Below are 57,671 nucleotides of genomic sequence, written 5' to 3'. Positions count from 1 at the left end.
CAAGAGTCCGCGAATTGTCGAATACCAGCTCAAGCGATTGAGTAACGCTCAGTTGCTGCTCGTTGAGCGGGCGACCGATGATCCTCGTTACATACCCGTCTATCGGGCAATTTTGGTGCGGCCGGGACTCGCCGTGGGAATGCGTGAAGAAGCCGCCGACGCGCTCGCAATAATGCAGGAATCCTCCGTTACGGACGTTCTGCTGTCGGCTGTCGAATCGCTCGATCCACAGAACGGCGACGAAAAACGTGTCGCGGGCCAGTTATCGCAAATGCTGCTGAAGCATCCGGCCGCGGAACTGAGTGCCATGCAGCAGCGACTGGCGCAGGCGGCGGTATCGAACAACGAATTGGCGCGAGTGACCGGCATGGCGGGTCTGATCGCGGCCGGCAATCTGTCCGAATCCAACTCACTGGCAGGCCGCGATCCGGCCGCGCGGGAATCGTGGCTGAATGCAGTGACGCTGATTCCCGACAACCGGCCGCTGAGAGATTCCGTTTTGCCGTTTCTGGACGATGCACAACCCGAATCCATCCGTCGCGCGGCAATCAATGCTGTTGTCGCCATTCCGGAGAATCGCGGTGACACGTTTCAGCGACTGGCGGTATTTGTCAGCAATCCGACTCTGCGAACGCCTGCTGTTCGCGGGCTACTGAAACTTCCGAAGGACGCTCGCGATGCCGACGTCGCGAACACGGTCGTCCGCACGCTGGTGACATTCGCGGAAACAACGCCGGCCGCAGAACGCACGTCCGCTGAATTCATCGACGCCATGGATCTGGCAGACCAGTTACTGACCGAAATTCCGCCGGAACTGGCGAAGCCATACCGCGAACGTCTGCGAGCCGTCACCGTTCGCGTTGTTCGCATTCAGACGGTCGAAGAGGAGATGCGTTACGACACAACCGTGTTCGCCGTGGAAGCGGGCCGTCCCGTGCAGATCGTGCTGTTCAACGAAGACCTGATGCCGCACAACTTTGTCATTACGCGTCCGGACACCATGAAGGACGTCGCACTTGCCGGCGCGGCCCTGGGCACCAATCCGGGACTCAACGGACAACTCTACGTTCCCGATACTCCGGACGTGATGTATGCCATGAAGATGGTCAACGCCGGTCAGCACGAGAGCCTGACATTCACGGCTCCTGACGAACCGGGCGAATATCCCTACGTCTGCACATTTCCGCGGCACTGGATGCGAATGTACGGCGTGATGATCGTGGTGACGGATCTCGACGAATGGCTGAGGAACCCGACGATTCCCAAAGATCCGCTGGGCAACAATCGATCATTCGTGAAGAACTGGACGATCGACGATATGCCGGCGGATCTGACCGACGTGCTGCGCGGTCGCAGTCCGGAAATCGGCGCGAAGCTGTTTCGCGACGCAACGTGCCTGGGCTGCCACAAACTGAACAGCGAAGGCGGGGCCGTCGGCCCGGAACTCACCGATGTTCTGAAGCGCTGGAAAGGCGATCGGCGCGGAATCCTTCGCGAGATACTGGAACCGTCATACCGGATCGACCCGAAGTACGCGGTCCGAGTTGTGATTAAGCTGGATGGAACGACCGTGTCCGGCCTGTTGAAAGCGGAAGACAGCAACTCGATTTCGCTGCTGGTCAATCCGGAAGTGCCGGAGCCGGTCACGATCAACAGGGACGATATCGACGAAATTGTTCAGTCATCCGTTTCCATGATGCCCAAAGCGCTGCTGGATAAGTTTTCTCAGGATGAAATCATGGAAATTCTCAGCTATATCACGCCATGAAGACCGTCGGCATCATTCCCGCCAGGCTGCAGTCGACGCGACTGCCGCGCAAGCTGCTGCTTTCAGAAACCGGTCGTCCGCTGATCGAATACGTCTGGCGAATCGCCACGGAATGCAGCGTTCTGGACGACGTGATCGTGGCCACGGACAGCGACGAGATTGCCCGCGTCGTCAGGGAATTCGGCGGCCGAGCGGAAATGACGGGCGATCATCCCAGCGGCACGGATCGCATTGCCGAAGTGGTCCGGCGATGTTGCGACGACGCGGAAATCGTTGTCAACCTGCAGGGAGACGAACCGGAACTGTCACCGGTTGTCGTCTCCGAACTGCACGCGGCGCTGATGTCGTCGGACTGCGAAATGGCGACCGTCGCCACACCGATCACAGAATCGTCCGTTGTTCGCGATCCGGGGTGCGTGAAGGTGGTTGTCAGCGACTCGGGTCAGGCGATGTATTTCAGCCGCTCGCCGATTCCATTCTCCCGCGATGTTTCGATTGACGAAGTTCTGTCCGGCGAAACCGCGTCTCCCTGGCTGCTGCACATCGGCTTGTACGCGTATCGCCGGGACTTTCTGCTGCGTCTGACAACCATGCCGCCTTCGTCGCTGGAACTGCTGGAACGGCTGGAACAGCTGCGAGCACTGCAGTCCGGTGCTCGCATCGCCGTGGCGGTGACTCAGCATGCGTCGTCTGGAATTGATACGCCGCAGGACTACGCCGCATTCGTCCGGCGGCAGGCGCTTCGCAGTCAGTGAATCGCACGAGCCTGGTCGATTGGCGTTCCTGTCGCCGGTATCTGTTCCACGCTCGGCGGCGGGGTCGCGCTGCGGGATTGCGACACAGGATGACAGAATGCTTAGTCCCGATCCGTTTGCGGTTCCATTCTGCGAAACGCTACGCTGCGTGACCATGCGATTCGATTCGAAAGGCGCCAGAGGCTGATCAGAATGCTGAATGAACTGCTTTCGCTGATCAACAGCCGGCACACGCTGATCAGCCTGGCCAGCACCGACGAAGCGACGGAATTTGAGACCATCAGCGAGATTGCGAAGGAACTCGATCGCAACCTTTTTGACTGGTCCCTGTCGCGCGGCATCGAAGTTTACTCGCCGGTTACTCCGGAACCCGCTCCCATCGCCGGGACGGAAAAGCCCGAGCGAGCCTTGCAGCACCTGCTTCGGCAGAAACGTCCTCTTGTGGGCTGTTTCCGGGGACTCGCGCCGTTTACGACTCAGCCGCTGGTGCGTCGTCTGCTGGCGGACTTTGTCGCCGAGACCGACGGAGAACGAGCCTGCCTGATTCTGCTGGACGAAGAATCGCTGCATCCGCGAGTGCGGCGACTGGCGGTGCCGTGGCGTCCGGGGCTTCCGAATTCCGACGAACTCAACGCCATAGTGAAGTCGACGTACCAGCGACTGAAACGGTCGCTCAGCGGTGACGTGTCCGCCGAACTGAAGAAGTCCGAATTCGAACAGCTCGTGCTGAACCTTCGCGGACTTACGCGGTCCGAAGCTGTCCAGGTGGTCGAGTCCATCATTCTGGACGATCAGACACTGAACACCAGCGACCTGCAGCGGGTGATTGATGCCAAGCGGCGACTGCTGGAAAGCGCAGGTTCGCTGGAATCGATGACGATCGACTTTGATATCAGCGAAGTCGGCGGCCTGCACGGCCTGAAGAAATGGCTGGCTCAGCGTCGCGGCGGATTTACAGAAAAGGCGCGACAATTTGGCATCCAGCCGCCTCGCGGAGTTCTGATGCTTGGCGTTCCGGGCTGCGGCAAGAGTCTGTGTGCAAAAGCCGTTGCGGCCGACTGGCAAATGCCGCTGCTGCGGCTTGATCCCGGCGTGCTGTATCAGAAGTATGTCGGCGAAAGTGAGAACCAGTTGCGGCAGGCGATCCAGCAGGCCGAAGCGATGGCTCCCGTCGTGCTGTGGATCGACGAAATTGAGAAAGCGTTTGCGTCGGCGGCGACATCATCCGCGGACGGCGGCCTTTCCCAGCGAATGTTCGGAACACTGCTGTCATGGATGCAGGATCATCGCGAACCCATCTTCATCGTTGCAACGGCCAACGACATTTCGGCACTGCCGCCGGAACTGATGCGAAAGGGGCGATTCGACGAAGTTTTCTTCATCGATCTTCCCGGCGTCGACGCGCGCAGGCAGATTTTTTCGATCCATCTGAAACGCCGCGGCCGGGATCACAGTCAATTCCATCTGGACGAGCTGACCGACGCGTCAAAGGATCTGACAGGATCGGAAATCGAACAGGCCATCGTTTCCGGGCTGTTTCGAGCATTCGCCGCGGACCGTGAACTGACGACGGACGACATCCTTGCAGCCGTCGCGGAAACCAGGCCGCTGTCGGTTCTGATGGCCGAGCGGATCGAATCCCTGCGCGCGTGGGCATTGAACCGCTGCGTTCCGGCGGACTGATACGCGCCGCGCTGCGCCGATGCGGAATTCGAAACGCCGCGGGCCGCGCGTTCGGGCAGTTTCCGACACCCGAATTCCATGCCCGCGACCCAGCTTGACCGGATTTCCCCGGCGTTCCTATACTTCGCCTTTGGCCGGAAACCGGGTAGCGGAAACGAGTTCCGTTCAGGTTTCCCCGCCGGGATCAGTCTCACACGGAAAGATGTCCCAGGACATGTCGGACAAACATTACAGCCATCATCACGACCAGACCCAGCTTGAACTCGCGCTCCGTCGAACGAAACCGTTTTTTGAGCAGTATGGAACCGCCTTGATTTATTCGGTCGCGGCGGTTCTGGCGATCGCTGCCATCGTCGTTTTTGTGCAACGGATGCAGCCGGAGAACGCTGATGCTTCGCGGGAATTGATGGCGGCGGTATCGCCGTCATCCAGCAGCAACACGTCTCAGCCGGAATTGTTTCGCGACGTGGCCGACAACTTTCCCGGAACGGAAATCGCAACGTGGGCGAGACTGCGACAGGCAGACCGGCTGCTGGATACCGCGATCAGCATGATGTTCACGGACAGGCAGGCGTCGATCGAAGAACTGGATAACGCGCAGACCGCCTACAAGCGACTGGCCGACAGCGGCGATACCGACGCTGCCATTCGCGAACGTGTGCTGATTGGACAGGCACGACTGGCGGAAGCTCGCTGCGACGGAACACCGGAATCCACAACTGCCGCTGTCGAAGCCTGGAAAACGCTGCTGAATCAGTTTCCCGACGGAATGCTGAAGAAGCACGCCGAATCCAGAATCGAACGGCTCGGGAAGAAGGAAACGCAGGAATTCTATGCCTGGTTTCATAAGCAGAATCCCAAGCCGGGAGACGCTCTTCGAACCCCCGCCGACGGTCCCGGACTCGTTCCCGACATCCCCGAGTTTCCGTCGCTGTTGACTCCATCGGGTGGCATATCCGGCATGGAGAAAGAATCAACCGACCAGCCCGCTCCCGCGCCAGACACGGCCACCGCGCCGGAAGGGACTGCGCCGGAAGTCAAGACTCCGGAAACTGGCTCGACCGAAGACGCGAACCCGGCAGACTCACCGAATGACGAATCGTCTTCGCCCGAAGTCACGCCGGGCGACGAACCCGCAGACGAATCGGTACCCGATAAAGAAGCGGCCGTTGACCCGCCTGCATCGGACGAAGCCGTTCAGTCCGCAACGGAGACTCCGCAGGACGAGAAGGCTCCGTCGAACGAATGACGTTGCCGGGCGAATTGCCGCGTTCCCGGCAGCCAGCCGACGGCGACGCGCCTGATGCTGACGGGAATTCCATCGACACTGACGACGAACAGCAGTTGCCTTCGAACATTGCCGGCGAAGCGGTCGATCTGACCGTTGAATCCAGGGCTCACGGGTGGCGGCTGGATCACTATCTCAGCCGTCTGTTCGCCAATCACAGCCGGGCCGAGCTTCAGCGCGCGATTGAAGCGGGCCATGTTCTATTGAACGGCCTGACTGCCCGGCCGTCGCGCCGGCTGCGAGTGAATGACCGCATCACGCTGCGGCTGCCCGAAGCAGAAAGCCGCCAGTTCAAACCGGAAAACATTCCGATCGACGTGCTGTACGAAGACGACGCGATCGTTGTGATCAACAAATCGGCCGGCATGGTGGTCCATCCGGGTCGAGGCACGTATTCGGGCACTCTGGCGGCTGCTTTACAATTCCATTTCGATCAACTCAGCGATGTCGCCGGCCGTCATCGACCGGGGATCGTGCATCGGCTGGATCGCGACACAACGGGAGTGATTCTGGTCGCGAAGGACAACCAGATTCATCAGCGACTCAGCCGGCAGTTTGAGAATCGAGAGGTGGCCAAGGAATATCGGGCCATTGTTCGGGGCCATCCCGAACTGAACTCCGACTTCATTCGCACCTATGTCTGCGTGCATCCGCGAATCCGCGAAAAGATGACTGTCTGTTCCGAAGGCGGCAACGCCCGCGAAGCTGTGACGTTTTACAAAGTGGCCGAAGCGTTTTCAGGCTATTCGCTGATGGAGCTGCATCCGCACACGGGACGGACGCATCAGCTTCGTGTTCACATGCAACACATCGGAACTCCGATCATCGCCGACAAACTGTACATCGGCGAATCACGCCTGACGCGCCGCGATCTGGCCGGTGCGAATCAGGCGGATGCATCGTCGCCGGGGCCGGACGACGATGTCCTGATTGAACGGCAGGCACTGCACGCGTTTCGGCTGACAATTCAGCATCCGGTCAGTGGAAAACCGCTGACGATTGAAGCACCATACCCGCCGGATTTTGTTCGCACGCTCAACGCGCTGCGGCAGGTGTGACGTCCGGTTGACGGGCAGGCCTCCCAACCTTCTGTGGTGCTGTCCCTGACGGTTCACCAATCGGGCGAAGGGAATTCATTTCGTTACTTCGACGCAGACAGGACACGGTATCCCGTGAGACTTGCAAAAATTCGAACTGCTGACGGGACTCCGCATGTTGCGGCCGTCCATGCTGAAACGGTTCAGCCGCTCGACCTGTCGCAGATTGATAACTGCCATTCGCTGGCCGACATCCTGCACTCCAATGATCCCGGCGGGCTGGCCAGGTTTCTGTTGCGGCCGGACACGAAGCCCCTCCCGCATTCGGACGTCACATTCTCCGCTCCGATCGATCAACAGGAAGTCTGGGCAGCGGGTGTGACCTATAAGCGAAGTCAGGTGGCTCGCATGGAGGAATCCGAAAGCGGTGCGTCGCACTACGACAAGGTGTACACAGCCGATCGTCCGGAACTGTTCATGAAGGCGACACCTTCGCGTGTCTCCGGACCGGGTCAGCCTCTGCGAGTTCGATACGACAGCGACTGGTCCGTGCCGGAACCGGAATTCACACTCGTCATCAACCCGGCCGGCGCGATCGTGGGCTATACCATTGGCAACGACATGTCGGCTCGCGATATCGAAGGCGAGAATCCGCTGTATCTTCCACAGGCCAAGGTTTATCGACAGTGCGCCGGTCTGGGGCCCTGTGTGCTGATCGCTGACGAACCGCTTGATCCAGCCGCGACGACGATTCAACTGTCGATCGTCCGAAGCGGACAGGAAGTGTTTTCCGGATCAACGGATTTGTCACAGATGGCTCGCAGGTTCGACGATCTGGCGAAGTGGCTGTTCCGTGAGAGCGATTTTCCCCATGGAGCGATGCTGATGACCGGGACAGGCATCGTGCCGGACGATGACTTCACGCTGCATGACGGAGATACCGTGTCGATTGCAATCCACGGTATCGGAACTCTGACCAATCCGATCGTCAGAAGTGCCGCAGACGCTGCAACATAGCCCCGGGTTCGGTGCCTATCGCACCTGGAATTCCAGGGTTCCCACAGTTTCTCGCTGAGTCACCTGGTCACGCAGCCGCAGGCGGATTTCATAGCGAGACGCCCACAGATGCGCGGGGATCGTCAGTTCGAAGCTTTGGTAATAGTCCCGCCGCTGAGTCGCTGTCTGGTCTTCGATGTCGTTCAGCGCAATGGTTTCAATGGGTTCGTCATCGCCTTTGCGAAACACCTGCAACAGCGCGGAAAACCGAGTGGCATACATGCCTCCGGGACGTAATTCACTGCCCACGTTTTCCAGTTCCGCATAGATCAGCACGGGCTGGCCAGGATCGAAATCGGAAGACGGAAATTCTTCAATCCGTCCAAAACCATCAATGCGGCTGCAGAAGTCCAGTCGACGAATCACCAGCGACGACAGCGATTGCGCGTGGCCGACCGCGGAATTCAGTTGTCCGATGACGACAGCCAGATGGTCTTCGCGCGACATGCCGGTTTCCCGGGTGCGGTACTGCGACAGACCCAGGACGAGTTCCTGCCAGAAATCCTGTTCCGACGGTGGCAGGCTTCCCACGGCTTCAATGGCGGCGCCTGGCTGGTTTGCGATCAGATACAGCAGCCGCAGATCGATCTCCGCCTGCCGGTAGCGAACTGGTTCCGTCGGCGATCCATCTGCCATGCGCGGCCACGCCTGCAACTGTAACCGCTTTCGCTCAATCAGCTCCGCCAGCAGTGCCGGCGCTGCGGATTCGGCTGCCGGCGCGATGGCCGAAGCATTCACGTCGCCTCCGACAACGTCCGCGACGTCGGCAGTCTGAACGGGCAGCTCCGGTGCCGTGTCGCGATCTCGCAGGATGCTCCAGGGAGTCGGCAGTTTCTGAAACGGTCGACGAAAAAGCTGCCGGGAGTTTGATTCAATCGGATCATAGATTCCGCGCAGGCGGTCCAGCATCGTTGGCTGATTCACCGGTGACGTGTTCGCGGCCGGAATTTCGTTCGGCGGCAGTTTCAGATCGCCGTTGCTGTCGTCTCGCTCTGTTGGAAGTGTGTTCGCCGGCACAACAATCGGTGGTGTTGTTACCAACGGCGGTTCAGCAGGGAAATCGCCCGCAGTGAACCCGGTCTGCTGACGGGCCGCATCCGTCGCGAGAGCCGCCGGACTTTCGTAGTTGTCACTTGCAGGCGTCGCGACGACGACGCGCGCGTCCATGGTTTCCGGCAGGTCGTCGAGAACGGTTCCCTGTGACATCTCATTGGCGGACTGTTCGTTCAGGAACCGGCGAATGGCAGCAGCGTCGAATTTCACGCGCCCGCCGGACGGAACGCCTGCTTTGGAGTTGAGTTCGCTAAGGGCGTGTCCACCGAACGGCGGACCGCTGGAAATGACAGGAAGTCCGGCGCCCCGGCGTCGCGGCGAAGCCTGTGCGGAGAAGTCCGGCTGCTGCAAATTGGCGGTCGGAACAACCGGCTGTGGCGAAACGAACGAGTTCTGCCCCGGATAACGCGCCGGGACTGCGTTGTCAGCGTACAGCGAATCGGCGGAGTCGTCCGTGAAACCGGTCGCTGCGGAATCCTGCTGTCGTACGGTGGAGGACTCCGCCGATGTGGCGACGTCGCCTCTGTTGAACACTGAACGGTCCAGGGTGCGACAGCCGCAGAAAATCATCAGCGTCGCCACCGCGCAGCACACAGCCTGCGCTTTGATGCAACGGCTGATTTTTGCGCGACGTGAACGCATCAGGTTTTCGCTTCCCTGCTCAACCCTGGCTTCATTCCGATGGCCCTGCCCGTTCGCGTCAATTGCGATCGGGACAACGACCGGCACCGCGTGTCAGCGGCAAAAACGAGCGGCGAAATGGGCTACAAAAGCCGCACATGGTCGATGACCCTGCATCGTACGAGTCTCAAGGATTCCAGCACAACGTCAGTTCCGACGCGCCGTCCGTCACGCACGCAGGAGATGCCGCATTCCGGCGGAAATTGCCGCTCTGAGTGGTGTCCGGCCGCGATTCGTCATGGCCGTGGTGCCGCCCCACTTCCGGGACTTGATACCGATTTCGTTTTGGATCGGCTTGGGTCAGTCTGTGCAGATCGCGTGAATCCTCCGAAGCCCCGTCGATGCCCGGTGTACTTTGTTTATCCCAGACTAACGCGTTCCGTTGGGTAGCTGTACTTGTGAGCATCGCCTGCGCCGGCCATGGCAAGCAACAGCGTGATCGGTCCGACTCGGCCCAGAAACATGACAACCACGATCAGAAGTTGCGACGGAACGCTCAGGCTGCCGGTGACGCCGGTGGAGACTCCCACCGTGCCGAACGCGCTTGTGGCTTCATACAGCAAATCCAGAAAGGGCGTCGATTCGGGTTCGAAGACAACCAGCAGTCCAGTGGTCAGCAGCACGATAATCAGTCCGACGGCGATCATGGAAAGCGCCCGCGAAACCTGTTCGGCAGGAATGCAGCGACCAAAAACCTCAACGCGATCGCGACCTCGCCACACGGCGTAGATGTTCAGCATTGTGATGGCGAAAACGACTGTCTTGACGCCGCCGCCGGTTGATCCCGGAGCCGCCCCGATGAACATCAGGACGATGGCCATCAATTTCGTGGCCGGCGACAGTGAACCGTGGTCGACGGTGTTAAAACCGGCAGTTCGAAATGTCACGGACTGAAACCACGCGTCGGCGATGCGTCGACCTGTGGATTCTTCTGGTTCGGTTCGCAGCGATTCCAGAAAAAAGAAGTTCACCGTTCCCATCACCAGCAATACAAGCGCTGACCAAAGGACCAGGCGGCTGTGAACCGACAAGCGCTGACGAGCGGTGTTGCTGAGAAAGAGCGTCCGTCTGGTTCTTCGTCGCCAGTTGTTTCGAATGGCGATACCCAGATCCTGAATCACCGGAAATCCCAGTCCTCCCAGAATGATCAGAAACGTCAGCGGGCCGAACACCTGCCAGTGACCTCCCATGTTCAGAAAGCCGTCATCCTGCAGCGAGAAGCCCGCATTGCAAAACGCGCTGACGGAATGAAACACGGAGTGCCAGGCCTGCTGTCCCGGTGTCTTGTCCGACCACAGGCCCGCCAGGCAGCAGGCTCCGACAAGTTCCGTGGCCAAAGTAAACAGCAGGATGGTCAGCAGCAGCATGCGAGAATCCTTGACGGACTCCGAATCCAGCATGTCTCTCAGCGTCCGCGCTTCCCGAAAATGCAGCCCGCGCCGACCGCTCAGGACGGCGACAAAGGCTCCGAATGTCAGAATGCCGAGTCCTCCGATCTGAAACAGCGTGAAGATCACCGCGTGTCCCACGGGGCTCCAGTGGCTTCCGGTCGGCACAACGATCAGACCCGTGACACAACTGGCGCTTGTTGCCGTGAACAGAGCAACGTTCCAGTCCGCCGATTGTGATCCTCCCTGAGCGCCGTCGGCGACGCACATCGGCATTTTCAGAAGCAACGTGCCGACGGTAATCAGCAGCAGGAAAGATCCTGCCAGCAGCACCGCCGAGTTGTGAGTTCGCGCGGCGAGTGACCGGACCGCGCGGAGGACGGCCAGCGCGGCCATCGTCGCGATCATGCATTCGGTCCAGCCCACGGCAAGAGACATTCGTTCCGGTGACGGTTCATGCACCAGCGTGCCGGCGGCAAGTCCCAGTCCCCACAGGACGGGTACGGCGAGCAATTGCGCGGTTCGCAGCCGGGGTGAATGGTGTCCGGGGACTGCGATTGCCGAGCGGGCGATTCGCGAAACTGACAGCAGGCACATCACCAGCACAGCCAGCGAATTCAGGTCACGAACGCGTTCCGCGGACGTCGTGACGAATCCGACATGCACCAGTACTCCGGACACTCCCAGCGCCAGCACAAGCCATTCGCCGCGCAGCAGCCGCTCCCGCCACCTGGTGCGTCGCGTCTGCTGCAATCGGTGAATCAGGTCGTCGGAAGAAGACGGCGAAGGCGATTCAAGCATGGGCGAAGCATACTGCGACTGTGCGAAAACGTCATTCCAGCGGAGGCAGCCCGATCCGCGGACAAATCCGCAGCAACGCACATTCCCGGCATCCGGGCCGACGGGCCACACACGTTGCGCGTCCGTGCAAAATGACGCGATGCGAGTACCCGATCCACTCCTTTTTCGGAAGGACGTGCATCAGATCGCGTTCGATAACGTCCGGATTCTGCGATTCCGTCAATCCCAGCAGGTTGGAAATGCGCCGCACATGAGTATCGACGACCACGCCGGACGGTATGCCGAACCACGTTCCCAGAACGACGCTGGCCGTCTTGCGGCCGACACCCGGCAGCGTCACCAGTTGGTCGATGTCTTCGGGGATCTTTCCATCGAAGTCCCGGACAAGCGTGTTCGCCATCGCCCGGATGTTAGCCGCCTTGTTTCGAAAGAAGCCGAGTGGCCGCACGATGCTCTCGACATCACCCTGCGTTGATGCGGCCAGAGCGACCGCGTCGGGAAACCGCCGGAACAATTCGGGAGTCGCCTTGTTGACGCGTTCGTCCGTGCACTGTGCGGAAAGGATGGTGGCGACGAGCAACTGAAACGCGGATTCATGGTGCAGCGCACACTCGGCAACCGGAAATTCCTTCTTCAGTTGCCGCACGACCTTTGCCGCACGCTGTTTCCGAAGTTTCAGGACCTCGGCATTGTCGGACGAAGATTCCACTTTCATTCAAACAGATCCTTCGATCGGAGTTGGCGGCGGAACGTTCTGCCAGGTGTTGCGACGCCCGGTTTCCGGAAATCCGGCACCGGGAAAAGTCCTTGATTCAAAGTGGCGCCGCGGAGCGTAACGCGGTTGTTGATCTCACGCGGACCTGACGGCGCGCACGATGCGGTGAAAGTGAAGTTCGACTTCGCGATCAATGACTCGGCGGACGCCTTCCACAAGGCAATTCGGTTCGTGATCGCTTTCGCCCTGCCGCTTGATGTCCTCCAGCGGCGTCCCCGGTCTCACGTTGAAGGAACTCTGGTGGATGATCTGGTTGCCGGCGTCGAGTTCCGGGACGATAAAATGAACCGTGGCACCGTAGCACAGCATGTGGTGCTGAAACGCGTCTTCATACGGACGGAATCCGGGAAACGGCGGCAGCAGTCCATGATGAAGATTGATGATCCGACCGCCCGCGAACTTCCAGCAGAGTTCGGCAGGCAGCACGCGCATGTACCGCGCCAGAACCACGTAGTCGATTTCGTGTTCGTCGATCAGTCGTTCGACGATCGAGTAGTCGGGGTTGCCGGAAGCGTCACCGATGTTTGTCCAGGGGATGTTGAATTGTTCGGCCACACTGCGGCAGGCATTGCGGTTTCCCAGCATGACCGTGGGTTCGGCTCTGAGTCGACCGTCGCGGATCGCTCTCAGAATCGCCAGCGGCGGTTCGGTGCGGTAGGTCGAACAGATCGCCAGTCGCGGAAGTCGCGGGTGCTCGTCCCGCGACCAGACTCGCACTTTCAGGCCCTTCCGGTCGCCGATTTCCGTGAGGTGTCGCCGAAGAGTTGCGACGTCGACCGGCGCATCGGGCCAGTCAATTCGCATCAGCATCGCGAACAAATGTTCCGAATCCCGGTCATACATCTGGATTTCGTGGATGTTCGCCCCGGCGCCCGTGACGTAGTGAATGATGGGGTCGGCCAGACCTGTGTTGTCGGGGCCAACGGCTGTGATGGTGACCTGCATGGGTGCCAATCGTCCTGAAATTCCGGTTGATGCCGTGTCACCGGCGAAGAATAACCGGGGCGGCGATACGGTCACGGACGCAGAACGGGATCAGCACACGCGTCCGTTTTGCCGAGGGGCACCATTTTGCGGAATCCGTGGGAATGCAACAAACCGGACGGCCACTGCGGACCGCTGATTCCCGTTCGGACGAATTCCGTTCCGATCTCGCGCCACCGCCCTGATTTCCGAAATCCGGCATTCGCCGCCTTCGTCCCGTCGCCTATGCTTCGCGCCATTGACGCTGCCACCGATGAGTATGTTGATGCGAGCAGGAAATCATTCGGATAATCGGTCGTCTCCGGCATCACCCGCTCAGGAGACTTCGCATCGGACGGCGGTCAGAAAGCGACCTTCCAACGCTTTGCTGTTGCTGCGTCTGCTGGGACTGGCCGCTGAATACAAATGGGGCATCTTCCAGGTGCTGCTGTTGCAGTCCCTGCTGGTTGCGCTGTCGATGGCAACACTGGGAATGACCGGTCTGGGCATCGACTATCTGCGTTGGGTTCTGTCGTCGGACGCCGTTGCTCCCCGCTGGCCCGCCGGACTTTCTCCGCCGGAACACTGGTCTCCGCAGTTTGTCATTACAGCGCTGTCCGGCTGCATTCTGCTGGTCGCGGCCGTTACCGCGGCGCTGAAATACGCGTCGGCAATCGCGGCCGCGGCGCTTTCACAGCAGGTGCTGATTCGAACGCGAACCGATGTCTACCGAAAGCTGCAGCAGCTCAGCTTTCACTTCTACGACGCCGGCGAAAGCAGTTCAATCATCAATCGTGCCGCCGGTGACGCATCGGCCGTGCGGGGATTCATCGATGGCGTTGTCGTCAGGGTCATCATGGTGCTGCTGACACTGGCTGTCTATCTGGTGTATATGCTGCGAACGCACGTCACGCTCACGCTGTGCTGCCTTGCGAGCACTCCGGTGTTGTGGATCGGGGCCGTTGTGTTTTCGCGTGTCGTGCAGCCCGTTTATCGGCAGGCCAGTGACCTTGGCGACGTGATGATTCGGTCGCTGGTCGAAAACCTGCAGGGAATTCACGTCATCAAGGGGTTTGCCCGCGAAGCCGAACAGGCGGAAAAATTTCGAAAAGCGAATCAGGATATTCGCGATCTGAAACGCACGATCTTCATGAAAGTCTCAACGTTCCAGCCGGTGATGGGACTGGTGACACAGGTCAACATGCTGGTTCTGATCGGTTACGGAAGTGTGCTGGTCATCCGCGGCGAACTGGCTCTGGGAGCCGGGCTGTTTGTCTTTGCAAACCTTCTGAGCGAGTTCGCCAATCAGGTGGGACAGATCACGAACATCGCGAATTCGATTCAGTCGGGACTGGTCAGCGCTGACCGTGTGTTTGAAGTGCTCGACGAACCGCTGCGGATTGTGTCGCCGCCCGCAGCACAGCACATTCGCCGCGCGGAAGGAAGGATTGAGTTCAGCCATGTCACCTTTGGATTCGACCGTGATCGGCCCGTCCTGCACGACATCAGTCTTCGCGTCAGTCCGGGTGAATTTCTCGGGATCACCGGTCCGGTCGGCAGCGGCAAATCGACGCTGCTGAGTCTGCTGATGCGGTTTTACGACGTCGACGACGGCAGTATCCGACTGGACGGCCACGACCTGCGTGACCTTGACCTGAGTGACCTGCGTCAGAATATCGGGATCGTGTTTCAGGATAGTTTTCTGTTCAGCAACACGGTGGCCGCGAATATCGCGTTTGGACGTCCCGATGCCGGTGACGAACAGATTCGCCAGGCAGCCGCGGCGGCATCCGCCATTGACTTCATTGACGAATTGCCGCAGGGTTTTGAAGCCATGGTCGGCGAACATGGAGCCAATCTTTCCGGCGGGCAGCGACAGCGGCTGACTCTGGCCAGGGCGCTGCTGAAGAGTCCCCCAATCCTGCTGCTGGACGACGCCACCGCTGCCGTCGACGCCGAAACCGAGCACGAGATTCGCGACGCAGTCGTTTCCGCGCGGCAGGGGCGGACAACGATTCTCGTTTCCAACCGCATCTGCACGCTGCGGGAGGCGGACCGGATCGTCGTTATCCGCGACGGGCGCATCGATGCCGTCGGTCGCCACCGCGATCTGAAGGCAAACTGCGAATACTACCGTGGTCTGAATGAGCTGCAGTTTGCCGACGCCGCATTCGGATTTCAGGAAACCGCCTGAGGTTACGCAGCCATGGTCCAGGTCGCCAATCCTCAGAGTTCGCTCACGCGTTACATCGAACGCGAAAGCGAACCCCGCCAGCGTCCGCTTCAGTTTCGCCTCATCGCGCGACTAATGTCGTATACCCGCGCGTATCGCCGGCAGAGGTTCTGGCTGATGGTCGCAGTCGTCCTGCGCGCACTGCAGTTGCCCGCTCTGACGTGGCTGGTGGCTGCCGTCATCCGGGGACCGGTGGCTGAAGGAAACATCGATCAGGTGCGCGTCGGCGCGGCGGCCTTCGCGGTGCTGGCACTGCTGACGCAGGTCGTGATGCATTTCCGCCAGCGACTGGCTCTGGAACTGGGAGAATCCGTGGTCTGTGACCTGCGGAACATTCTGTTCCGGCACATCCAGCAAATGCCCATGCGATGGTTCCATACGCACAGGATTGGCCGCGTTATCAGTCGGATGACGTCGGACATGGAAGACATTCGCATTGGCGTCCAGGAAGTCCTGTACGTGTCCCTGGTGCAGGTTGGCCAGATGGTGATTGCCGCGGCGGCCATGCTGTACTACGACGCCGGCCTGTTTCTGATCGTACTTGGCCTGGCTCCCGTCATCTGGTACCTGAATCGACGGTTTCACCGGAGGCTCAGCAGGGCGCTGCGAAACATGCGGGAATCGTTCAGCCGGGTCACGGCGACGCTGGTTGAGTCCGTCGCCGGAATTCGCGTGACTCAGGGATTCGTGCGCGAACAGGAAAATGCCCGCGTTTTCCATGCGCTGTCCGAGGATCACTCCCGTTACAACACGAAGGTCCTGCTGACTCACGGGCGTTTTCTGCCACTGCTGGAAATGAACAGTCAGGTGTTCATTGCGATCCTGCTGCTGGTGGGCGGCCATCGTGTTCTGGCCGCCGACAGTACGACAGATATCGGAGATCTGGTCGGCTTCTTCTTCATGGCGAACCTCTTCTTTTCGCCCATCTCCGTGCTCGGCGGCCAGTACAACCAGGCGATGACCGCGATGGCGGGCGCCGAACGGCTGTTTCAGTTGCTGGATTCCCAGCCCGAATGGACCGATGTTGCGGACGCAACCGAACTTCGGCAGATCGCCGGCCGCGTGGAGTTCCGCGATGTCACTTTCGGCTACGAACCAAACCGTCCCGTGTTGCACCACGTGTCATTCGTCGCGGAACCAGGGCAGACCATTGCCCTGGTGGGGGCGACGGGCAGCGGCAAGAGTTCCATCATTAATCTGGTGTCGCGGTTCTATCTGCCGACAACCGGAACGGTGTTGCTCGACGGCCAGAACCTGCGAACCGTTTCCGGAGATTCCCTGCACCGGCGAATGGGAATAGTTCTGCAGCAGAATTTTCTGTTTCACGGTTCGGTCGCTGACAACATTCGGATGGGCAGGCCCGAAGCGACCGACGACGAAATTCTGGCGGTTCTGCAGGAACTGGATTGCACTGACCTGCAGTCGACGCTGCCGGCAGGTCTGAGTACTCAGGTTGGCGAAGGCGGGCTGGCACTTTCGTCCGGACAGAGGCAACTGGTCTGCTTCGCCAGGGCGATGATTGCCGATCCATCCATCCTGATTCTGGACGAGGCCACCAGCAGCATCGACAGTGCCACCGAAGCACATCTGCAGACAGCGATCAGCCGGCTGCTGCGAGGCCGAACATCGTTTGTCGTCGCGCACCGCCTGAGCACGATCGTCAATGCCGACCAGGTGCTTGTTCTGGAAGACGGCCGCATTGTCGAATCCGGCCGCCATGCGGATCTGCTGGCTGCCAACGGCACCTACGCGGCCCTGTACCGCCGCTTTTCGCAGAAGTAGCGGGCCAATGCCGCAGCATCCGTTTCAGCGGCGAAACAAATGCGCTGCGTGGCACAACCTGCGAGCTCACAGGTTGTGCCACATTTCTGCGAACAGGGGTTCTACGAGGTTCGTCGCCGTCTGAAAGACCGGCGATTTGTCAGCAGCGCCGCGGCAACCAGGCCCGTCGACGCCTCGGCCGCGGATGTGTCGTCCAGTGCGGACATTTCTGCTTCTGCCGCCCAGATCTCACGATCCCATTCGGACATCAGTGCATCGGTGATTTCCACAGCTTCTTCCCGCACATCCCTGACCGGCGCCGCTTCTTCGGCCATGTCACGGAACTGAGATTTCGATGTCTCGGACGGTTCGGCAAACGCGGTGGATTCAACCGGTGCCTGTTCAGGCGCCGCGATCCTGGCCGGCAACATGCTGATGGCAGCGTCCATCGTCGGTTCCGCGGCAACTGTCGGTCCGGTCAGCGCGAATGCCACAAGCTGCGGCAGTTCGCTGTCGTCCCCGGTGATGTCGCTGGACACGACAGTGAACTCTTCAAAAGCGCTCCATGGTCCCTGTACTCCGGATGCACTTATCGCTCTGACCCAGACGCGATAGGCGCCCGGGGCCAGATTTGTCACCGGAGTAAAGCTGGTGGGAATCAGATTACCCTGCTGAATCAGCGGGACGGTTGGTGTGGCGGCACGGGCGATGAAGATCTCATACCGATGAGCGCCCGGCACTTCGCTCCAAGTAAATGTCGGAGTGCGATCTGAGGTTGTGCCGATCGGTGTCACGGTCGGCGCAGTCAGCGCAATAATCTCAAATGTCTGCGCCCGACTCCACGCGCTCGTAACGCCGCCATCGCTGGTCGCTCGCACCCAAACGGAGTACTCACCAACCGGCAGATCGGAGGTCGGCGTAAACGACGTGGTCGTCAGTTCCGCTTCCCGGACGACCGCCGTCGTCGGAGTTGCGGTCAGGGCTACGAAGACTTCGTAAGAGGCCGCTCCTCCGACAGGCTGCCAGGTGAAATCGGGCCGCGGATTCGACGTCGATGCCACCGGATCAACGACCGGCCTGCCACCGACGTCAAACCGGTATGGCGCGCTCCAGGCAGTAACCGTAGTACCGGCCTGTGTGTTGGTTCCTGCCACGAAGGCCCGTACCCACATCACGTACGAACCCGGAGCCAGCGGAGTTTCGACCGTATAGCTGGTGGAGGTCGGCGGCGAGGTCGGGACGTTTCGAAGAACATTCACCTGACCGCTGGTTACATTGTCCAGCCAGACTTCGTAGCGCTGGGCCGTCGTTGTGACACCACTGAGCGTTCGTGTGACACTATTCCAGTTGAACGTGGGAGTTGTGTCGAACGTTGTCGGTCCGAAGCTCTGGAAGGCTGGAGCCGTAACAACTTCGAAGTCGTGAGCCTGACTCCAGGCGCTCTTTTCCCCGAAGCCGGAAGTCGCACGAACCCAGAATCTATACTTACCGACCGGCAAGGCGTCCGGGACCGTGTAGGCCGCGCTGTCCAGTTCTGTGACCAGCAGGATGCGTCCGCTGCTGGTGGTGCTGCTGAGCCACACTTCGTAGTTTTCGCCGCCGAGTGAACCTTCCCACGTCAGAGTCGGGGTGGAATCCGTAGTGCGACCACCGGGTTGCAGATTCTGCGGCGGAGTGCCGATTCGGAACGGCTTGCCGGTACTCCATCCGGACGCAATTGTGTGCGCGGCGTCCGCGAACGAACGTACCCAGACACGGTAGTTTCCTGGCGGCAGTGCGGTCGTGTCGATACTGGTCCCGGCGGTGTCAGGAGCGTAGAACACTCGCGTGTGCGTCGCTTCGTCGTTGATCCAGACTTCGTGCCGAATTGACCCCGTCGGTGCCGTCCACGTGACCGTCGGCGTGGTGTCGTAGATCGACGTATTCGGCATGGTGACGATCGGTGCGGTGGTCACTGTGAACACTACCGCAGTGCTGGCCGCGGACGTCACGTCGCCGCCTGATCCGCCGGTTACCTGCCGGTTGATCGCACGAATCTGGTAGGCATAGCGTCCCAGCGGCAAGGGTGTCGGCACGGTATATTGAGCCGCATCGACGATCGCGGGACCCGCGACCACAGCGTTGTCTCCGAAGTCGCGGCGGACAGTCACTTCGTACTGATCCGCTCCCGGAATTGCCTGCCACGAGATGGTGGGTGTCGAATCGTCAAGATTCCCCATCGGTGTTTCAGCAACCGGTACCGGTGCCAGTGTAAAGACGGCACCTGCCGGAGACTGGAATCCGACGATTGGCATGCTGGTTGTGACATCCGGTGCGCTGACCCCTTCGACTCGGAACGCATATCTGCCCATCGGCAGCGCTTGAGTTACCTGGAATGATGTCGTACTCAGTCCGTTGCGGACCAATACCGGTGCGATATTGTCGGTCAGGTTGTCAAGCACGATGTTGTACGACAGAGCCCCCGGAACCGCCGTCCATTGCAGCAGTGGCAGGCTGCCGGTGATCACTCCCGTCGGATTCACAATGACCGGAGCAGTGCGAACTGTGAACTCCAGCGGGTCGCTCCAGTCGCCCGGGTCGCCGGCCGAATCGATCGCCCGGACAAGAACTTCGTAGCGCCCCAGTTCCAGGGCCGTCGGTACGGTAAAGCTTGTCGCTCCGCCCGAAAGACTCAATTCGTTGACGATCGAGTCGACACCTGTGCTGAGCGAATTGATCACCAACTGATAGTTCTGAGTTCCGAGGATCTGATTCCATGCAACCGTTGGTGTGTTGTCGCCAATATCGCCGCTCGGCGACGAAACCACCAGCTTCTTCACAACAAACGTATAAGGTGCGGACGTCGGACCTGGCTGGTCCACCTTGTTGTACGGCGTCACTTCAACTGTGTAAGTACCGTTTGCAAGGTTGGAAGGAACGACCACCGAAGTGTCCTGCGTTCGCGTGGCAAGCTGTATGGGTGTGCCTGCCGCGTCTCGAAGGACGACGTCATAGAAGTAATTCTCCGGCAGATCGTTCCATGCGATTGTAGGAGTCAGATCGCTGGTTTCCGGACCGGCCGGCCGGATCACCGTAGGCTGCACGGCGGCAACCAGCGGATTGATCGTGACCTGATAGTCTTCAACTTCGCCATCGTCCGCTCGACCCGTCGGCAGCAGACCGCCTGCTGTGCTGAACCGAACTCTCAGGTACGACGTCTGAACAGAGCCGCTGCCGAATGCTCCGGCGGGGATCGTGAAATCGAGCCGGTTTGTTCCCTGAACGACATCAAAACTGGCACCGCCATTAACGTGCTCCGTCGCGTGATCGAACTGGCCGTTTCCGTTCAGGTCCAGCCAGACGTCCACCTTTCCGGCCACCGAAGCCGTGACCGTGACAAACGACGGTACATCCAGAGTCGCACTGCGCTGGATCAGCGGATCGATGACGACACCGTCTTCGTCGTTGGTGGCCTGGTTCAGGTCATCGCCCGTTGCCGCAGTTCCGGGAATTCCGTCCGTCTCATCGTCGACGCCGGATCCCAGATAGACGCCGCTGACGATCGTGTGAGCGGCTCCGCCTGCGGATTTCAGCGTACCGTATGTGTTCGGGGCGTCACCGTAGTCGACGATTCGAATCGTCAGCATGGCACCGACGTCTACCGAGGTGCCGGCGAACGAATCTGTGACTCGCAGAGTGATCGGATTGACGCTGGGCGCCGTCAGTCCCAGCGACGTTAGCACGCTATAGGGTACGGAAATTGTGGGAGACGTCGTTGAGATGCCTGCGACGTCTGTGAAGTCGCCGTCACCATTCAAATCCCATTGATAGGCCAGGAGATCTCCGGGGTCGGCAACGTCCGGATCGAAAGTTCCGGAAGCGTCAAGCAACAGCGTGTCGCCCCGGTCGATCACATAGTCGGGCGTCGCTGGTACCGGCGGGTCCGGCGTGCCAACTACATTGATCGTAATCGTTCGCGCTGCACTGATATTGACGTTGCCGGCACCCGTGGCGCCGTCGTCTTGAAGCGCCAGAGTAAATGTCGCCGTGCCGGAGGTGTCGGCCGTCGGCTGGTAGGTCAGATTGCCGTTTGCGTCGACGCTGAACGTGCTGAACGACAACGATCCGGTGAACGTCGGCGTTCCGGTGACCCACGTCAGCAACTGATTGCCGACTTCATCGATGGCGGTTGCCGGTCCCGCCGCGAACGCGTCGACCAGATCGACAACAACGGTGCCGGAATCCTCCACGCCATCGATCATCGAATCCGTCGGCGGGTCTGTGAACGCGGCATCATTCAGCGTGAATTCCGGTGCGTCATTAAGAGGATTGACAGTCAGCGTGAAGGTCTGCGGAGGATCGCTGAGACCTCCGTCGCTGTCTTCGGCGACGACGCTGATGATCGCCGTGCCATTGACATCCGGCGCTGTCGTGAACGTAAGTGTGCCGGCGGAATCAATCGCCGGGGCTCCTGTTGCAGTGAAGAACTCCGCCACGGAAAAGCTGCCGGTGGTGGACATCACGGTGACGTTGAACGAAACGGTCTGTGCCGACTCGTTTGCGGGGCCCGGTGCAATATTCGTCACGAAATTGCTGATTGACTGCGGTCCCGCGTCTTCGTCGACCGCCGACGGATCCGTCAGCGGATCAAACGTGGGATCGTCGTTTACCGGAGTGACATTAATTGCCACCGTGTCGTCATCGGATTCGTTGGGCGAAATCGGTGTGCCGGAGAACTGCCCGTTGTCCTCCGTCAGGATTCTCAGCGATGCCAGTCCGAAGAAATCCTGGTCGCCCAGGAAGGACAGACCCTCCAGAGCGGCATTGATCGCGGGGACTGTGCCCTTGAACGTCATTGTCACATCATTCCAGCCGTCTCCTGTTGTAAAGCTGAGGCCAGGAACCGGAGTTACATCATCAACGGCACCGTTCAAAGTGATTCTGCCGTTGGTTGCCGTCAGAGTCACCGTCAGTTGATTGTCACCCAGATGGACGTCGGCGTCAGAAACAGCGATCTGGTTTCCGTTGGCGACGCTGAACACCAGCGGTGTGTCTTCCGGTGTTGTCTGGTCGGCGGGGACAATGTTGATCGGTGGATCGTTGATGCCATCGGTCAGGCTGATACCAAAGTATGTGCCTCCGGTCGGCCGATTGCTCTGCAGGATGTTTCCGGCAAGGTCACGAATTCCCGTCGTCATGTCGCGGTCGAGTGTAATGAAATACCGATGCTCAGTCGCAAAGACAGTCACCGCCTGGAAGATGACCTGATCCGCCACGGGATTATAGACCAACTGGTAGTCCTGGCCTTCGACCAGAGGAACCGCCATCGGGTCAGTAATCGGATTCTGATCCAGGTACAGAGCGAACTGTCCCGGGTTGATCAACGAATCCGCGATGCCGATACCGCCGTCCAGCAACTGGACGACAAATTCGGTCAGGAAATCGGCGACAATAAAATCGACTTCATGATCCACCGGATCGTTGTCGCCGATGCCGTTGTCTTCCGGATGCAGCAGAATCGCTGTTGGTCCGATGAAGTCCGCTCGTTCAACGGCTCCGCGATCCTTGAAGATATTCTGCCCGAGCCCCGGTGCCGGATCCTGGTTGGGATCATCCAGCCGAATCTGCCCGAAGCGGTCCAGGTCCGGCGCCAGCACGTCAGAATTCGGAATATCCAGCGGATTTTTCACGACGGTAAACGCGGGACGGTCCACCAGGTTATTCAGCGAGCTGTCAATCGCCAGGCTGCCTGACTCCAGATAGAAGTTCCCGTTTGCCGGATCGACAAACAGCGGCGCGCCGGCAGCCAGTTGAATCGCGTCGGTGCCCAGCGCGCCGATGGCGCCATTTCCCTGGAACAGCGAAGTGCCCACAACCGTACTTGACGACGAAGCGTCCACGGCAATGGCCGTCGATGTATTGGCAACAATGTTGTTCAGCAGAGTCGGGCTGGCGTTCTGGTCAATCTGGATACCGGTTCCTGCGGCTGCAAGGCCTCCATAGACCGTATTATTGACCAGCTTTCCGAACGGCACGGCCGCCGGTCCGCCGGCGGCGTTGTCACCGCTGAACCGAATACCCGTGGTCCCGAAGTTGTCCACGATATTGTTCTTGATCGTCACGCCGGTCGTCAGACGCTGATTGTTCAGAGTGTCAAAGTTCCGGGGAGATCCCGGGCTGGCGAGTCCATCCGCGTCACGTACCGCGGCGTCGACGAGGATGCCGACATTCGCCGCAAAATGAACACTGTTGTTTTCGATCAGAATCTGACCCTGGTCGCGGTGTGCGTTCTGATCACCGAGCTCCCCGACGGAACCCGGCAAAGTCGGATCCGGGATCAGGCGATCGTTCGTGTCGAATGTCCGTGCCACAGCCAGGTCCGGTAGCAGCTTGCTGATCGGGTCACCGAGGACGCCCTGGGAGCTGATTACGTAAGGCGCGCCTTCGCGGATCTCCAGTTGATATCGCCCGGTCAGGTTTTCGACCGGATCGCCAAAGACAGGATTTTGTGGTGTCTGGAAGAACGTCGTCGTGCTTCGGGCAGGCCCCGTGACCGCTTCGCCGCGTTCCGTCAGGCCGATGATGATGTCATCGATGTAGAAGCCTTCTTCCGCGTTGTTTTGTCCCTTTTGCGGGTTGAACCGATTGCCGCGCGCGTCGCCGGGCAGTCCATCCTCACTGTCACCGGATGTGGAAAAGTCGAAGCGGAGCTGCAGGTTCGACCGACCCGCAAAGTCCGCCAGGTCGATTCGGGCCTGTCGCCAGGTGCCGGAATCGTCGAACAATTCCTGAACGCGCTGGTTGGCTCGCTGGCCATTCTGAATGGCTCCTGACGCGGTGATGTGAGTCGGCAATTCCCCTGCATTCGGGTTCGTTGCCGGTGACAGTGCCGAATTGTTCGTGGCGACCAGAAAGTACGTGTCCGTGTTCCCGTCGTACACGTAAACACGGGCTGAATCCCGGAATGTGTTGCCGGTTGTTGTGCCGGCGGCATTCTGGGTGTCCAGGAAGTAGTTGAAATACAATGTGGGCTTGTCGGTTCGGCTGTAGGCACTCAGATCAAATGTACCTGACACGAGTGCGCCAAACGCACCGCCCGGAAGATTGTAGTTATTTCCGATTGCGGGGTTCGCAGTCAGTTGCTGATGTTCCCCTGAGGTTGTTCCGGTCTGTGCTCCGGTGCCATAATCAAAATAGGATTGCGCAGCAGCCGGGTCATTGACCCATTCGTCAAGTCCGAAGTAGAAGCTGGCACCGCCTTCGCCTTCATTGGAAGGTCGGGATCCGGCTCCGTTCGGCAGCGCCACTCCAAAGTCGGCCGGGGTGACGCGGTTACTCGACGACGTGGTGTTGATACCGTGACCGGCGTCTCCGCCGCGTGTCTGTGTGACATGCCACAGGTTGAAGTCCAGCGGCGAAAATGCCAGCCCTGTCACAGTACCACCAACGCCCAGTGTGACCGATGATGCACCACCGCTGAAAATCCCCTGCAGGTTGCCGGCGGTGTCAAATGCGACCATTTGACCTCCGGAAGTTGTGGCAAACAACATCTGCGAATAGATGCCGCCTTCGACATTCTGTGGGCCGCGCGTGATATCAGTGAAGTTGAAACCCAGCGGGCTAAAATCACGGACCAGGGTTGCGCCACCCGTGGCAGTGCTGATGGTGTACAACTGGCCGTTGTTATTGACGCCGTAAAGTCTGCCGCCGGAAAACACCATGCCGGTGGTTCGTCCGGAGACTCCTGGACCGCTAATCGTCTGGCCACCGGCTCCGACACGTCCCCAGGGCTGCCCCTGCTGGACCGCTGCCGAGGCGTTTGTAGGGTCGGCACGGTAGAGGACGGAGGTACCGGGGACAACGGCATCGGGCACCGCCAGAAACAGATCGAAGTCGGCTGCATCGTCGTCGCTGTCCACATCATTGGTGCGCCAGGCCATGGCCTGGGCATCGTCGGAGGTAACCTGTTCAAAGTTACGCGGATTGGCCATGGCGTCGTCAGGGATGCTGTCATCGCCGTAGGTTGCAAACCCCGCATTACCTGAATCGATCTCGATCACTCTGCCGACAGTGTTTCCCGCACCTGGCAGGTCATGGTAACCATAGAGACGACCGTCATCCCGAAATTCAATGTCGGCCACCCCAGAAGCCCCGCCCGGCAGAGCTCCGATATTGGTTTCCAGACTGCCGGTGAACGGGTCGACCGTCATCAGTCTGTCGCCGGCCGACACAAACAACACGACATCTGTAAGCTCGAAGGGCTTCACATAAGTGTCCAGAGCCAGTCGTGTCGTGGTGTCGAACAGGCCGCCTTGCGTCGGCTGGATCGAATTGAACACGCCAAGCAGTGAACTTCCGGAAGTCCAGCCGGTAAACCCGATGTGGTCTTCGATAAGGCGGTCGATGGAATCAATGGGTTCCAGACGGACAAGCGGATTCAGACTGTTCAGCGTATAGGTCTGATTCAGGAGTGACGGGAGCTGCGCGTTGGACGACACGGCGACAAAATAGGTCAGATCCTGCCCGGGTGTCGCTGCAGGCAACTGAACCGGGCCAATGAACGGATCGGCTTTTCCAAACGATCCTCGCGTCAGATCGTCGATATCCTGCCCCTCCCCGGGCGCAGGCTGATCATCGATAATATCCGAGTCGCGGGATACCAGGATCAGATTTCCGTTCTGGTCGAAGACGCTGAGCGTCAGGTCACCGCGGGTCAGACCGTCGGCGTAGTCGATGTCAAAGATTGTGGAAAACGTCTTCGGTCCGCCGTTCACTCCGCCAATGGACTGAATGTATTCATAACCGAGGTCGAATCGATACCAGTCGATATCGCCGGGGGCGGTCACGTTGCCCGCGATCGACAGTGTCTTGCGATCGGACACCAGCAGGTCTCCGACCGTCTGCGCGCCGCCGAACGTATTGGATGCGTCGCCTGCCTCGCCGGCTTCACCAAGCAGCGGCGAGTGGCGGGGAAGCCCAATGACTTCGATTCCGTTCGTCGCGTAGGACACATCGGCGTACTGAATGGTCGAGCCGGCCTTTTCGTCTCGCTGCTGCAGACGAATTTCCAGCTCGTACTCACCCGATGTCAGGCCGCCGAAACTTCTGACGCGTACGTAGAATGCTTCCTGTTTAACTCCCACCGCAGGATCGATCGGAAGTACGGCGCGGAAGCCTTCGTCGCGCGGATTGACGGTGTAGTAGTCCGGACCCAGATAGGCGTGTTTGGTGAGTGGCATGGCAATGCCGCCCAGAGAACCGTCACCTGTGAGACCGGACGAGGCGATCACAGTGCCGTCCAGCAGAACGAGTTCCAGAACCGAATTGAGTGAGCTTCCCGTGCGATCGAGATCGAACCAGACCTCCGTGCCGGTATCCACTTCAAACTTGTAGATGTCCACGTCACCCGGATTGTCCAGGCCGATGGAGCCGAAGATTTCAATTCCCAGCGCCCGATTGTCATCACCGTGTTTTTCCGCGGGTGCGAGGACACCGACGACTTCCGCATCGACGGGGACACCGTTTTGTTCCTTGCCCTCAGTCAGAACTCGTTCGTTTTCCTGGACGAGCCGGACATTTCGGTCGTTTGCGAACTCCTGAAGTGACAGGCTGCGCCAGTCGCCCGGTGCCGGAGTCGTGGCACCGCCGTCGTTGTTTGTATCAGTGACGGGGAGTCCGTCCGGTCCGAATCCTGCGCCGATACTGTCATCAAACAGCGATGTGAAGATCACGGGATACTGGCCGTTGCCCAGGATCTGCAGAGTGCCGCCGATACGATCATCAATGTCGATCGCTTTCCCATTGGCCGTGATGCCGGCATTTGTTCCGGCAAGCTTGAACACCAGGCTGCCGTCCTGACTGCTGATCAGCCGCATTCCGCCGTAGGTGTGCAGGTTGTCGATATAGATTTCGTCAGTCAGAACATGGACGATGTCAAAGTCGTCGACGATGACTTCCGTCGTCAGTTCCTCACCGCGCAGATCCATCGCGTTCAGAGCGTTATTTCGATAGGTGTTCAGTCGGATCAGCGGCCCGTAGTTGTCTTCCAGCTGTGTGAATGCCTGCAGCAGACCGGTTGTCTTTCCGTAGTCACCCTGCTGGTGTGACTGCATGGAATTCGCGTTGATGCTGATGACACTGCCGAGATTGTCACGGAAGTCGTTACCCACAATGATCGGCTGAGCGCCGCGCACGAAGATAGTGGTGGCATCATTGGAACCGCGACCGTTGCGGTTGGTATCTGATCGTCCTGAGGCGTTGCGTTCGATGCGGCTCTGGGCGATGCGAACGTCCGCCTGATGGATTTCGATGGCGTTGAACTGGTCGAAATTGCCTTCAATCGGGATGCGTCCGCCGCCGTGGGCCAGGTAGACATTGTCCAGGCTGGCGCTGGATCCGGCGTTAAAGATCAGTCCGCCCCAGTCTCCCGGTGCCGGTGTTGTATCACTGCCGTCTCCGGACGAATCAAAGGTCCCGCCGGCTCCGTAACGGTCGTCTCGCAGCGACGTGAAGATGATCTGGCGTTCCGGTGTGCCTTCCGCGATCAGTTGAGAATCACCGCGGGTTGCTTCAATTCGGGACCGTTCCACTTTGAAAACGACACCCGGATCAATCTGCAGGCGCCCGTTTGTCCGACCCATACCATCCAGCAGTCCGCCAGGCGTGCCGGAAATCAGCAGGTTGTCGGTCAGGATGTGAGTGATGTCGAAGTCGTCCATCCGTGCGGGAACATCCAGCCGTTCCAGGCCTTCCTGTCCGAGTCCGGCGTCCGTGCGGATCAGCAGTCCGTTAATCGTATTGTCATTGACGAAGTTGAATTGAATGTCGGGGCCGATGCGATTCAGCGAATCCTCAAAGCTGTTCGGGTCCGCGGAGATGGCGGCGAATGCGTTCTGTGTGAAGCGGTTGTACATGATCGTCGGACGGGCGGTTTCCGTCCGAATCGGTGCGAAGACTTCTCCCGCGAAGTTCTGCCCGCCTCCGTGAGTGAAGTCGGTTTGCTGGATGTGATTCAGGAAGATTCCGTTCTCCTCACGATCGGAATCATTCCGGAACACAATACCGGCGTAGTCGCCGGGAGCGGCGCCGTCGGTGACGCCGTCGCTGTCTCCACCGATGGCATCATTTCCATACGATGTGAAGATTACGTTGTTTTCCGGAGTTCCCAGCGTCTGGAAGGCGCCGTTGCTGCGGTCGATTCCCTGGGCTGATGAGCCGACATCGATGTGCGTCAACTGCATTTTGAAAATGGCGCCGGCGTCCACCATCATAGTGACGCCCTTTGGCACCTTGATATCAGCGCCGTCGGGCAGCACCGCGAACGCGTCATTGCGGCCGATCAGGTAGGGCACATTGTCGTCCGTTGTCAGGGCATCGCCGTCAGCACCGCCGTTTCCGACGACGCGAACAACGCGCGTCGTCGCCGAGACGGCAGCCAGTCCGTCGTCGATATTTGCGTAGGGATGAGCCAGGCTGCCGTCCTGCGCGCCGTCCGCGGCGTTGGCTTTGTCGATATAGATTGTGTTGGCCGGACTGCTGGCGGTGAGCCAGTATTCAAACACGCCGCCCGCGATTCCGTCGGAATCGCCGTCCAGCGGAGTACCGGCCGCGTCGACGAGCACTTCCGTCTGCTGCCGATCAAAATCGAAGCGAAGTTCGTAGCTGCCCTGAGTCAGGCCGTTGGCACCCGTGTCCGAAACTGACGGATCGTATGCCGTGTTGCCGGTGCTGCTCACGCCGACGTAGTAAGTCCCCGCTTCCAGATCGACACCGATGAACGAGTCCACGCTGAAGTAGTCGTCGTTTTGTGCGATCAGGGTGCCGCTGCTGTCGTACAGTCGCAGCACGCTGTCGAGCTGGCTTGATGCGGCAGCCCGCTCCGCAATGACTTCGGCTGTGAATCTTCCCGGTTCCGACAGCGTAAATGAGTACATGTCGATGTCGGTGCTGTCCGGTCGATACAGTCGCTGCAGGTGTGTGATGTCGTGGTCACCGGGAAAGACGGGTTCGACCGGATTGCCGGAGAATCCTGCCAGTCCCGCTCCCATGATGGACGGCAGGTCGTACGCATGTCCCAGGCCCAGCGTATGGCCGATTTCATGCATCGCGGTCGTGAACCAGCCGCCGCCGTATTCACTTTCTCCGTAGTTGGTAAATCCGTTCATGATGGCGGCCGTGGCGCCGGAACCCTGCAGGCTTCCGGCAAGACTGACGGCTCCCTGCGGCACCGCCGGGTCAATCGCGCGCGGGTCGCCGGTAATCACGGCGATATCGCCGGCACCGACGATCCGGCTGCTGAGTTCCACAAACTGAACGCCGGCATATTCACTGAACAGTTCAAACACTTCACGCGCGCGTTCCTTCTGGACGGCGGTGATCTGGTTGAACACCGTCTGACCCAGCACCGTCCCGTATTCGTCAGGGAAGTAGTAGGTCACGACGGGGATCGCAGGATTGGTGTCCGCTCCGCCGATATGGCTTTCCGGTGCGATATCACGATGCCCCGGCTCATCTTCGCTGCTGGGCAGTTCCGGAAACGTCAATACGGTCTGAGGCTCAATGGCGGCCGTCACGGAAATAGTGTCGGCGGTCAGTGTTCCCAGGTTCTGAGCCGTCAGGAAGCTGGAATTGTCGTCGCCCGCTGAAGGGACCGTAACTGTGCTGGACACCGGCGTGTCGAACACGCCGACTCGCAGCCGATAGGACCCCTGTCCGGCCAGCAGATAGATGTTCGAATCGAATGTCAGCGTGATGGTGTCGCTGGCAGAGTCATAGACGACGCCGCCGGACGCCTTGGGCAGATATACCACGTCATCCGACGGGTCCAGCGTGTCCATCGTCGCGATCAACTGATAGAACTCGCGAGTCTCAACCGACGTCAGATCCAGATCGTCGTCGTTCAGATACAGAACAATCTGGTCCCGGCGCTGCGTCAGTGCACCGGCCCCGTTGCGCGTGATCGGCTGCGGCACGACGGCCACAACGCGAGCTCCCAGCTCCAGCTCGAAATTGACGGTTGTGTCCACGCCGTCGCCCAGAACTTCGTCCAGAACCGTCGTGATCGGTGTGACGGTGACGCTGTCCAGATTCGTACCGTCACCATCCAGAACGATGCGGTAGTCGTCATCGGGCAGATTTTCCGCGAATCGCAGGATGACTTCTTCCGGAGAATCGCCGATGCCGACCCAGCCCACGGGAACTCGTGTGGTTCCGTTGTCGAAGTCGCCGTCGAAGCCGGCCCGTTCCACCTGAATTGTCGACGTGCTGATGGTTGCCGGATCCAGGATGTCGCCAGGCTGGAACTGCAGCGTGATTTCGCGAGGAGCAATCGACAGGATCGTTGTCGGCTTAAGCGGATCCAGATTGAGAAACTGACCTTCATTTGGCTTTGCCGCGATCAGTGTCGGAGTCGGCAGATCGATCTCAAAGCCAAACGTATCGTCCGTTCCTCCGTTGAAGGGTTCGGCATTCGTGTTCGCCACGGCACCCTGAATCGTAATCCGGTACAGGTCCGACTTCAGTGACTGGCCGAACTGCAGCAACACCTCATTGGGATTCGCACCGATCCCCACAAATGTCACCGGCACCACGACATCGTTACCGTCAAACGCACCGTCGGCTCCCGGCGTTTCCACAAATACGGTCGTCGAACTGACGGTTGCCGGATCCAGGTCCGGAACGGAATCGAAGTTCAGAACCAGTTCGTCCGGCGAAAAGGAGATCACCGAATCCTCGGCAATCATCTTTCCCGTACCACTTTCCACATCGATCAGTGTGGGCGCCGCCAGTAGAGCTCGCGTTTCCAGCAGCTCCGATTGCTTTGACGAGCGATCTGATCTCCGGCGATCAATTCGGCGTGGTCGAGGCTGAAGCTGGCGACGAAACGACTTGATCCACGTGGAAATCAGCATGATGCGACTTTCGAGGAAAATGTTCAAAACAGACTTGGAGTGACGTCACGTGTGGCAAACCACGCTGGCCGTCGTTTCAAGGCAGGCTTCGAGGGAAAGGATTGGCCCGGGAAATTGGATGAGGAGGATTTTGCGGGCGAGAACATACGTAGTGGCACCGCAGGAATCAGACGGAAATTGTGTCCCCGTCAAACACCCCAAACGCCAGTAGAAAAACGCGAAAACCCGCATTCCCGCCACGTTTCGTTGCGAAAGGTGCTTGGCGCAACAAAATTAGAATAGGAGTCTTGAGAAGCATAACCAGAATAAGTGGTTCTGGTCAAACGGCAATCTGTGCCGATTGTGCCGGAGTTTCGCGAAAAATCGACATGCATGAAGGTAACAGTTGACGGGAGACCACAGGTGCTGCAGAAGGTCTGAAATTCGGCCGATTTCCGCAAAAAAGGGGAGTCGCCGGAAGTCGTGACTCGATGCGACGATCGACGTCCGGAACAGCTCCGGGTGAGAATGCCGGAGACAGAAGGGGAGCGCGCCGTCGCCATACACAGGGCGCAGCGGAGGGCGACGCGGGCATCGGGAGAGCGGCCGGGGCGAGAGCCGGTTGTGAAATGCGCACAGCGAGGCGCAGCTTGTGGGGTGTCAGCCGATTACGAAGTGGCGTGCGTCAATCGGATTGCCGGCGGGACGCGTGAGGATGGGCCTTCTCATAGGTTTCGCGAAGGCGCTTGGTGCTGACGTGCGTGTAAATTTGCGTCGTCGTCAGGCTCTTGTGTCCCAGCAATTCCTGCACGCTGCGCAGGTCCGCTCCGCCATCCAGCAGGTGAGTCGCAAAACTGTGCCGCAGAGTGTGCGGCGACGTCTGTGTCGCCAATCCTGCGGTTGCGATGTACTTTTCCAGCATTCTTCCGATGCTGCGAGTCGTCAGTCGTCGTCCGAAGCGGTTCAGGAACAGAGCGTCGCGCTGGCTCGCGGGGGCGTCGGGATCAGGCCGCCGAACCTCCAGCCAGCGATCCAGAGCCTTCGTGGCAAAACTGCCGACCGGCGCGATGCGTTCCTTCCTGCCCTTGCCGAGCACACGCAGAATTCCCGCACCGCGGTCCCAGTCCTGAAGATTCAATCCGACCGTTTCCGCGACGCGCAGGCCGGCGGAATACATGGTTTCCAGAATCGCCCGATCACGCAGTCCGTCAGACTTGTTGGCGGGAGGAATCAGCAGCAGGCGACCGACCTCCTCTGTTGTCAGAAAATGCGGCAACCTGCGTCCGGCGCGGGGAGTTCGCAATGGCTTCGCGGGGTTCCTTTCGCAAATCCCTTCGCGATTGCAGTACCGAAAAAAGCTCCGCAAGCACGCCAGACGCCGCGCAACGGTGCTGCGAGCGTAGTTGCATTCGTGCAGAAACGCGACGTAGTTGCGAAGCTGCCCCACATCGACGTCGCGCGGGTGCGGCAAGTGCCCCTTCTGTTCCTCGAAGAACTCGACCAGATGCGACAGATCGTCTGCGTACGATTTTACGGTCAGGTCCGACGCATTGCGTTCCACGCGCAGGTAGTTCAGGAAGGAAGCAATCGCGGACTGCACAGGCAATTCCTACAGCGGAGACGAGTTTTCCACCGGCACCCGCTGATCGCGAAGACAGCGGACTCGCTGAGCCAGAATGGCGGCGTCGTGCCAGGTGAAATCCAATTCCGGATCGCTGGCGTACTGACTTAGGGTGGACAGTATGGAATCGATGCTGTCGTCGTCGTAAAGGAAGACATAACGGTGGCCGTCTCTGACAATTGCCAGCACGTTTACAGACTTCGGCATCCCTGCCTCCTTCACAACTGACCGTTTGTTCAATCTCGGATCGTGTCATTCATGGCGAACGACCGGCATCACGGCGTCGCGTTCGATTTCGTGTCAGACGGAACATTCGCGAACGCCCAACGTTTCTATCGGAATACACACATCCGCTGTCCGCAAAAAGCTGAAGAACCCGCACAGTCTGCCATCGGATGTTGCGTTGGCAGGGCGTTAAACGCTGTGACGTCCGGATTCTCTCGGCGTCCGAACCGCGATCTCGACAGCCGCGTCCTGCCGCGGACGGGCTTTCGGCGGAACTATTTTATGGGGCCATTTTTGGGTTCATCCGGAAAACGGGGTTGTTGATTGAACAGCGTTTCAGGCCCGGCGGGCCGACACAACGTCAGCCGGTGGCGTGAGCCACCGGTCAGATGCCGAATACCTGTCCAAAGCCCCGGAGGGGCGATACATGCTTAAACGCAGTGCATGTGTCGGCCTTTCAGGCCTGCGGACGCGGAGACACCAGCTTCCGGAGCCTGTCGGCTCCGGCTGACGTTGTGCCTGCCCTCCGGGCATCAACAACCGGAGATGCGAGGTTGTCGGATCGCAACGTCACATTCGATCGAAGTCTCCGCAGGAATGTCGGCGAACATCAGCAAGCCTTCATCGACCGATCCTTCAGCAACACCCCCATTCCCGGATGGCACCATTTTTCTCACGGCACCATTTCGGCCGGCTTGAGCCGCGTCAGCTTGACCGAGACGGTCGGCCGCTTGACCGTCTTTGAAATCCATGGCTGGGCGGATGCTTTCAGGCGAGCGATTTGAGACGGCGGAAGCCTCAGGTATTCGACCGTCTCCTTCATCAGTTGCTCCGACTGCGACACGGCGCGAGACCAGGCGGATTTGGAAGGCGTCGTGGCCCAGACCGTGATTTCCACGGCGTAGTCCGCCTGCCGCAGCATCGGCCCGATGCCGTTCAACGCAGTCTTCAGATCGTTGGTCATCAGGCGGCCTTCCTTCGGCAGGCGAGCGAGGATATCGAAACTGACTTCCCCGGCGACACCGGCTTCCGGCGTCAGGTGATTGATGCGGCGGACCTCCTGAAGAAATCGATGAAAGTCCTCCTTCTGGCGGTCAATGATTCGCCGGTCATCAGGGTCGTCATCAGGACCGGTGCCGGCGGATTCGGATTCCCGATTGTCTTCGTCGGGCACGACGAATTTTGGTGACGTATTCGTAAGCTGAAACGGCTGGTTCGATTTTTGATTGAGAATACTTCCCGGCAGCCCGAACCGGCTTGCGGATTCCATGAATGATCCTGTACCGGCGTGCAGCGCTGCTCCGTTTTGTTCTTCCGCCAGCGAGTTGAGCACGATGAAAAATGCCAGCAGCGCGGTCATCGTGTCACCGAAGGAAATCAGATACCCGTTGTTCGGGCCGGATGGGCATTTCTTCTTTCTGGCCATGGTGCGTCGTCAATTCAGGCAGTTGTCGAATTCCGGGCTGTCGTTCGAATCAACGGAAATCGCCGATTCAGTGAAACGGAAAGCGGCGACGAGTCGCCTTATTTCCAAATTCGTAGTTTGTTTGAGGTCTCATGCCCCGTCAGAGCTGAGTACAGAGGTTTGTCATTCCCGCCCGCGCGGAAATGACGATCAACCGCGAACTCAAAGTCTGGCGGAGCACTAAAATGCGTCCTCTTCCCGAGAGATCAGCATTTCCAGCTTGCCGGCGCGAGTCTTGTCTTCTCCGGCGACACTGACACTGATTCTGCCGGGATCGACTCCGTAATTTTCGATCATCGACAGCGCCAGATCGACGCAGAAGTCCGCGTCGTTCCTGTCGCCGACGCAGAACTGCAGATTCAGCGGCAGGTGTTTCATCTGAATTGACAGCATTCGCATCTGCTGAATCGCCTGCGCGGTGGGATTTCCACCGGCGTCACGCAGGATGGCCAGCGATGTCTCCATGCGGACTCGCTCAGCGTCAGCGAGATCGTCCGTTTCCTGCAGCGATTTCAATCCGCGCGCCAGCGATACCTGAGCCGGGTCGGTCTGCAGCGGCGGTGTTTCGGCTCCCCGCGTGGTGCGGCGTGCGTTGGCGGGACGGTCACGCAGGACAACGGCATCCTTGTCGAGCAGTTCATCCTTCTCGCCGATGGCACCGCTGCCGCCGCCGCCGCCAAAGGCCACGACCTGAAACTGTGCGAACTCCTCCGGTTCGCTGCTGGCGAACGTCAATAACAGAATGAAGAACGTCATGAGCAGCGTGATCACGTCGCTGTAGGTCATGAACCATGCGGGAATCTCACCGCTTGACCCGCCACAGCAGTCTTTTTTTGCCATGGTTTACTCCTCCTGCGAGACTGCAACCGTAATCCACTATGCGGCCTGCTGAGTCGTCGCGTCGACTCGATGCTTGGGAGCCAGGAACGACATCAGGCGTTCCTCGACCGCTCGCGGAGCGTGGCCTTCGACGAGCGATACCAGGCCGGCGATCATCAATTCGCGAATCATGACTTCTTCCTGACTGCGAACTTCCAGCTTGCCGGCCAGGGGAATGCAGAACATGTTTGCGATGACGGCTCCGTACAGCGTCGTCAGCAGAGCTACCGCCATCCCGCCGCCGATCTGGCTGGGGTCGTCGAGAGTCTTCAGCATCTGCACCAGCCCGATCAGAGTTCCAATCATCCCGAATGCCGGAGCCGCCGCGGCTACGGCATCAATAATCTTCTTGCCGGAGGTGTGCCGCTGCTCGATGTAACCGACTTCGACTTCCAGTGCGGACGCCAGGTCTTCCTTCGACGTCCCGCCGACGACCTGTTCCAGACCTCGTTTCAGGAACGGGTCGTTGATGTTCTCCATTTCCGATTCCAGAGCCAGCAATCCGTCCCGACGTGCGGTTGTGGCGAAGTCACGGAACTGGCCGATGACTTCCGGCGGAGTCGGCAGCTTTGACAAAAAGCATTTTTTTACAACGGAGAACGCGCTAAACGCCTTCTTCAGTGGGAAATTGATCAGCACGGCGGCGATCGAGCCGCCGACGGTGATCATCAGCGACGGAACGTCGATGAACGCTCCCAGCCCGCCCCCGATCATGATGGAACCCAGCACCAGTGCGATGGCCAGCACCAGTCCGATGACAGTGGAAATGTCCATTGATCGCCTCCCTGCGCGATAGTTTCAAATCTCTGGTTTCAATTGACTGACTGTGCGTTACGCCGCCTGTCGCTTCATTCGGTAGATCTGTGCCAGAATTTCGGCAATGGCGCCGGAAGAATTCGACCAACTCTGACCGACCGCCACGCGCGCAAACAGCGCTGGGCCAGCGGCTTTCTTTCCAGCACCGGTATGCGGTGCTTCTTTCCAATAACGCCACGATGTTCTTTGCGGTGCCCGGCACCCTTGGCGACGACTCATTCGCCGGCATCCGTCCCTGCTCATATCGAATCGCGACTGCCAGGTGAGTCGGGTTGGTCAGAATCACAGTTGCCTGCGGCACATCCGCAACGGAACGCTGCTTGAGCGCTTCCCGCTGCCGACGCCTCTGAGCGGCTCTGATTGTCGGGTCACCCGTTTCTTCCTTTTGTTCGTTCTTGAGTTCTTCGCGAGTCATCTTCAGCTTCGTCTCGTGCCGGAACCACCTGGCGAAATAGTCCACCGCTGCAAGCAGCATCGCGGCCATCGCCATGGCAAGGCAGATTGTCAGGCCGAGATTCCAGCCGAATTCCAGCACTTCTCTGACACTTCCGAAGTTGCGGGCAGACAGCTCGTCGCGGCGATACCAGACAATGGACGTGGCGATGACCAGCAGAAACGAAACCTTGGCGGCTCCCAGCAGTCCGCGAACCGCCGATTCTCCGGAAACGATTCGCTGCAGTCCCTTCACCGGAGAAAGCTTTTCCCAGTTGACTTCCATGCTTCGAAAGGAAATCACAAATCCCACCTGCCCGAATCCGATCAGCAGTCCCACGCTCATCAGCACCAGCAGCATTCCGCCGCAGATGTTCAGAACAGTTCGGCGGACATCCAGCGGGCACCCAGTTGAGTATGCAGATCCGTCCAGTCAGTCGCCGGAGCCTTCCGGAGCCAGGTTCGAAAGCTGTTGGAAAATGCCTCTCCCAGACTTCCGCCGTACCACATCAGGAACAGACACCCAGCGACCAGTGCGAATGCCGCTGAGACGTCCGGACTTTGCACAGTCTGTCCGTCCCTGCGCTTTCTCTGCGGCGAGGCGTTGGTGCTTCTGTTCCGTTATATTTCAAAGTCTGCCATTGAGTTTCAGGTTTTGGTGTCAGTTGGTTTCGAGATCATTCGGCGATTGAACGGGTGCGAACCGCCCGGGTAGTCACCAAGGGCCACCCGCTGTTCGTCAGGAAGCGACGATTGCAAACGGCGGACGGGGCCGTTCGCGTCTGTCGGATGTGCCGCATCGAGATTCAAATCCAGTTCTCCGTACCCGCCTGTTGAAGGAAGTGCCGCATCGTGGAAATCAGTTCCGGCAGAAACAGGGCAATTGCCACCATGCCGCCAATCAGTCGTAGAGTCATTCCGTAGGACATGAAGTTGAACTGCGGAGCGGTCCGCATTGTGACCAGCAACGTCAGCGACGTGACAAACAGCAGAATTCCAATCGGCGCGATCATCAGAAACGCCTGATGTTCGACTCGTGTGACCGAATACAGCACCGCTTCCCAGGAAGGCATCGTCCAGTCCTGCAGCAGCGGTCGAGTCACAAACGACTTTCCGAGTGCAAAAAACATCATGTGGTGGATGTTCAGCGCGAAGAACAGCAGAACGCCCAGAGCCTCCAGTCCCTGCGAAAGCACATTGGTCGGCTGATCGTCGGTGGGTGAAGCCAGTTGTCCGATGGTCAGTCCCATTTCCTGAGCGATGTAGGCTCCCGCGATTCGCGCGGGGACCAGAAACAATCCGAACAGCCACGACATCGCGGCTCCCAGCACAGTTTCCCGAGCGGCGAGGAATCCGATCTGCAGCCACGCTGCGGCGCCTTCAGACACCGACTGCAACTGCAGCGCCGCGACGCCCGCGTACTGGGGAGCCAGCAGCGCCGTGAGCGCGACCACAAGGCCGATCTTCACCGTATTGGGAAGGTTCTTCCCGGTCAGCGGCGGCAGAAACGCCACAAACGCCGCTACCCGAAACAGGACCAGCACCGTCGTGATGACAAGGGATTCAATCATTGAGTCACCTGAATCATGCGTTCCATCATTCGCAGCGTGAACGAAGATGACTGCTGCAGCATCCACGGCAGCGCCACGACAATCACAACCAGCACCGCCACAATGCGGGGAGCAAACGACAGCGTCTGCTCCTGAACGCTGGTGACGGTCTGCAGCAGGCTGACGGTCAGGCCAACAATCAGACTCACCACCACCGCCGGGCCGGCCAGCCACAACGCGGTGATCAGCAGATCGCGGCCAATTTCCACAACCTCCAGAGTGTCCATGATTCCGTTCCTCGTACTCGATTTCCGGCGATGTCAGTTCGGCCGGATGTTCCGATTTCCATTTTCACGTCCGCTGTTGCGCGCCGAATCCGCTGTTGCGCGATAAGGTGGTGACCCACATTGGTCCACCGGCCACCGAACCACTTGTCGCCTTTCGTTATCTCTTTTTCGGTGATTTCGGAGGCCGCTGCAGTTCTGTGAACTTTTCCAGCAGCTCGCCCACGAGTTGTTCGTCCTTCATGGAATCCAGAATGGATGCGGCCTTGCGTTCTTCCAGGTTCGACAGGATCTGCACGGCGATGTCTGCTTTTCCGTTGTTGGCCCATTCCCTGAGGATGCCTCCCGCGCCTTCCGGGCTCATTCCCTGAACGACTTCGGTCAGATCCTTGAGATTGGCCTGCTTGTCCGCGTCGACGGCTGCGGGAGATCCGGTACTGGCAGGTGCGTTCTTCGCAGCTTCAGCCTGTTCCGCTTCCATCTTCTTTCGTTCTGCGGAGACCTTCTGCAGCAGCTCCTCGGCGGCGGTTTTCTGGTCACGGGCCTGAGCGAGCAGTCCTTCGATCTGCTTTTGTTCGCCTTCGATATCCGCCAGAACCAGCCGCTGCTGCGATTCCGCGCGCTGCAGGGCTTCTTCGCGTTTTCGCATCGATTCTTCGCGAGTCTTCAGTCCCAGACCGTAGCGCACGATTTCCTCAACGCTCATCGCCTGCGGCCGTACGGCAACAGGCAGCAGATCGTCTTTGGGACTGACTTCCGGAGCCAGCAGCGGATCGGGTTCCGGAAACAGTGAGGAAACGTCGTCCGGATCGGCGTTGGCGGCAGCCGTGGCATCCGGCGCGGAATCAGCCTGCTTCGCTCGAAGAAACCAGGCTCCTCCGGCGGCGACGCCGAACATCACCAGGCCATACAGCAACAGTCCGATCATCTTTTTCATGACTTAGCCTCCTGCGCGGCTTCCGTTTCGCGAAGGTGAAATCTCTGCGATGCGAGTTCGCTGGCGATGTGTTCCTGACCGACAAACTGCTGACGGCGATGTTCCGCCTGCTGTCGACCGATCAACTGGTCGACAATCTGTCGCTGCGATCTGGCCGTTCGGTAGTCGGTGACAGCTCGCTGCAGGTTCTGTTCGGCATCTGTCTGCTGCCGTTTCGCAGCCGTCAGCTGCTGCCGGCATTGTTCGATTCTTACCAAGAGGGTGTTCATCAGTGATCCGGTCACGACCCCGCCGACGGATGCAACGCTGTCCGCCTGCAGCATCTGCAGTTGGTCAGTGATTGCCTGCAGATGCTGATCCGCCGCCGCCTTGTCCGCCTGACATCGCGCAGCGGTCATCTTCGCCAGTTGTTCGGTCTGCTGCCGAACACGGCGAAGAGAATCCATGCGTGAGGTGAAACGTTTCATGGGAGGCAGATTTCAGATTTCAGATTTCAGACTTCAGATTTGAGATTTCAGATTGCTGACACAGCAAAGGTGGTGTTCGACGTGTGCTTTATGTGTCCCAGGCTTTGCCCAGTGTTGCCAACTGGGAAACCGTTTCGGACCAGCTTGAGTGCTCCTGGACGGACTGTTGCAGGAATCGCCTGACTGCCGGCATCAGGCGGATGGCCCGGTCGACATCCGGCGCCGTTCCCTGCCTGTAGGCGCCGATCTGAATCAGGTCTTCCATCTTTGCATACGTCGCCATCAGATTGCGGACCTTTCCGGCATGGCTTTGGTGTTCTCCGGACGTGACTTCGCGAAACAGCCGGCTGATGCTTCCCAGAACATCCACGGCGGGAAAGTGCCCGCGCGAGGCGAGTTCCCGACTGAGCACGACATGGCCGTCCAGAATTGACCTGGCCGCATCCGTGATGGGTTCGTCCAGATCATCGCCCTCGACCAGGACGGTAATCAGTCCGGTAATCGTGCCGCTGTGACTGGCGCCGAGACGTTCCAGCACCGACGCCAGCAGCGACTGCACGGACGGCGGGTATCCACGGCTTCCCGGAGGTTCACCCAGCAGCAGTCCCAGTTCGCGCTGAGCCATCGCCAGTCGCGTCAGGCTGTCCAGAAAGAACAGCACGTCCGCTCCCTGATCGCGAAAGTCTTCGGCGATGGTAACTGCCGTCAGAACAGACTTGATTCGCATCAACGGCGTTTGATCGGAAGTCGCGACGACGACGACAGAGCGCTGCACACCGTCCGGGCCCAGACAATCTTCGATAAACGGTCGAACTTCACGACCTCGTTCACCCACCAGCGCGATGACGTTGACGTCGGATTTGGCACCCTTGGCGATTTCTCCCAGCAGTGTGCTCTTGCCGACGCCGCTGCCGGCGAACAGACCGACTCGCTGTCCGCGGCCGATCGTCAGCAGTCCGTCGATTACACGCTGACCCGTCTGCAGCGGCTCCGTGATGCGCCGGCGCTCCATGGCTGCCGGGACGCTGGATGTTTCGGGGCGGCTGCGCGTGCAGCGAACGGGCCCCAGGCCATCCATCGGTCGACCGATGCCGTCGATGACTCGCCCCAGCAGCGGAAAGCCGACCGGTACCGCGCGTTTGCGGCCCAGAGCCTCGACGACGAGTCCCGGCTGCAGTCCCTGAGTGCTGTCGAAGCACATCAGCTGTGATTCGTTTTCGTCGAAACCGACAACTTCCGCCGTCAGACGCCTGCCGGACGCCAGAGTGATGCTGCACGTCTCGCCTACCGATGCCGGCAGGGACGCTCGCAGCAGCCCTCGAGCGCTACGCAGTTTCCCGACGGTCCGGAAAGCGGCGGAATCCCCGGCCAGCCGGGTCATCTGCTCGACGTTCAACCTGAGCGTCATCAAGACTCTCCATCCATGAAGTGCGAATGTCCTGCAATCGCTTTTCCCAGTCCGCGACGATGGTCATTTTCGGTGACTCCGCCCGGCACGTTCCTCGTTTCAAAGTCGCGTCTTCGGAAATTTCCACGTCATCGCCGAAGACCGGCGCTCCGTCCTGTTCCAGTATTTGTTTCAACAGTCTGACGTCGGCGGGGTTGAGCTGAATTCGCACCTTTTCGCCGCCGCCGAGTTGCTGAATGGCCTGAGAGACCAGTTCATCAACGGCAAAGTGATCTCGATCGATCGCCGCGGAAACCAGCCACGAAGCGGCGCCAACGGCCAGCTCGACCGCTGCCTGTTGAAGTTCCTGCAGTGAGTTTCGTTGTTGCTGTCGAACGTCCGAAATCGCTTCTTCGAGTTGTCCGAACAATTCCCGGAGTTCGCGCTGCTGCTCCGCCAGTCGCGCCGCGGCATTGCGCTCGGCCGCTGACGTCGCACCCGCTGCCGCTACCGGTGGCAGTTCCGTCACCGGTGTCCCGCCGCGAGTCAACAATGTCGCGGGGCTGCGTCGAAATGTGATTGTTGTCGTCATGACATGATTGCCTGGCAGGCAGTGCGGCGTGACCCTCGGTCCTGAACTACTCGATCATTCTTTGTCCGCTGGTCAATGATGATTCATCCGAGGTGGCCGCAGCGTCCCGGAATGTGACCCCCGGCCGCCGCTATTCCGTTTCTGAATCCACTTTGGCGATCACGGCCGCGACGGCTTCGCGGGCCGCGATGACTCGTGCCTCCGGTACCTGAGTCTGAAACTCCAGTTCTTCTTCGATTGTCTGCCGTGCTCGTCGCGAAAGGTTGCCCATGATCGCTTCCAGCACGTCTTCGTCCGCCTTAAAGAGCGCGGTGGTCAGTGTGTTGCCGTCGACTTCGCCCAGAATCTGCTGAATCGTTCGCTGTTCCAGGTTCACCAGGTCTTCGAATCGGTACAGGCGTTTCATCAGCGCCTGGCTGAGTTCTTCGTCTTCCTCTTCGATCGCGGTCATCATTTCGCGTCGGTACTTCTTGGGCACGGCTCGCATGACTTCGCTCAGCCGGTCCACGCGATCGCGCCGGTCGGGCGGATCCGCCGGAAGCGTGACTCCGCGCTGGTACGTTGCTCGCGCGATGCGTTCGACCAGCAGCTTGGGAGCTTCCAGTTCCCGTGCGAGTTCCCTGGCGACCGCGCTTCGGTGATCGCTGAGCAACAGTCCCAGCACCTCCGCCGAAAGCTGCGGCGGCAACTGACTCATCAGGATTGCCACTGTCCGCGGCTGTTCGGTTTCCAGGGCCTGGGAGATCTGATGCACACTTAACGTCGCCAGATCGGTCAGCGGATCGCCGGTCAGTTTCGCCGGCGTCCGCCGCGAGTCTTCATCTTCCTGAAACAGCTTCGGTCCTCGCGGCGCGTTCTTCAGTGCGAACTGAAAGAAGCGTTCGAAGTTGTCGATAAGTTCCGCTTTGCGAGCCGGACGAAGACTTGATTTCGCCGGCTGTCCCAGCAATCCGCGAAGAGCGTCCGCCTGTTCCGGGCGCAGGTGGGCCAGCACGGCTTCGGCGGTGTCATCGCCCAGCAGTTTCAGCAATTCGGCGGCTTGTTGTGGTTCGGTCAGCATGAGTAATTCAACCGTCAGCTCAGGCGAGCAAAGCGGTCAGACAACGATTCCCGGAATGAAGGGTCCTGGATGTGATTTCAACTGTTCAAGGTTTGTGTGTCCGCGGCTCGACGCGCGAACCTCTCCGAGAAGCTTGTCATTCGTAATCAGACTCAGGAAGTCGGTTGGCCAGAGCTTCTGCTTGATGTTTCCACGCCTGAAGCAGGCCTTGTTTTGGAGTGCGATGATTCAGCATCGCTTTCAGTTTCAATACAACTTCGAACCTCGTTCTGTCGTTCAAATGACCAGATGACGCCGACTACGCGGACAGGAAAAGCGGCGACCGGTCGCCGCACTCCAAAAATGTTGCATGGTTAATGTCTAGGCCGCTCGACGTGTCGGAGCTGTTTTTTCGGGTGGCCGGGCGGCCGATTCCTCTTCTTCGCTGTCGCCCAGCCAGGCTCGCAGGATCTGAGCGGCGACTTCCGGATTGTTCTTCGCCTGCTGCGAAAGTGCGGACAGGCGCTGCATTTCCTGAAGCGACATCGCTGCTTCGCCCTCCGAGGCCACAACGACTGGTTTGACTTTTCGCAGCAGCAGCAGGCCCATGATGAATGCCGCAAAGGCCGCCATTCCGACAAGCAGTGACTGCACCAGCGGCTGATACTGCTGCCAGGTTGTGACCAGAGGAGGCACTTCGTCGATCAGCACCGGAGATTCCAGGGGAGCATTTACAACCTGGACTTCGTCGCCGCGAGCCGTATCGAATCCGACGGCCTGCTTGATGATGTTTTCAATCTGAGTCGGATCGATGGCGGGCGGTGCGGGTTGACCTTCGACCGGTTCCGGAACCGTCAGATCCACAATCGCGGCAACCGTCAGGCGGTTGATCCTGCCGGGAATGTCGCGAACGGTTTCGTTAATCGACGCATTGTCGTAGCTGGTTGTGTTCCGTTCGCTTTTGAAAGTGGCGGACGGGTCTTCCAGATCGGCCGGCAGACTGGCGTTGGCGGACGCTCCGACGGCACCGGCGGCCAGCGAGACCGCGCCGGTTTGCGAAACGGTTTCGATCGTTTCATCGGTCTTGACCTTTCCGTCCGGGTCAAATGTCTGTTCGATCCGGGTGGTTTCGCGAAAGTCGATGTCGGCGGTGACACGCACGACGGCTTTGCCTTCACCCAGCATGCGTGCCAGCATGGATTCGGCCTTGCCCGCCAGCCGGAGTTCCAGTCGCTGCTGATATTCAAACTGGCCGCTCATCGCGGACGCGATTCCGTCGTTCATGGAATACTGCCGGCCTGAGGTATCCATCAGCGTGACGTTTTCGGGGCTCAGTCCTTCGACGGCGCGCGACACCATCGAGACGATGCTTTCGGCCACGGACGGTGTCACCGCGGTCACCGACGATGGGTCGATGATGATGCTGGCCGTTGACGGCGTCTTCTCAACGGCAAACGGCGACGGGACCGGCCGACTGATGTGAACAATGGCGGACCGGATCCCGCGAATCTGCTCAATGGACTTTGCGATGCGGGTTTCCTGTGTTCGCCGCCGTCGGTCCTCTTCTTCAGCCGGCGAACCGGGGAAGCCTGAAGCAAACGAATCGTTGTCATCGGCGAGATTCGGTTCCAGCACATCCTTCAGGGCCAGGCGCGCGCGGCTGACGTCGCTTCGCGGAACGGAAACTGACGAACCCGAGAAGTTCAGCTTTGTTTCGATCTGCTCTGTCTCCAGAACACCCACCATTTCCGCGGCCTGCTGCGGCGTCAGGGAACTGGCGAGCACGACATATTCCGGCCGCGTTGCCCAGTACAGCGTTCCGGCGACGGCCGCGAGGCACCCGATCGCCGCTGCACTGATGCCGGCGCGCTGCGAGTTGCTCCAGCCGGACCAGAGAGCACGTAGCTGTTCGGTCAGAGTTCTGAAAAACTCCATGTCACACCTGCATTCTCATGATTTCTTCGTATGACGAGATCAGCCGGTTGCGAATTTCCATGACCAGCCGAAACGCCAGGTCGGCTCGCGACGCCGTCAGCACCACGTCGTGAATACTGTCCGTTTCGCCCGAAACCAGTTGCTTCACACTGTTCTGCATCGCGTCCTGCTGACGACTTGTGTCATTCAGCAGATCTTTCACCAGTTCAGCAAACGGCACATCCGCCTTCGTTGCGGGTGATGCTGTCACCTGCGACGAAGGCGGAAGTACGGAGTTGCCGACCGATGGTGAAATCGGAACCGTCATCAACTAATGCCTCGCAACAACGACAGAGCCTGTTCGGCCAGTTGCCGGAACGACTCAAGTGATTTCAGGTTGGCCTCGTAAGCGCGGCTGGCGGTGACCAGATCGACCATTTCATGCGGCAGGTTGACATTGGGCATCAGCACGTAGCCATCCGCGTTGGCGTCCGGGTGACCTGGGTCGTAGATCTGCGGCAGCGGTGAATTGTCTGCCTGCGTTCCCACCACGCGGACTCCGCCGAGATTCGGCTGTCCGGCATTTCCGGGCAGCAGAAACCGATCCATCTGCGCGGCGAAGACAACCTGCTGGCGCCGATACGGGCCACCGTTCACGGAACGCGTCGACCGCGCGTTGGCGATATTGTTGGCGGCGACTTCCATCCGCATCCGTTCGCCTGCCAGCCCCGACGCACTGATGGATGAACCGGCAAGAATGTTGTCCAGACTCATCGTTGTCCCCTTTCTCAGACTGCCCCTCTCCGCGCGACGTGACGTTTGTGTCGTTACCGTCGCGGAATGCGTCAACGGCCGTCGATGGCCCGCCGCATCATTCCCATTTCTGCCCCGACCATCTGCAGATACACCTGCTGCAGCAGCGCGTTCTTGTTCATCTGTCCGATTTCCTGATCGATGTCGACGTTGTTGCCGTCCGCGCGAGTTATCAGACCCGGTGTCCGTGAAACGGTCGGCATTGCCTTCGAAGCGAGTTCCCCGACGGAGGCTCCCCGAGCCATTTCGGCGGCCAGCGCCTGTTCGAAGTTGACGTCCAGCCGGCGGAAATTCGGTGTGTTGACGTTGGCAATGTTGTGGCCAATGACCTGCTGCCGCATTTCCGCGGCGGAGATCAGGCGGGACAACAGGTTGATTTGTTCGTTAAACGATGCCATGTCAATCAGCATCGGTCTTTACCCGCACGGCACTGCAATCGTTGCAACCGTCAAAGTTTCACAGTCGGGGAATCCCGTAGAACGCCGCGGAGATTCCATTCAGCCGATGAGGGAAAACACTCTCCCGCGAAACCGAGGCAGACCATTCGTTCAGGCGGGCGCAACGATTCCCCTGGCTGCGAGTTTCACCGCGAATCAGCCGCACGAACCGGGAAATCCGACCAGGTCAGCTCTTCTTATCCGCGTCCGTCGCCTTCGTATGGCAAGTGCGACTGGTGATCTCCCGATGAAGCGTCAGGGTTCCTTCGCGCCGGCGTTGCGCCGGTGTCGCGGAGCTGACCGAAGTTTCGCTTCTGACTTCCTGCGACCAGAAACAACACCATGACATCGAAGATCAATTCCGCCATGCGGCTGCCGTCACTGCCCACGGTCGCAATTGAGATCCTGAAGATCTTTGACGACCCGAACGCCGACGCTCGGCGGATCAGTGAAATTGTCGAAGCCGACCCGGCGATCGCCAGCAAGGTTCTGAAGGCCGCCAACTCCCCAAAGTACAGTGCTCGCGGCGAGATTTCCGACGTGCGACGCGCCGTGACGATGATGGGCAAGAACAACGTGACGCCGCTGGTCCTGAGCTTTTCCCTGAGTTCGGAGTCCATGGTGTCCGCCGCGCACGCTGAGTACTTCAAACAGTTCTGGCTGCGTTCGTATGTTCAGGCAGTAGCTGCGGAGATCCTTGGCGAATCACGCGGGCCGCGATTTTCATCGGAGTGCTTCACGACGAATCTGCTGGCCGGAATCGGTCTGCTGGGAATGCTGAAAGCGGAGCCGGAAGGTTACATCGAATGCCGCAACCGTCTTCGAACCGAATCGCTGTCGCTGACCGAACTGGAACGTGAAGTCTTCGGTATCTCCCACCGTGAACTCAGCGAGCAGATTCTGCAGAACATCGGAATGCCTGAACGCTGCATCAGCGCCGTGCGGTTCATTTCAAGTCCCGTGTCGGCGGTTCGCAGCGGAACTGACGAAGCGGACAGGATGCTGATGCTGGTGACACGCTGCGCCGACGCGGTCGCTCGTTACCTGTGCGACACGGACAGCGGTCTGGCTTTTGTCGCACTGGAAGAGCGTGTCAGCGATGTCAGCGATGTCGTAAGAATCGACAAGGATTCCCTACTGATTCAGGTTCGCCAGCGACTGGACGCGTCCGCCGACCTGTTCAACGTCGACCCGTCACGACTGCCGGATCCGTCGGACCTGCTGCAGGAGGCTCTGGAGCAGCTTTCTGAATTTGCCACGCTGGCACACGACGCCGGTACCGATCGACGTGTCCCCGCCGAGTTGCTGGAAGAGAACGGTCGGCTGAAGATGCGGGTGGAGGACCTGATTCAGGAAACCTGCATCGATCCGCTGACACGCGTTTACAACCGCAAGGTGTTTTTCGACAAACTCCAGGAGCTGCAGGCTGTCAGCCGCCTGCGCAAGCACGACCTGGGAATCGCCGTGATGGACATCGATCACTTCAAACGCGTCAACGATACCTACGGTCATGCCGCCGGCGACTATGTGCTGAAACAGGTTGCTCAGGCATTGTGCGGGGCAAGTCGAACGAACGAGATTCTCGCGCGGTACGGCGGCGAAGAGTTCTCACTGCTGCTCGAAAACACCAATCCGGCCGGCATGGAAACCGTCGCCGAACGGATGCGATCGACGGTTGAAAAGCTGTTCGTGTGCTTCGAAGGCACGCAGATTCCGGTCACGATCAGCGTCGGCATCGCCAGCGGCACGCCGACCGCGGACGACCGTTTTGCGGAGCAGCTTTTTTCGCTGGCTGACGCCGCTCTGTATCAGGCAAAACACAGCGGACGAAACTGCGCCGTCGTGGACTCCACGCTTGTTCGCGGGACGCTCGCCAATGAACCCGCCGCAATCCCCAACTGTTCCGGCTGCGCTGTCGGCAGCGATATGGTGGGCGTGTAGCTGCCGCGGCATGCCGTTTCGACGGCAGTTGTCGTCTTTCCGATCATCCCGTTCGCAGAGATTTCTGATAGGCACTGTGCATGGCGCGTCGGCGAACGGTGCCGTCCATCTGTGGCAACAGGCGGTCGCGCGCGTTGGAAAACCGCGTCTGAACTTCGTCGATCGCTTCGATGAACCGGCTCAACAGTACTTCCTGATCGGACAGTAATTGCCGCAGTTCCGGGGAACTCGGACGGCCAAGCCGTTCGTAAACTTCACGAGCCGCCGTGAGTTTCGCTTCCGCGATAGACGCTTTCCTAAGAGCCGTCTGCAGCCTCGAAATGACAGATTCGCTGGACGGATCGGTCAGCGAAGCGTCCGCAGGCAACTGGTTCAGCACTTCCATTACCTGCGAATACTCCCGGCCCTGTTGCAGCAGGCAGTCCATCAGCCCGCGGCGGGCATCATTTTCCGTTGCTGCCATTCTTCGGCTCCTTCAGCGCGTCGATGATTTTCTGGTACCGGGCAATCTGGTTTTCCAGATCGCTGCGTGCATCAATGTGATCCAGCCACCAGCGAGCTCTGGCGGCCAGCCAGCCCGCTTCCTTTTCGCCGGCCAGGCGGCGGTAGCGTTCCTGAGCCTCCGGAATTCGATTCAGCCGCCTCAGGCAGGAAGCCGTCTGAAAGGTGATCCACAGCTTCTCAGATTCGCTGATCGTGCTGGTGTCGACTTCCTCGTACATCTGCAGTGCGATGACGATTTCACCCATGCCGTACAGATTGTCGGCCAGTCCGATGCGGTCCACCGGACCGTCGACCACGGCGCTGCCTGCGAGCTGATTCTGCAACATCTTGTGCTTTGCACCGACGTCCGGTGCGTCGTCAGCGGACTCCGTCATTGCGTCGCCGTCAGCGGATTCAGCGTCGTCAGCGGAGTCAGTCGCAGACTCGGGATCCTCAGCGGACGGTTGTTCGTCGGCGATATCCGTTGAGGAATCGTTTGTCGTCCGGGAATTGTCCGCCGACGGAGTATCAGCGTCGGGCTGGTTTTCATCGTCGGCCTGGCTGTTGTCGGTCTGGCTGTTGGAGGCTGTGGATCCGGCGAGCTGCTGTTCTCTCCACAGCGAGATCATGCGGCGCAGGCGGTCCTGCAGCTCGCGATACCGGAGTTCCTTTTCCATTCGCCTGCGTTCGGCATCCAGCGGCGACTCATCAGTATGAAATTCATCGGAAGCGGGCGGCACGTCGATTTCGTGAGGCGGCGGCGGAAGTTCAAGCCTGTGATCGCCGGTCGACGATGAATCCGTTTCCGCTGTTCGGCGCGAGGAAGATCTGGCCCACGCCGTTCGGTCCGTTGTCGGCGATTCCGGCGGTACGGGAATTGGAAACAGCATTGAAGCTCCGTCGCGGGTCGTGCCCCGCGTTTCGGATCCGGAATTCCGAGCGCCGTCAGCATGGACGCTGAAGGACGTCGCCAGCAGGCAGACCGCCGCCGCGAGTCCGGCAATCGCGCGCGACGGGCGAACGAAAGCTTCCAGCGGTTGAAGGACCATCGTCACGGCTGGCTCCCTTCGTTCGATTTTCTCGGCGAAGGATATTCAGCGGCCGAATGATCGGCAGGCACCATTCCCGCGAAACAATAGACCGCCGCTTCATAGTCTCGCCGACTTTCGTACGCCCTGCCCATCAACTTCAGGGCGACACGTCGCACGGCGGTGTCTTCGCTGTTGGCCAGGACGAACCGGCACATCTGCAGCGTTGTGTCAGGATCGCCCTTCTCACTTGCCACAACGGCGGATTGCAGAGCAACCTGCAGGGCGACCTGTCCTGATTGGTTGTCGGTGACGGCTTTCAGCAGTTCCGCGGCCTCATCAAGCTGTCCGTCTGCGCGGTAGCGTTCGGACAGCTTCATCAGCGTCCGGTCTCGCATTGCGGGACCGGTTTTGCTGTCGAGGATTGCCAGGTAGTGCTGCGTCGATTGTTCATAGAGCCCCAGTTCTTCGCTGGCCTGTGCCGCCAGCAGCGTCCAGTGAACTCCGAACTGTCCCTGCGGGTCAAAGTGCGTCAGTGCCGTGACCAGAGTGGCTCCTTCACGTTCGCGCCGATCCTGCAGCACAGCCGCTCGAAACCGGCAGAACGCGGAAAGAAAGGCGGCGGCATCGCGATCCGGTGACTCCGTCAGCATTTCGCGCCGGCCGTGTGCCATCAGCACTTCATTGGCGCCTTGTGGATTGCCGGCCAGCAGGTAGGCACTGGACAGCATCATCGCGGCATTCGATTCCAGCGCGGTGCCGCGGCTAAGAGCAAGCGCCCGAACCAGCGATGAAACCGCCGGCTGGTACAGTTCGTCCGCGATCTGCAGCCGGCCCACGTACAGATAGGCGGCCGTGCGAGCCAGCGGCGGCCCGCCGGACGAATCGACCGCGTACAAAAAGGTCTCCAGGGCCTCCGCGTTCTGATCGAGTGCCAGATAGCACTTGGCCAGATTGAATGACGCATCCACGTCGACCGCCGATCGCGGCTGCAGTTCCAGTTGACTGCGAAACAGGTGCAGCGCGTCGGCTGTCCGCTGGCGATGGTACACCAGCACTCCCAGCGCCACTCGACTGTGCCCGATCTGTGCGGAATCCGGCGCCTGGAACAGCGCGGTTCGCAGCAGTCGTTCCGCCGCGTTGACTCGATAGTCCGCCAGTTCCGCCGCACCGGCTTCGCTCCGCGAACGAATCTGAATTGTGCTGCCGTCGTACGACCAGATCAGTCCGAACGGAACACACAACCCGTCGAGCAACAGGCTGAGACCGATGTCGTCGGCGTGCAGCGTCTGCTTGCGTCCATTGATCGCCAGCAAAGCGCCCTGGCTGAACCGGCATTCGTAGCCGCTTTTCTGCAGGGCGGCATTCAGCAATGTGCGAACCGACGCCTTCGCGCTGTGAACTCGCACGTAGACACTGTCCGGGGAATCTTCGCGACTCTGCAGGATCTGAAATGTCAGGTTGCCGGGTTTGGGAGCGGTGTCCTGCAGCATAGCCGGCAGTTCGGCAAGAACCTGAATCGGATCGGGCAGCCATGTCGGAAGAATCAGGCACTGATCGTCCAGCAATGACGTATTTCGATTTGCCGTCAGTCCGTTCGCGAACGCTCGACCGCAGATGTGCAGCAGTTCGCCGCGAACGGTCGGCGAAAAAGCGGTCTCATTCAGAATCACTTCGCGAACAAGTGTAACTTCCAGCTTTTCGGTCTGGCCGAGCGATGCCAGGCAGCGGGCTTCTCCCAGTTGAGCAACGTCCGCCCAGGCGGACTGAGCGAACTTCTGACTGACGCTTTGATATCTGCCGATGGCTTCCGGAAAACTGCCGGCGGCCTCAGCGGCCAGAGCCAGGCGGAATCGCACCGCCGCTTCTGATGCTCCGGATACCTGCGTTAGTGAAAAGTTGTAGAGATCGATCGCCTTCGCATAGTTGCCGACGCGAAGTTCCTCATCAGCAATCGAAATGTAGTTGGCGATGACTTCGGCTGCGGATTCTTCCCCGGCATCCGTTTCCGAAATGCCTGACGCTGCGACCTGAAACGGGTCCGGCGGTTCGGTGCGTGGAGCACCGTTCGTTCCGGCGTGGAGCTGCGATTCGTCGGGCGGCAGATTGTCCGGCAACTCATCGGACCAGGCATGGTCCGCCGCAGTGGAAGTCGTCGCGACTGCGGGATTTTCCTCACTCTCGGGGGTGTTTTTCGTGTGCAGCCACATGCCTGTGGCAATTCCCAGTCCGGACAGCGCAATGCCCCCGACAACCAGCATCAGCGGTCGTTTCCATCGAGAATTCGCAGTGTTTGGCGGTTTCTCAGCCAACCCCTTCAGTCCCTGTTGCAGCGCATGGGAAGTCCCCGCAACCGACAGAATTGCTACAGAATCATCGACAGAGTTCCGGACCGCCATGAACGGAAAATCCTGGGCAAGTTGCCGACTCCGCATTCGATACGACTGAGAACCGTGTCATACGGGAAGCCTCCCCTTGGTTCGAATCCCGGCACTTCCCGCGATTGGTTCGTGTGAACCGTCGACGGACGACCGCAAACAGCAGAGTTCTTCAGCCACCGTCAGCAGGGATGCACACCTTTACCCTTCGATGTGAATCGGGTCCTCAGGATGAGCGGACGCGATCCACCGAATTCTCCAAGAGAGGTTTGTTTCATGTCACTGACAATTGCCAACAACGTGTCGTCGCTGACGGCACAGCACAACCTTGGTCGCGCCGCCAGCGGTGTCGCCAGGTCGGTCGAACGACTGTCGTCCGGCCTGAAGATCAACCGTGGTGCCGACGGCCCCGCGGCTCTGGTCATTTCCGAAAAGCAGCGAGCTCAGATTGCCGGTCTGCGTTCCGCGATCGACAACTCTGAAAAGGCCGTTTCGCTGGTGCAGACTGCGGAAGGCGCTTTGACGGAAATCAACAGCCTGCTGGTCAAGGTCCGCAGCCTGGCGATCGATTCCGCGAACACCGGTGTCAATGACGCCGACGCTCTGGCCGCAAACCAGGCGGAAATCGACAACGCTCTGGACACGATCACCCGCATTGCCAACAACACTCAGTTCGGCACCAAGAAACTGCTGGACGGTTCGGCCGGCGTCAATGGGGTCTCCAGCAATGGTGCCGTCGCGTTTCTAAAGGGAACGGCCGATACGACTGCCGGGTCCTACGCGGTTGCCATCACGACTGCCGGTGAACGAGCCACTGAAACGGCCGGCACCGATCAGACGCAGAACCTTGCAGCCGACGAAGTGCTGACGATCAACGACGTCAGCATCTCCCTGAGCGCCGGACTGAATCAGAACCAGGTGATCGACCGGATCAATGAGTTCACTTCTCAGACGGGCGTGACCGCGGAACTCGACGGCACATCGACCCGACTTTATACGACGGACTTCGGTTCCGACGCGACCATTACGGTGGTGTCCAATGCCGCCGCCGCCAGCACCAGCAGCGGCTTCGGCACGACGCTTCTGACGGATAACGGTGTTGATATTGTCGGCACGATCGGCGGAACCAGCTTCAACGGCAGCGGTAACGTGATCACGGCCGATTCGGGCGTTGCGAAGGGGCTTTCGATTCAGATCGCCGCTTCCGCCGACGCCACAACGACGGGTACTGCAACAACCGCCACGATTTCCGTAACGGACAACTCGCTGCAGTTCCAGATCGGACCGAACCAGAATCAGACGGCGAATATCGCCATCGACAAGGTCAATCCTGTGGCTCTCGGTTTCGGTGTGACCGGCAATCAGTTCAACAACCTGAACGAAATTGACGTCACGTCGGCGGCTAAGTCTCAGGATTCTCTGGGCGTCATTGACGCGGCCATCGACGACATCACCAACCTGCGAGGGGCGCTGGGTGCGTTCCAGGCGAACACTCTGGAATCGACCGCCAACAACCTGCGTGCAACTCTGGAAAACACGGTCAACGCGGAATCTGTGATTCGAGACACGGACTTCGCGGAAGAAATCGCCAACTTCACCAAGGGTCAGGTACTCGTTCAGGCCGGCACAAATGTGCTGCGGAACGCTAACCAGATTCCTCAGTTGGCTCTGTCGCTGTTGCAATAGTTCCCGGGACACCTCAGACCGTCGCCGGTCCGAGGTGATTTTCGGCCCGCAGGATGAGGCCCCGTTTTTCCGAACGCGGCCGTCCGCGGTCAGACAAATGCGAACGACCGTAAAGGTCCGGCGAGAACTGGAAGCTCCAGTTTTCGTCCGGGCCTTTTCCGGCGTTTGTTCAAAGCAGCCGTTTGCCGGCTGCCGCGTTCGCTTTCGAAATCCACGCATCCTGGCGAGCCGGCGTGTTGACGGTGCCCAACGTCTCCGGCGGGAGATTCGGCAGGATGGCGGAACAAAGCCCCAGCCACTTCGCGGGCGGCACAATCGCTACAGCTTCGCCAGCCTTCGTCGCCTGACGACGGGATGGGGAAAACGTCGTCGGGCCGTCTGACCGGCGATCGCTGTCTCGGGCATATGGTGGAGCCCACCAATCGGAATCAACGGACTTCGCAATTCCCCGACCCCGCCGGACACGGCCGGATGAAGGGTCAATCTCACTGCGGAAGTGTTCCGAAAGTCCCACTGTTGCGGCTGCAATCCAGACTCGCAACAGAGAGCACTTGCTGGCGCAAGGACTGACGCTCCTGCTTGTCGTAGACAGTTGTCGGTCGGATCGCCGACTTTGACCTTCCATTCATGAGTTGAATCCTCTCGTCGACAACGAGGACGCGACTCAGCGAACTCTCCCTCACGAGGACTTTCCATGACACTGACAATTTCCAACAATGTGTCGTCGCTGACGGCACAGCACAACCTTGGCCGAGCTGCCAACAGCGTCGCCAAGTCGGTCGAACGACTGTCGTCCGGCCTGAAGGTCAACCGTGGTGCCGACGGCCCCGCGGCTCTGGTCATTTCCGAAAGCAGAGGGCTCAGATTGCCGGTCTTCGGGCAGCGATTGACAACTCTGAAAAAGCCGTTTCGCTGGTACAGACTGCGGAAGGGCGCTTGACGGAAATCAACAGCCTGCTGGTCAAGGTCCGCAGCCTGGCGATCGATTCCGCGAACACCGGTGTCAATGACGCCGACGCGCTGGCCGCAAACCAGGCGGAAATCGACAACGCTCTGGATACGATCAACCGCATCGCAAACAACACTCAGTTCGGTACCAAGAAACTGCTGGACGGTTCGGCCGGCGTCAATGGGGTCTCCAGCAATGGTGCCGTCGCGTTTCTGAAGGGAACGGCCGATACGACTTCCGGGTCTTATGCGGTTGCCATCACGACTGCCGGTGAACGAGCCACTGAAACGGCCGGCACCGATCAGACGCAGAACCTTGCAGCCGACGAAGTGCTGACGATCAACGACGTCAGCATCTCCCTGAGCGCCGGACTGAATCAGAACCAGGTGATCGACCGGATCAATGAGTTCACTTCTCAGACGGGTGTGACCGCGGAACTCGACGGTACTTCCACGCGGTTGTACACGCAGGACTTCGGTTCCGACGCGACCATCACGGTGGTGTCCAACGCCGCCGCCGCCAGCACCAGCAGCGGCTTCGGCACGACGCTTCAAACGGACTCCGGCGTCGACATCGTCGGTACGATCGGCGGAACCAGCTTCAACGGCAGCGGTAACGTGATCACGGCCGATTCGGGTGTCGCCAAGGGGCTTTCGATCCAGGTGGCCGCTTCCGCCGATGCCACGACGACGGGTACTGCGGCAACTGCCACGATTTCCGTGACGGACAACTCGCTACAGTTCCAGATCGGACCGAACCAGAATCAGACGGCGAATATCGCCATCGACAAGGTCAGTCCTGTGGCTCTCGGTTTCGGTGTGACCGGCAATCAGTTCAACAACCTGAACGAAATTGACGTCACCTCGGCCGCCAAGTCTCAGGATGCTCTGGCCGTCATCGACGCGGCTATCGACGACGTCACCAACCTGCGAGGTGCACTGGGTGCATTCCAGCAGAACACTCTGGAAGCGACCGCCAACAACCTGCGGGCGACTCTGGAAAACACGGTCAACGCGGAATCTGTGATTCGAGACACGGACTTCGCAGAAGAAATCGCCAACTTCACGAAGGGTCAGGTCCTTGTTCAGGCCGGCACAAGTGTGCTGCGGAACGCAAACCAGATTCCTCAGTTGGCTCTGGCACTGTTGTAGTAGCTTCCAGGACGCCTCGGACCACCGGCGGTCTGAGGTGCCTTTCGGCACAGTGGACAAGGCCGCGTTTTCCCGAACGCGGCCTTCCGCCGCCAGACGAATGCGAACGACCGTGAAGGTCCGGCGAGAACTGGAAACCCCAGTTTCCGTCCGGGCCTTTCCGGCGTTTGTTCGAAGCAGCCGTTTGCCGGCTGCCGCGTTCGCTTTCGAAATCCAGCGCATCCTGGCGAGCCAGGCGTGTCGACGGTGTCCGACGTCTCCGGCAGGAGATTCGGCAGGATGGCGGAACAAAGCCCCAGCCACTTCGCGGGCGGCACAATCGCTACAGCTTCGCCAGCCTTCGTCGCCTGAAGACGGGACGGGGAAAACGTCGTCGGGCCGTCTGACCGGCGATCGCTGTCTCGGGCATATGGTGGAAGCCCACCAATCGGAATCAACGGACTTCGCAATTCCCCGACCCCGCCGGACACGGCCGGATGAAGGGTCAATCTCACTGCGGAAGTGTTCCGAAAGTCCCACTGTTGCGGCTGCAATCCAGACTCGCAACAGAGAGCACTTGCTGGGCGCAAGGACTGACGCTCCTGCTTGTCGTAGACAGTTGTCGGTCGGATCGCCGACTTTGACCTTCCATTCATGAGTTGAATCCTCTCGTCGACAACGAGGACGCGACTCAGCGAACTCTCCCTCACGAGGACTTTCCCATGACACTGACAATTTCCAACAATGTGTCGTCGCTGACGGCACAGCACAACCTTGGCCGAGCTGCCAACAGCGTCGCCAAGTCGGTCGAACGACTGTCGTCCGGCCTGAAGGTCAACCGTGGTGCCGACGGCCCCGCGGCTCTGGTCATTTCCGAAAAGCAGAGGGCTCAGATTGCCGGTCTTCGGGCAGCGATTGACAACTCTGAAAAAGCCGTTTCGCTGGTACAGACTGCGGAAGGCGCTTTGACGGAAATCAACAGCCTGCTGGTCAAGGTCCGCAGCCTGGCGATCGATTCCGCGAACACCGGTGTCAATGACGCCGACGCGCTGGCCGCAAACCAGGCGGAAATCGACAACGCTCTGGATACGATCAACCGCATCGCAAACAACACTCAGTTCGGTACCAAGAAACTGCTGGACGGTTCGGCCGGCATCAATGGTGTTTCCAGCAACGGCAACGTCGCGTTTCTAAAGGGAACGGCCGATACGACTGCCGGGTCCTACGCGGTTGCCATCACGACTGCCGGTGAACGAGCCAATGAAACGGCCGGCACCGATCAGACGCAGAACCTTGCAGCCGACGAAGTGCTGACGATCAACGACGTCAGCATCTCCCTGAGTGCCGGACTGAATCAGAACCAGGTGATCGACCGGATCAATGAGTTCACTTCTCAGACGGGCGTGACCGCGGAACTCGACGGCACATCGACCCGACTTTATACGACGGACTTCGGTTCCGACGCGACCATTACGGTGGTGTCCAATGCCGCCGCCGCCAGCACCAGCAGCGGCTTCGGCACGACGCTTCTGACGGATAACGGTGTTGATATTGTCGGCACGATCGGCGGAACCAGCTTCAACGGCAGCGGTAACGTGATCACGGCCGATTCGGGCGTTGCGAAGGGGCTTTCGATTCAGATCGCCGCTTCCGCCGACGCCACAACGACGGGTACTGCAACAACCGCCACGATTTCCGTAACGGACAACTCGCTGCAGTTCCAGATCGGACCGAACCAGAATCAGACGGCGAATATCGCCATCGACAAGGTCAATCCTGTGGCTCTCGGTTTCGGTGTGACCGGCAATCAGTTCAACAACCTGAACGAAATTGACGTCACGTCGGCGGCTAAGTCTCAGGATTCTCTGGGCGTCATTGACGCGGCCATCGACGACATCACCAACCTGCGAGGGGCGCTGGGTGCGTTCCAGGCGAACACTCTGGAATCGACCGCCAACAACCTGCGTGCAACTCTGGAAAACACGGTCAACGCGGAATCTGTGATTCGAGACACGGACTTCGCGGAAGAAATCGCCAACTTCACCAAGGGTCAGGTACTCGTTCAGGCCGGCACAAATGTGCTGCGGAACGCTAACCAGATTCCTCAG

36 protein-coding genes and 2 pseudogenes (2 of these 38 cut by a window edge) are annotated in these 57,671 nt (G+C 59.6%); 13 read left to right on the top strand and 25 right to left on the bottom strand.

What is annotated here, in order from left to right; all coding sequences use genetic code 11:
- From R3C19_20915 to R3C19_20890, 6 genes are all read left to right on the top strand, one after another.
- A protein-coding gene (locus R3C19_20915) for a plastocyanin/azurin family copper-binding protein (protein ID MEZ6062812.1) crosses the window boundary here: on the top strand, nucleotides 1-1,768 show its 3' portion. It extends 149 nt beyond the left edge of the window; only the last 1,768 of its 1,917 coding nucleotides appear in the window; its start codon lies off the left edge, out of view; the stop codon is at nucleotides 1,766-1,768.
- Nucleotides 1,765-2,523: a 3-deoxy-manno-octulosonate cytidylyltransferase gene (gene kdsB, locus R3C19_20910; GenBank protein ID MEZ6062811.1), complete on the top strand. Its 759-nt coding sequence runs from the start codon at nucleotides 1,765-1,767 to the stop codon at nucleotides 2,521-2,523. Before R3C19_20915 ends, kdsB begins: the two co-directional genes overlap by 4 nt.
- A 192-nt stretch (nucleotides 2,524-2,715) precedes the next feature.
- Nucleotides 2,716-4,206, top strand: a complete 1,491-nt coding sequence (locus R3C19_20905) for an AAA family ATPase (GenBank protein MEZ6062810.1) — start codon at nucleotides 2,716-2,718, stop codon at nucleotides 4,204-4,206.
- A 214-nt stretch (nucleotides 4,207-4,420) separates the two neighbouring features.
- Nucleotides 4,421-5,455 carry a hypothetical protein gene (locus R3C19_20900; GenBank protein ID MEZ6062809.1) on the top strand — a complete coding sequence of 345 codons (1,035 nt, stop codon included), beginning with the start codon at nucleotides 4,421-4,423 and terminating at the stop codon, nucleotides 5,453-5,455.
- Entirely contained in the window at nucleotides 5,452-6,552 is a 1,101-nt protein-coding gene (locus R3C19_20895; protein ID MEZ6062808.1) for an RluA family pseudouridine synthase, read from the top strand. Before R3C19_20900 ends, R3C19_20895 begins: the two co-directional genes overlap by 4 nt.
- Before the next feature lie 114 nt (nucleotides 6,553-6,666).
- A complete protein-coding gene (locus R3C19_20890) occupies nucleotides 6,667-7,548 on the top strand; it encodes a fumarylacetoacetate hydrolase family protein (protein ID MEZ6062807.1) in 882 nt (293 codons plus the stop codon).
- 15 nt (nucleotides 7,549-7,563) lie between these two features.
- On the opposite strand, the gene R3C19_20885 is transcribed toward R3C19_20890, so the two are convergent.
- The 4 genes from R3C19_20885 to R3C19_20870 all read right to left on the bottom strand — a co-directional run bounded on the left by R3C19_20885 (nucleotide 7,564) and on the right by R3C19_20870 (nucleotide 13,230).
- On the bottom strand, nucleotides 7,564-9,174 hold the full coding sequence (locus tag R3C19_20885) for a hypothetical protein (protein MEZ6062806.1): 1,611 nt from the start codon (nucleotides 9,172-9,174) through the stop codon (nucleotides 7,564-7,566).
- Nucleotides 9,175-9,680: 506 nt separating this feature from the next.
- On the bottom strand, nucleotides 9,681-11,510 hold the full coding sequence (locus R3C19_20880) for a potassium transporter TrkG (protein MEZ6062805.1): 1,830 nt from the start codon (nucleotides 11,508-11,510) through the stop codon (nucleotides 9,681-9,683).
- Between the two features lie 31 nt (nucleotides 11,511-11,541).
- Complete coding sequence (gene nth, locus R3C19_20875; protein ID MEZ6062804.1) at nucleotides 11,542-12,225, bottom strand: endonuclease III; 684 nt, start codon at nucleotides 12,223-12,225, stop codon at nucleotides 11,542-11,544.
- Nucleotides 12,226-12,360: 135 nt separating this feature from the next.
- Entirely contained in the window at nucleotides 12,361-13,230 is an 870-nt protein-coding gene (locus R3C19_20870) for a formyltransferase family protein (protein ID MEZ6062803.1), read from the bottom strand.
- Between the two features lie 304 nt (nucleotides 13,231-13,534).
- Between R3C19_20870 and R3C19_20865 the strand changes: the two genes are divergently transcribed.
- Together R3C19_20865 and R3C19_20860 are read left to right on the top strand one after the other, a co-directional pair.
- Nucleotides 13,535-15,442: an ABC transporter ATP-binding protein gene (locus R3C19_20865; GenBank protein MEZ6062802.1), complete on the top strand. Its 1,908-nt coding sequence runs from the start codon at nucleotides 13,535-13,537 to the stop codon at nucleotides 15,440-15,442.
- 12 nt (nucleotides 15,443-15,454) lie between these two features.
- Nucleotides 15,455-17,263, top strand: a complete 1,809-nt coding sequence (locus R3C19_20860) for an ABC transporter ATP-binding protein (GenBank protein MEZ6062801.1) — start codon at nucleotides 15,455-15,457, stop codon at nucleotides 17,261-17,263.
- A gap of 101 nt (nucleotides 17,264-17,364) precedes the next feature.
- Here the strand turns inward: R3C19_20860 and R3C19_20855 are convergent, their stop codons facing one another.
- From R3C19_20855 to flgB, 18 genes and pseudogenes are all read right to left on the bottom strand, one after another.
- Nucleotides 17,365-31,131, bottom strand: a complete 13,767-nt coding sequence (locus R3C19_20855; protein MEZ6062800.1) for a GEVED domain-containing protein — start codon at nucleotides 31,129-31,131, stop codon at nucleotides 17,365-17,367.
- 664 nt (nucleotides 31,132-31,795) lie between these two features.
- The gene (gene xerC / locus R3C19_20850; GenBank protein ID MEZ6062799.1) at nucleotides 31,796-32,710 is read right to left on the bottom strand and encodes a tyrosine recombinase XerC; all 915 of its coding nucleotides are present in this window, start codon (nucleotides 32,708-32,710) and stop codon (nucleotides 31,796-31,798) included.
- 9 nt (nucleotides 32,711-32,719) lie between these two features.
- The gene (locus tag R3C19_20845) at nucleotides 32,720-32,938 is read right to left on the bottom strand and encodes a hypothetical protein (protein ID MEZ6062798.1); all 219 of its coding nucleotides are present in this window, start codon (nucleotides 32,936-32,938) and stop codon (nucleotides 32,720-32,722) included.
- A gap of 691 nt (nucleotides 32,939-33,629) precedes the next feature.
- The gene (locus R3C19_20840; GenBank protein ID MEZ6062797.1) at nucleotides 33,630-34,382 is read right to left on the bottom strand and encodes a flagellar motor protein MotB; all 753 of its coding nucleotides are present in this window, start codon (nucleotides 34,380-34,382) and stop codon (nucleotides 33,630-33,632) included.
- A gap of 219 nt (nucleotides 34,383-34,601) precedes the next feature.
- On the bottom strand, nucleotides 34,602-35,261 hold the full coding sequence (locus R3C19_20835; protein MEZ6062796.1) for a flagellar motor protein MotB: 660 nt from the start codon (nucleotides 35,259-35,261) through the stop codon (nucleotides 34,602-34,604).
- Between the two features lie 36 nt (nucleotides 35,262-35,297).
- The gene (locus tag R3C19_20830) at nucleotides 35,298-36,074 is read right to left on the bottom strand and encodes a MotA/TolQ/ExbB proton channel family protein (GenBank protein MEZ6062795.1); all 777 of its coding nucleotides are present in this window, start codon (nucleotides 36,072-36,074) and stop codon (nucleotides 35,298-35,300) included.
- An 849-nt stretch (nucleotides 36,075-36,923) separates the two neighbouring features.
- Nucleotides 36,924-37,151 (bottom strand): annotated as a pseudogene (locus R3C19_20825) (EscU/YscU/HrcU family type III secretion system export apparatus switch protein).
- 203 nt (nucleotides 37,152-37,354) lie between these two features.
- Complete coding sequence (locus R3C19_20820) at nucleotides 37,355-38,119, bottom strand: flagellar biosynthetic protein FliR (protein ID MEZ6062794.1); 765 nt, start codon at nucleotides 38,117-38,119, stop codon at nucleotides 37,355-37,357.
- The gene (locus R3C19_20815) at nucleotides 38,116-38,385 is read right to left on the bottom strand and encodes a flagellar biosynthetic protein FliQ (protein ID MEZ6062793.1); all 270 of its coding nucleotides are present in this window, start codon (nucleotides 38,383-38,385) and stop codon (nucleotides 38,116-38,118) included. The genes R3C19_20820 and R3C19_20815 overlap by 4 nt, the downstream gene beginning before the upstream one ends.
- Nucleotides 38,386-38,542: 157 nt before the next feature.
- Entirely contained in the window at nucleotides 38,543-39,319 is a 777-nt protein-coding gene (locus R3C19_20810) for a hypothetical protein (GenBank protein ID MEZ6062792.1), read from the bottom strand.
- A complete protein-coding gene (locus tag R3C19_20805; GenBank protein ID MEZ6062791.1) occupies nucleotides 39,316-39,786 on the bottom strand; it encodes a hypothetical protein in 471 nt (156 codons plus the stop codon). The genes R3C19_20810 and R3C19_20805 overlap by 4 nt, the downstream gene beginning before the upstream one ends.
- An 88-nt stretch (nucleotides 39,787-39,874) precedes the next feature.
- Nucleotides 39,875-41,194, bottom strand: coding sequence for a FliI/YscN family ATPase (locus tag R3C19_20800; protein MEZ6062790.1), 1,320 nt, complete (start codon nucleotides 41,192-41,194; stop codon nucleotides 39,875-39,877).
- Nucleotides 41,112-41,765 (bottom strand): FliH/SctL family protein, encoded by a 654-nt coding sequence (locus R3C19_20795; GenBank protein ID MEZ6062789.1) that lies wholly within the window; start codon nucleotides 41,763-41,765, stop codon nucleotides 41,112-41,114. The genes R3C19_20800 and R3C19_20795 overlap by 83 nt, the downstream gene beginning before the upstream one ends.
- A gap of 130 nt (nucleotides 41,766-41,895) precedes the next feature.
- On the bottom strand, nucleotides 41,896-42,825 hold the full coding sequence (locus R3C19_20790) for a FliG C-terminal domain-containing protein (GenBank protein ID MEZ6062788.1): 930 nt from the start codon (nucleotides 42,823-42,825) through the stop codon (nucleotides 41,896-41,898).
- 360 nt (nucleotides 42,826-43,185) lie between these two features.
- Nucleotides 43,186-44,739: a flagellar basal-body MS-ring/collar protein FliF gene (fliF, locus tag R3C19_20785; GenBank protein ID MEZ6062787.1), complete on the bottom strand. Its 1,554-nt coding sequence runs from the start codon at nucleotides 44,737-44,739 to the stop codon at nucleotides 43,186-43,188.
- A 1-nt stretch (nucleotide 44,740) separates the two neighbouring features.
- Entirely contained in the window at nucleotides 44,741-45,046 is a 306-nt protein-coding gene (gene fliE, locus R3C19_20780; GenBank protein ID MEZ6062786.1) for a flagellar hook-basal body complex protein FliE, read from the bottom strand.
- A complete protein-coding gene (gene flgC, locus R3C19_20775; GenBank protein MEZ6062785.1) occupies nucleotides 45,046-45,492 on the bottom strand; it encodes a flagellar basal body rod protein FlgC in 447 nt (148 codons plus the stop codon). The genes fliE and flgC overlap by 1 nt, the downstream gene beginning before the upstream one ends.
- 71 nt (nucleotides 45,493-45,563) lie before the next feature.
- Nucleotides 45,564-45,941 (bottom strand): flagellar basal body rod protein FlgB, encoded by a 378-nt coding sequence (gene flgB / locus R3C19_20770; protein ID MEZ6062784.1) that lies wholly within the window; start codon nucleotides 45,939-45,941, stop codon nucleotides 45,564-45,566.
- A gap of 369 nt (nucleotides 45,942-46,310) precedes the next feature.
- Between flgB and R3C19_20765 the strand changes: the two genes are divergently transcribed.
- Nucleotides 46,311-47,909, top strand: coding sequence for a diguanylate cyclase (locus tag R3C19_20765; protein MEZ6062783.1), 1,599 nt, complete (start codon nucleotides 46,311-46,313; stop codon nucleotides 47,907-47,909).
- A 43-nt stretch (nucleotides 47,910-47,952) separates the two neighbouring features.
- Here the strand turns inward: R3C19_20765 and R3C19_20760 are convergent, their stop codons facing one another.
- The 3 genes from R3C19_20760 to R3C19_20750 are packed head-to-tail and all read right to left on the bottom strand — an operon-like array spanning nucleotide 47,953 to nucleotide 51,681.
- Entirely contained in the window at nucleotides 47,953-48,372 is a 420-nt protein-coding gene (locus R3C19_20760; GenBank protein MEZ6062782.1) for a hypothetical protein, read from the bottom strand.
- Nucleotides 48,353-49,447: a hypothetical protein gene (locus R3C19_20755; GenBank protein MEZ6062781.1), complete on the bottom strand. Its 1,095-nt coding sequence runs from the start codon at nucleotides 49,445-49,447 to the stop codon at nucleotides 48,353-48,355. Before R3C19_20755 ends, R3C19_20760 begins: the two co-directional genes overlap by 20 nt.
- On the bottom strand, nucleotides 49,444-51,681 hold the full coding sequence (locus R3C19_20750) for a tetratricopeptide repeat protein (protein ID MEZ6062780.1): 2,238 nt from the start codon (nucleotides 51,679-51,681) through the stop codon (nucleotides 49,444-49,446). The genes R3C19_20755 and R3C19_20750 overlap by 4 nt, the downstream gene beginning before the upstream one ends.
- A 393-nt stretch (nucleotides 51,682-52,074) precedes the next feature.
- Between R3C19_20750 and R3C19_20745 the strand changes: the two genes are divergently transcribed.
- The 4 genes and pseudogenes from R3C19_20745 to R3C19_20730 all read left to right on the top strand — a co-directional run.
- Complete coding sequence (locus tag R3C19_20745) at nucleotides 52,075-53,484, top strand: flagellin (protein ID MEZ6062779.1); 1,410 nt, start codon at nucleotides 52,075-52,077, stop codon at nucleotides 53,482-53,484.
- 694 nt (nucleotides 53,485-54,178) lie between these two features.
- Nucleotides 54,179-54,543 (top strand): annotated as a pseudogene (locus R3C19_20740) (flagellin).
- 219 nt (nucleotides 54,544-54,762) lie between these two features.
- Nucleotides 54,763-55,584, top strand: coding sequence for a flagellin (locus R3C19_20735; GenBank protein MEZ6062778.1), 822 nt, complete (start codon nucleotides 54,763-54,765; stop codon nucleotides 55,582-55,584).
- Nucleotides 55,585-56,285: 701 nt separating this feature from the next.
- On the top strand, nucleotides 56,286-57,671 hold the 5' portion of the coding sequence (locus tag R3C19_20730; GenBank protein MEZ6062777.1) for a flagellin. The gene runs 24 nt beyond the window's last position; the window shows 1,386 of its 1,410 coding nt (coding positions 1-1,386); it begins with the start codon at nucleotides 56,286-56,288; its stop codon lies off the right edge, out of view.

The sequence above is a fragment of the Planctomycetaceae bacterium genome (genome assembly GCA_041398785.1).
Classification (GTDB): domain Bacteria; phylum Planctomycetota; class Planctomycetia; order Planctomycetales; family Planctomycetaceae; genus JAWKUA01.
The sequence above is the reverse complement of the archived record's forward strand: the minus strand, read 5'-3'. Positions and strand labels throughout refer to the sequence as shown.

Excerpts from the sequence above, each read along its gene's own strand:
- R3C19_20830 (MEZ6062795.1), bottom strand. The coding sequence starts at position 36,074 with ATGGACATTTCCACTGTCATCGGACTGGTGCTGGCCATCGCACTGGTG.
- R3C19_20800 (MEZ6062790.1), bottom strand. The coding sequence starts at position 41,194 with ATGACGCTCAGGTTGAACGTCGAGCAGATGACCCGGCTGGCCGGGGAT.
- R3C19_20845 (MEZ6062798.1), bottom strand. The coding sequence starts at position 32,938 with ATGCCGAAGTCTGTAAACGTGCTGGCAATTGTCAGAGACGGCCACCGT.
- R3C19_20835 (MEZ6062796.1), bottom strand. The coding sequence starts at position 35,261 with ATGGCAAAAAAAGACTGCTGTGGCGGGTCAAGCGGTGAGATTCCCGCA.
- R3C19_20840 (MEZ6062797.1), bottom strand. The coding sequence starts at position 34,382 with ATGGCCAGAAAGAAGAAATGCCCATCCGGCCCGAACAACGGGTATCTG.
- R3C19_20765 (MEZ6062783.1), top strand. The coding sequence starts at position 46,311 with ATGACATCGAAGATCAATTCCGCCATGCGGCTGCCGTCACTGCCCACG.
- R3C19_20860 (MEZ6062801.1), top strand. The coding sequence starts at position 15,455 with ATGGTCCAGGTCGCCAATCCTCAGAGTTCGCTCACGCGTTACATCGAA.
- R3C19_20855 (MEZ6062800.1), bottom strand. The coding sequence starts at position 31,131 with ATGCTGATTTCCACGTGGATCAAGTCGTTTCGTCGCCAGCTTCAGCCT.
- fliF (MEZ6062787.1), bottom strand. The coding sequence starts at position 44,739 with ATGGAGTTTTTCAGAACTCTGACCGAACAGCTACGTGCTCTCTGGTCC.
- R3C19_20745 (MEZ6062779.1), top strand. The coding sequence starts at position 52,075 with ATGTCACTGACAATTGCCAACAACGTGTCGTCGCTGACGGCACAGCAC.
- R3C19_20760 (MEZ6062782.1), bottom strand. The coding sequence starts at position 48,372 with ATGGCAGCAACGGAAAATGATGCCCGCCGCGGGCTGATGGACTGCCTG.
- R3C19_20900 (MEZ6062809.1), top strand. The coding sequence starts at position 4,421 with ATGTCGGACAAACATTACAGCCATCATCACGACCAGACCCAGCTTGAA.
- kdsB (MEZ6062811.1), top strand. The coding sequence starts at position 1,765 with ATGAAGACCGTCGGCATCATTCCCGCCAGGCTGCAGTCGACGCGACTG.
- fliE (MEZ6062786.1), bottom strand. The coding sequence starts at position 45,046 with ATGACGGTTCCGATTTCACCATCGGTCGGCAACTCCGTACTTCCGCCT.
- R3C19_20880 (MEZ6062805.1), bottom strand. The coding sequence starts at position 11,510 with ATGCTTGAATCGCCTTCGCCGTCTTCTTCCGACGACCTGATTCACCGA.
- R3C19_20820 (MEZ6062794.1), bottom strand. The coding sequence starts at position 38,119 with ATGATTGAATCCCTTGTCATCACGACGGTGCTGGTCCTGTTTCGGGTA.
- R3C19_20790 (MEZ6062788.1), bottom strand. The coding sequence starts at position 42,825 with ATGCTGACCGAACCACAACAAGCCGCCGAATTGCTGAAACTGCTGGGC.
- R3C19_20810 (MEZ6062792.1), bottom strand. The coding sequence starts at position 39,319 with ATGAAAAAGATGATCGGACTGTTGCTGTATGGCCTGGTGATGTTCGGC.
- R3C19_20815 (MEZ6062793.1), bottom strand. The coding sequence starts at position 38,385 with ATGGACACTCTGGAGGTTGTGGAAATTGGCCGCGATCTGCTGATCACC.
- R3C19_20805 (MEZ6062791.1), bottom strand. The coding sequence starts at position 39,786 with ATGAAACGTTTCACCTCACGCATGGATTCTCTTCGCCGTGTTCGGCAG.
- R3C19_20895 (MEZ6062808.1), top strand. The coding sequence starts at position 5,452 with ATGACGTTGCCGGGCGAATTGCCGCGTTCCCGGCAGCCAGCCGACGGC.
- R3C19_20750 (MEZ6062780.1), bottom strand. The coding sequence starts at position 51,681 with ATGCTGGTTGTCGGGGGCATTGCGCTGTCCGGACTGGGAATTGCCACA.
- flgB (MEZ6062784.1), bottom strand. The coding sequence starts at position 45,941 with ATGCTGATTGACATGGCATCGTTTAACGAACAAATCAACCTGTTGTCC.
- flgC (MEZ6062785.1), bottom strand. The coding sequence starts at position 45,492 with ATGAGTCTGGACAACATTCTTGCCGGTTCATCCATCAGTGCGTCGGGG.
- R3C19_20865 (MEZ6062802.1), top strand. The coding sequence starts at position 13,535 with ATGCGAGCAGGAAATCATTCGGATAATCGGTCGTCTCCGGCATCACCC.
- R3C19_20905 (MEZ6062810.1), top strand. The coding sequence starts at position 2,716 with ATGCTGAATGAACTGCTTTCGCTGATCAACAGCCGGCACACGCTGATC.
- nth (MEZ6062804.1), bottom strand. The coding sequence starts at position 12,225 with ATGAAAGTGGAATCTTCGTCCGACAATGCCGAGGTCCTGAAACTTCGG.
- R3C19_20870 (MEZ6062803.1), bottom strand. The coding sequence starts at position 13,230 with ATGCAGGTCACCATCACAGCCGTTGGCCCCGACAACACAGGTCTGGCC.
- R3C19_20795 (MEZ6062789.1), bottom strand. The coding sequence starts at position 41,765 with ATGACGACAACAATCACATTTCGACGCAGCCCCGCGACATTGTTGACT.